Genomic DNA, 55,419 nt, shown 5'->3' on the forward strand with positions numbered 1-55,419 from the left:
TGACCAAGCGGCCGGGGCCGAAGGGGCGCGACTACGCCAGCATCTGGAACAACGAGCGCGACGAGGGTCCGCTCAAGACGATCACCCGCGGCCAGTGCGAGAAGCTCCAGGCGGCGATGGGCGATTCCGTCGTGGTCGATTGGGCGATGCGCTACGGCAAGCCGGAGGTGTCCCTGCGCATCCAGGCGCTGCTCGACCAGGGCTGCGACCGCATCCTGCTGGTGCCGCTCTATCCGCAATACGCGGCGGCGACCTCGGCGACCGCCTGCGATCAGGCCTTCAAGGCGCTGATGCAAATGCGCTGGCAGCCGACCGTGCGGGTCTCCCCGCCCTACCACGACGATCCGGTCTACATCGAAGCCATGGCCCAATCGATCCGCGAGGGGCTGGCCAAGCTCGATTTCGAGCCGGAGGTGATCCTCACCTCGTTCCACGGCGTGCCCAAGAGCTACCTGCTCAAGGGCGACCCCTACCATTGCCAGTGCCTCAAGACCGGCCGGCTGATCCGCGAGGCGATGGGTTACTCGCCCGAGCGGATGCGGGTGACCTTCCAGTCGCGCTTCGGCAACGAGGAATGGCTCAAGCCCTATACCGACGAGACCGTGCAGGCGCTGGCCAAGTCCGGCGTGAAGCGCATGGCGATCGTGGCGCCGGGCTTCACCGCCGACTGCCTGGAGACGCTGGAGGAACTCGACGGCGAGAACCGCCACTATTTCGAGGAGAACGGCGGCGAGAAATACGCCTTCATTCCCTGCCTCAACGACTCCGACCTCGGCATGCGGGTGATCGAGAACGTGGTGCGCCGGGAATTGCAGGGCTGGATCTGACCGGGCGCGACGAACGCCGCGCAGGGTCCGTCGTGATCCGGCGCGGCGGTTCGCCATGCTGCGGACGCGCTCAACCATGGCCCTAACGTTGCCTTGCGCCCCCTCGGAACGCATGCTAGGCGACAGCCGCGCCGCGGGGAGACCGATCAAGGCCTTCCGAGCCCGGTGCAATTCCAATCCCCACGGGTCTCACGCTCTCGCCGTCAAGGCGAGTTCGAGCATGAGGGGCCGGCGGGCAAGGACAAGAGAGAGCGACGGGTGGCGCAGAACGGTTCCGAGGGTCCCCTGTTGGCCGGTGTGGCGGGCCGCTACGCGTTGGCCCTGTACGAACTGGCTCACGATCAGGGTCAGGTCGATGACGTCGCGAAGAACCTCGATGCGTTCGACGCGCTCTATCGTGAGAGCGACGACCTGCGCCGCCTCGTGCGGAGCCCGGCCTACTCGGCCGCGGAGCAGACGGCTGCCATGGGCGCCCTGCTCGATCGGGCGGGGATCTCGGGTCTGGCCGCCAACTTCATCAAGCTTGCGGCCGCCAACCGCCGCCTCTTCGCCCTGCCGGGCATGATCCGCGCCTATCGCGAGAAGGTGCGTGAATCCAAGGGCATCATCCGCGCCGAGGTCCGCGTCGCCGAGAAACCCTCCGACGCCGTGATCGAGGACATCAAGGCCTCGCTGCGCGACGTCGCCAAGAGCGAGATCGATCTCGATCTCCACATCGACCCGAGCCTGATCGGCGGCATCGTCGTCAAGATGGGCTCGCGCATGGTCGACGCCTCGCTCCGGACCAAGCTCAACAGCATCCGCCTCGCCATGCGGGAAGCCCGCTGAGCGGTCTGACAAGACCCTCGCGAACCTCCCGACAGCCGAACAGACAGCCCCAGACCTTTAAAGAGGCCCGACGATGGACATCCGCGCCGCCGAGATCTCCGCGATCCTGAAAGAGCAGATCAAGAATTTCGGCCAGGAGGCCGAGGTCACGGAAGTCGGGCAGGTGCTCGCGGTCGGCGACGGCATCGCCCGCGTCTACGGCCTCGACAACGTCCAGGCCGGTGAGATGGTCGAGTTCGAGTCGGGCGTGCGCGGCATGGCCCTCAACCTCGAGCAGGACAATGTCGGCGTCGTGATCTTCGGCTCCGACCGTGAGATCAAGGAAGGCCAGACCGTCAAGCGCACCGGCTCCATCGTGGACGTGCCGGTCGGCAAGGGTCTGCTCGGCCGCGTGGTCGACGGCCTCGGCAACCCGATCGACGGCAAGGGCCCGATCCAGTCGACCGAGCGCCGCCGCGTCGACGTGAAGGCGCCGGGCATCATCCCGCGCAAGTCGGTGCACGAGCCGATGTCCACCGGCCTCAAGGCGATCGACGCCCTGATCCCGGTCGGCCGCGGCCAGCGCGAGCTGATCATCGGCGACCGTCAGACCGGCAAGACCGCCATCGCGCTCGACACCATTCTCAACCAGAAGTCGGCTCATGCCGGCGCGGACGAGAACGCCAAGCTCTACTGCGTCTACGTCGCCATCGGCCAGAAGCGCTCGACGGTGGCTCAGTTCGTGAAGGTGCTGGAGGACCAGGGCGCCCTGGAATACTCCATCGTCATCGCCGCCACCGCCTCCGACGCCGCGCCGATGCAGTTCATCGCGCCGTTCGCCGGCTGCGCCATGGGCGAGTATTTCCGCGACAACGGCATGCACGCCGTGATCGTCTATGACGACCTGTCCAAGCAGGCCGTGGCCTACCGCCAGATGTCGCTTCTGCTGCGCCGCCCGCCGGGCCGCGAGGCTTACCCGGGCGACGTGTTCTACCTCCACTCGCGCCTGCTCGAGCGCGCCGCCAAGATGGGCGACGCCGCCGGCAACGGCTCGCTCACCGCGCTCCCGGTGATCGAGACCCAGGCCAACGACGTCTCGGCCTACATCCCGACCAACGTGATCTCGATCACCGACGGCCAGATCTTCCTCGAGACCGACCTGTTCTACCAGGGCGTCCGCCCGGCGGTGAACGTCGGCCTCTCGGTCTCGCGCGTGGGCTCCTCGGCCCAGACCAAGGCGATGAAAAAGGTCGCCGGCAAGATCAAGGGCGAGCTGGCGCAGTACCGCGAGATGGCGGCTTTCGCGCAGTTCGGTTCGGATCTCGACGTCTCGACCCAGCGTCTGCTCAACCGCGGCGCGCGCCTCACCGAGCTCCTGAAGCAGCCGCAATTCTCGCCGCTGAAGATGGAAGAGCAGGTCGCGGTGATCTACGCCGGCGTCAACGGCTACCTCGACAAGCTGCCGGTGGGTAAGGTCCGCGCCTTCGAGGAGCAGCTCCTCGGTACTCTGCGCTCGAAGCACCAGGATTGGCTGAACGCGGTGCGCGACTCCAAGGATCTGTCGGACGCCAACGCCAACACGCTCAAGGGCGTGGTCGAGGCCACCGCTAAGTCCTTCGCCTGATAAGCGCCGTTCGCCCGACGAACGCACACCCCCTCCCGCATGCGGGAGGGGACAGGGGTCGGGCGGTACCGGGCGAAGCGCCTGGCGCCGCTTGAACCACCCCACCTCCGGCTCCTCCCCGCAGGGTGAGGAGAGGCCCTTCCGAACGGACCCGGACGCCCACCGATGGCTAGCTTGAAGGATCTGCGGAACCGCATCACCTCGGTGAAGGCGACGCAGAAGATCACCAAGGCGATGCAGATGGTCGCCGCCGCAAAGCTGCGGCGCGCCCAGAATGCTGCCGAGAACGGGCGTCCCTACGCCGAGAAGATGGCCCAGGTGCTCGGCAACCTCGCTGGCAACCTGATCGGCGGCGTCGGCGCCCCGCGCCTGCTCTCCGGCACGGGCCAGGACCGGGTGCACCTGCTCGTCGTCTGCACCGGCGACCGCGGCTTGGCCGGCGCCTTCAACTCCTCGATCGCCCGTCTGGCCCGCGACCACGCCAACCGGCTGATGGCCGAGGGCAAGACCGTCAAGATCATGACGATCGGCAAGAAGGGCCTCGACGTCCTGCGCCGGCAGTTCCGCGACCAGATCGTCGCCTCGCGCGACATCCGCGGCAACAAGCCGGTCGATTACCCCTTCGCCGCCGAGATCGCCGATGACATCCTCGCCCGCTTCGAGGCCGGCGAGTTCGACGTCGCGACGCTGTTCTACTCGGAGTTCCGTTCGGTGATCTCGCAGATCCCGACGGCGCAGAAGCTCATCCCGGCCGAGTTGCCGCAGACCGACGCGGCGGCCAAGGGCCCCGGCTCCGACGCCGCAATGGAGTTCGAGCCGAACGAGGAGACGATCCTCGAGACGCTGCTCCCGAAGAACCTCACCGTCCAGATCTTCCGGGCGCTGCTCGAGAACGCCGCCTCCGAGCAGGGCGCACGCATGAGCGCCATGGATTCGGCGACCCGCAACGCGGGCGAGATGATCAAGAAGCAGACGCTGATCTACAACCGGACGCGTCAGGCCATGATCACCAAGGAACTCATCGAGATCATTTCGGGCGCGGAAGCGCTCTGACCGCCGCATAAAGGAATCATCGCAATGGCGAACACCGCTTCCCCCCTGCAGACGACCGGCGCCAAGGGCAAGATCACCCAGGTCATCGGCCCCGTCGTGGACGTGCAGTTCGAAGACCACCTGCCGGAAATCCTGAACGCGCTCGAGACCCGGAACCAGGGCAGCCGCCTCGTTCTCGAAGTCGCTCAGCAGCTCGGTGAGAACACCGTCCGCTGCATCGCGATGGACACCTCCGAGGGTCTCGTCCGCGGCCAGGAAGTCCGCGACACCGGCGCGCCGATCAAGGTGCCGGTCGGCCACAACACCCTCGGCCGCATCATGAACGTCATCGGCGAGCCGATCGACGAGGCCGGCCCGATCCAGTCGGACACCCTGCGCGCCATCCACCAGTCCGCCCCGCCCTACACCGATCAGTCGACCGAGTCGCAGATCCTGGTGACCGGCATCAAGGTCGTTGACCTGCTCGCCCCCTACGCCAAGGGCGGCAAGATCGGCCTGTTCGGCGGCGCCGGCGTCGGCAAGACCGTGCTGATCATGGAGCTGATCAACAACATCGCCAAGGTGCACTCGGGCTACTCGGTCTTCGCCGGCGTCGGCGAGCGCACCCGTGAGGGCAACGATCTCTACCACGAGATGATCGAGTCCAACGTCAACAAGAACCCCAAGGAGAACGGCGGCTCGGCCGAGGGCTCCAAGTGCGCGCTGGTCTACGGCCAGATGAACGAGTCCCCCGGCGCCCGCTCGCGCGTCGCGCTGACCGGCCTCACCATCGCCGAGGACTTCCGCGACCAGGGCCAGGACGTGCTGTTCTTCGTGGACAACATCTTCCGCTTCACCCAGGCCGGTTCCGAGGTTTCGGCGCTGCTCGGCCGCATCCCCTCGGCGGTGGGCTATCAGCCGACGCTCTCCACCGACATGGGCGCGCTGCAGGAGCGCATCACCACCACGACCAAGGGCTCGATCACCTCGGTGCAGGCGATCTACGTGCCGGCCGACGACCTGACCGACCCGGCGCCTGCCGCCTCCTTCGCCCACTTGGACGCGACCACGACGCTGTCGCGTTCGATCGCCGAGAAGGGCATCTACCCCGCCGTCGATCCGCTCGACTCGACCTCGCGCATGCTGTCGCCCGCCATCCTCGGCGAAGAGCACTACGAAGTCGCCCGTAAGGTCCAGCAGACTCTGCAGCGCTACAAGTCGCTTCAGGACATCATCGCCATCCTCGGGATGGACGAGCTGTCGGAAGAGGACAAGCTGACGGTGGCCCGCGCCCGCAAGATCGAGCGCTTCTTCTCGCAGCCCTTCTCGGTGGCCGAGATCTTCACCGGCTCGCCGGGCATCCAGGTGCCGCTGGAAGACACCATCAAGGGCTTCAAGGGCCTCGTCGAAGGCAAGTACGACGACCTGCCCGAGGCGGCGTTCTACATGGTCGGCACGATCGAGGACGCCCAGGAAAAGGCCAAGAAGCTCGCGGCCGCCTAAGGCCCGAGCAAGGGAACGGTCATGAACGCCAAGGTCGTTCTCCTTCTCGTCGGCATCGTGGTCGGGGGCCTCGTCGGCTACCTGACCCGGCCGCAGGCCGCCGAGCTCAAGCTCGGCCCGCTCAGCGTCGAGATCCAGGACAAGGACTCGGCGGTGGGCGCCCGCGGCGGGGAGCTGACCACCGGCCAGCTCCAGCATGTCGGGCTGTTCGCCCTGATCGGCGCCGTCGTCGGCTTCGGAGCAGGCTTCGTCGCCGACCGCAGCCGGCGCTGACATCAAACCTCGGGACCTGATTGACGATGGCCACCTTCCACTTCGATTTCGTCGGCCCCGAGCGGACGCTGTATTCCGGCGAAGTCGAGGCCGTGCAGCTTCCCGGCGCCGAGGGCGAGATGACCGTGCTGCCGGGCCACGCCCCGGTGCTGACCACCCTCAAGGTCGGCGTCATCACCGTCACGGAGACGACCGGCAGCGGCAAGCGCATCTACGTGCAGGGCGGCTTCGCCGATATCGGCCCGAAGAGCGTGACGGTGCTCGCCGAGCGCGCCGCGCCGATCGAGGAGGTCACCCCCGCCATGATCGACAAAGAGATCGAGGCGGCGGAACTGGCCCGCGACGCGACCCAGGATTACGACAAGCGCGAGGCGCTGAACGCCCAGATCGTTCAGATGCAGGAAGCCAAGAACACGCTGAACCGCTGATTTTCGTCAGAGCTTCGGCTTTCGGAAGGCGCTGGGAAACCGGCGCCTTTTTTGTTGTTTGCGCGGGTTTGTGTGCGCGGACGCTGCCGAGGTAGCGGTCTACGGAGCGGCCGCCGCCTCCAGAGCCCGAGCGATCAATCGCTCGCGTGCCTCGGCATCGTCCAGGCAGCCGCTGGCGAGCCAGAGGTCCCGGGCAGCCCGCAACCCCGCGCCGACCGCCCGGCCCGGTGCTACGCCGCGTGCCACGAGGTCGGCGCCCGTCACCGGGAGGACGGGGCGCGTGCCGGCGGCGTCCATCCGGTCGAGCACGGCGCGGGCCTCCTGCGTCACGCGCGGGCGCGGCTCGCCGTCGAGGGCGATCAGCAGCTCACGTAAGGGCCCGGCGCCGTGGGTGGCGACGAGAGCCGGCACCGCATCGGCCTCGATTCCCGGCCGGTCGTGCAGGGCCGCGAGGACCGCGGCGTAGCCGGTGAGGCGCGCATGCTCGGCCCGCGACAGGCGAAGGCTTGCCTGGAGCCGGTCCGCGTCCTCGCTCGTGCGCACGGCGAGCGCGGCGAAGCGGGCCGTGGCGTCGAGGCGCGGCTCGGCCGCCACGCTGCGGGTGAGGCGGCCGAGTTCGCCGACGCCGCCGAGGATACGGGGGAGCAGGCCGGTCTCGCTCAAGATCGACACGGCCGCGACGGCGCGGGGCGCCAGCAGCAGCTTCAGGAATTCGGCGCGCACCCGCTCCCGCGAGAGCCGGTCGAGACTGTCACGCGCGGCGATGGCGGCGGCGAGCCCTTCCGCATCCGGCGCACCGCTGCCGTAGCGGGCGTGAAAGCGGAAGAAGCGCAGGAGCCGCAAGGCGTCCTCGCGCAGGCGGGTCGCGGCGTCGCCAATGAAGCGCACCCGTCCGGCGGCGAGGTCGGCGATCCCCCCGGTCGTGTCGTGCAGGCGTCCCGCTGCATCGAGCGAGAGCGCGTTGATGGTGAAGTCGCGCCGCTCGGCATCGCGAACGAAGTCGCGGCCGAAGCGCACCACCGCGTGGCGCCCGTCGGTCTCCACGTCCTCGCGCAGGGTCGTCACCTCGTGCGGCTCGCCGCCGACGACGAGGGTGACCGTACCGTGCTCGATCCCCGTCGGCACCGCCTTGATCCCGGCGGCGCGGGCGCAGGCCATCACGGCCTCGGGCCGCAGCGTGGTGGCAAGGTCGATGTCGGCGACGTTCGCGCCCAGCAGCGCGTCGCGCACGCAGCCGCCGACGAGGCGCGTTTCCTCGTCCGGTGCATCGAGGGCCGCGAGGCAGGCTTGCACGCCCGGCCGCGCCAGGAGGCGGGCGGGGCCGTCGGCGACGAGCGGCGGAGGCAGCGTGCCGGCAATCACCGGAAATGGCCCGGCACCAAACGGCCGTTCTCGAGGCGCGGCAGCTCGTAGCCGTCCTTCATGTCCTGTCCGGTCAGTCCGACCGTGACGAGGGAGGCGATGACGATGAACAGCCCAGCCAGGATCAGCCGAGTCCAGTGCGGCTTCCACTCGGCATGGTCGAGCGGCGAGCGCCGGGCGAACAGCAGCCAGCCCGCGAAGGCCAGGAAGGGCAGGGAGAACAGGAGGATTTCCTGAAGGACGAGGCGGAGCATGGAGGGCGCAATCTGCGAGGGGCCGTGGGGCACCCGTCAAGCGTCGAGGCGATCAGGGATCAAGACGGTCAGGGATAGAGATGTTCTTGGAGGTTGTGCACGATCCCCGCCGTGACGCCCCAGATCAGGTGCTCGGCGAAGGGGATGGCGTAGAAGTAGCGCGTCCGGCCCTTCCATTCCGCCGAACGGACGAGATGCCGCGCCGGGTCCATGAGGAAGGCGAGCGGCGCTTCGAATACGGCCGCCACCTCTGCCGGGTTCGGCCGCAGCACGGCCTCGCGCGCCACGAGGCCGACCACGGGCACCACGAGGAAGCCGGTGCCGGAGAGATAGGGATCGAGATAGCCGAGCGGGCGCACGGCGTCGCTCTCCAGGCCGATCTCCTCCCAGGCCTCGCGCAAAGCCGTGTCGACCGGGGAGGTGTCCTCCGGATCGACCTTGCCGCCGGGGAAGGCGACCTGCCCCGAATGGTCGCGCAGATGTGCCGCCCGCTGCGTGAACAGCAGCGTCACGCCGTCCGGCCGGTCGATCACCGGCACCAGCACGGCGGCGGGCCGGTGCGGCGTGGCCGGTGCGAGGGCGAAGCCCTCCGGCTGGAGGTCGTGGTCGCCGCGCGGGTTCGACAACGGCACGCCCGGCCCCGGCGGCATGGGGCTCAGGCGGGTTTCCGCCCGAGCGAGGAAAGCGTCGAGACTGAAATCCTCCGCAGGCGCGGAGCCGGCCGCCGCATCGGCCAGCCTCACGCCGCCGCTGCCGGGGCGATGCGGTGGAAATGGCCGCCGGCCCAGAGCCCGAACCACCGCTGCCCGTCGATCTCGCGCTCCTCGCCCATCGCGACGAGATCGTAGGTGAGGGGGCGGCTCACCCGAGCCCAGAGATCGCGGCGCACATGGAGATAGGGCTTGAGGCCCTCCGCTCCGTCCTCGAAGCGCAAGCGATGCTCGGCATTGGCCGGTACGAGGTCGTCCACGTTGGTGCGGAAGGCGATGCGGCGGCCTTCGCCCTCGCCCTCCACCGCCATCTCCACGGCCGCGAATGCCGCGTCCTCGACGGTGATGCGGACCCGCTCGGCCGGTGTGACGAGCACGGTCGAGCCGTCGGGCTCCTTGCGCAGGATCGAGGCGAAGAGCTTGACCAGCTTCGTGCGCCGGATCGCCGAGCCGTCGTGGAACCACGTGCCGTCGGCGGCGATGCGGATGTCGATCGTGCCGCAATGCTCCGGATTCCAGCGCTCCACCGGCGGCAGGCCACGTTGGCCGATTTCGCCGAGGGCGGCGCCGAGGCGGGCGAGAGCCGGATCGTCGGGTGTGCTCTGGGTCATGACTTGTCGCCGGGCTTGTCCCGCAGAACCTTCCAGATTCCCGTCACCGCCGCCAGCGGGCGACCGCCGCTGGTGAGGGTACCGCGCACGAAGACCAGGGACGAGGTCTTGCGCACGATCTCCGGCACCGTCTCGATCAGGTCGCCGATCTGCGCCGCGCCGACGAACTGGCTCTGCATCTCGATGGTCACGGCGCGCGCGCCGTCGCAGGCGTCACGCACCGCGATGCTGAGGGCCCGGTCGGCGAAGGTGAGCAGCATGCCGCCATGGACGATGCCGACGAGGTTGCCGTGCCGCTCGTCGGTTTGAAAGGCGAACGCCTTCGTGCCCTCGGCCGTCCGGTGATAGACCGGCCCGACATGGGCGATGAAGCCCGGATCGGTGAAAGCCTCCCACCCCTCGGGAAAGGCCGCGCGCTCCTCGTCCGTCATCCGGTCTCGCCTTCCTCGGGGCGGGCGCTGTCCGCCCGCGATGCACGATGTCGCGGGCGTCCTGCCCGCCGGTTCTGGAGCGCCCATATAGTGCCGATCTGCCGCGCGGCAGCGCCGCGCTTGCGTTCGGCCCGCGTTCGGCGCCAGACTCCGCACTTTCCGGGCCTCCGCGCCCGGCCATCGCAAGGTTCACTTCATGGCACAGGGCGCCGGATCGGCCAGCACGACGAGCCTCGACGACGGGATCGTCGCCACCGCCGAGACCTGCCTCGCGGCGATCGAGCAGGCGCGGGAGGCGATCCACGGGGTCATCTTCGGGCAGGAGAAGATCGTCGATCTGGCGCTGGTCACGATCCTGGCCGGCGGCCACGGCCTCCTCGTCGGCCTGCCGGGTCTGGCCAAGACCAAGCTGGTCGAGACGTTGGGCACCGTGCTCGGGTTGGATGCCCGTCGCGTCCAGTTCACGCCGGACCTGATGCCCTCCGACATCCTCGGCACCGAGATCCTCGACGAGGATGCCGAGCGCCGCCGCTCCTTCCGCTTCGTGAAGGGGCCGGTCTTCACCCAGCTCCTGATGGCCGACGAGATCAACCGCGCCAGCCCGCGCACGCAATCGGCCTTGCTCCAGGCGATGCAGGAGCATTTCGTCTCGGTGGCGGGCGAGCGCCACGACCTGCCGCGCCCCTTCCACGTTCTGGCGACGCAGAACCCGATCGAGCAGGAGGGCACCTACCCGCTGCCCGAGGCGCAGCTCGACCGATTCCTGCTGGAGATCGATGTCGGCTACCCCGACCGTGCCGCCGAGCGCCGCATCCTGATCGAGACCACCGGCGTCGAGGATGCGCGGGCCAAGACCGTGATGACCACCGAGCAGTTGCTTACGGCGCAACGCCTCGTGCGGCGCCTGCCGGTGGGGGACGCCGTGGTCGATGCCATTCTCGACCTTGTGCGCTCGGCCCGTCCCGAGGGCGGCGATCCGGCGGTTGGCAAGAAGCTGCTGTGGGGGCCGGGCCCGCGTGCGAGCCAGGCGCTGACGCTGGCCGTGCGCGCCCGCGCGCTGATCGAGGGCCGGGTCGCCCCCTCCGTCGCCGACGTGAAGGCTTTGGCCGAGCCGGTGCTCAAGCACCGCATGGCGGTGACCTTCGCGGCACGCGCCGACGGCGAGACGGTGACCGGCCTGATCGGCCAGCTCGCCGCGAAGCTCTGAGCCCGCCGCGGATGACCTCCACCCGGCTCGTCGAGGCCGAGAGCCGCCGCCCCGGCGGCCCCGAGACCGGCAGCGCCCTGGCGCTCGCCGAGGTGATGCCGCGTCTCGTGCTCGAATCGCGGCGCGTCTCCGGCACCCTGGCGCACGGCCTGCACGGGCGCCGCCGCGCCGGGCCGGGCGAGAGCTTCTGGCAGTTCCGCCCCTTCGTGCCCGGCGAGGCAGCGGCGCGCGTCGACTGGCGCCGCTCCGCCCGCGATGACCGGCTCTACGTGCGCGAGCGCGAGTGGGAGGCCGCCCACAACATCTGGATCTGGATCGACCGCTCCGCCTCCATGGGCTTCGCCTCGGATCTCGCCCAGACATCGAAGATCGAGCGGGCGCTGGTGCTGGGGTTGGCGCTGGCCGACACCTTCGTCGAGGGCGGCGAGCGCGTCGGCCTGCTCGGGCTCACTCGTTCCAGCGCTGCGCGCGGCATCGTCGAGCGCCTCGCCCAGGCGCTCGTCAACGACCGCTCCGGCCTGACCCAGGATCTGCCGCCGGCCGCGACGCCCGGCCGGTTCGACGAAGTTGTGCTGGTCAGCGATTTCCTCACGCCGCTGGATCGGGTGCGCGGCGCCGTGCAGACGATTTCGGCGCGCGGCACCCACGGCCATCTCGTGCTGGTGGCCGATCCGGTGGAGGAAACCTTCCCCTTCACGGGGCAAGCGGTGCTGCACGATCCCGAGGGTGGTCTCAGCCTCGATATCGGCGAGGCGAGCGCCTGGGGCGAGGCCTATCGCACCCGCATCGCGGCGCATCGCGACGGCCTGTCCGAGATCGCCCGGCAGCGGGGCTGGACGCTGACGATCCACCGGACCGACCGGCCCGCGAGCGAGGCGGCCCTGCGGCTGCTGACCCTCGTCGCCGCCGCGCGCGGCCTCGGCTGAAAGGCGAAGCGCATTGTTCGGAGTTCCGCTCACCTTCGCCGCCCCCCTCGCGCTGGCCGCCCTCGTTGCGCTGCCGGCCCTGTGGATCCTGCTGCGGGTCACGCCGCCGCGCCCCCAGCGCATCCACTTCCCGCCGCTGGCGCTGATGGCGGACCTGCTGCCCAAGCGCGAGACGCCGGCCCGCACACCGCCCTGGCTCCTGATGCTGCGGATTCTGGCCGCCGCCTGCCTCATCCTCGCGGTGGCCGGGCCGGTGTGGAATCCCGGCGGTATCGGCGCCGCTGCGGGGCGAGAACCCCTGCTCCTCATCCTCGACAACGGGGTCGTCGCCGCCCACGATTGGCGCGACCGCCTGCGCGCGGCGACCGACGAGATCGAGGCCGCCGCCCGTGACGGCCGCCCGGTGGCGCTGGTCGCCAGCGCCGAGCCCCCCGCGCCGTTCGAGGCGAAGGTCCCGGCCGCTGCCTTGGAGCGTTTGCGCGCGATCCAGCCGCGCCCGCATCTCGGTGACCGCGGGGCGCATCTGGCCTCGATCGGCACCTTCCTGGAACGGGTGCCCCGCGCCTCGATCGTCTGGATCAGCGACGGGGTGCGCGGCGTCGGCGAGGCCGATTTCGCGGCATCCCTCGGCGAGATGGCGGGCCGCCACGGCAGCGCCGTGACCGTGCTGAAGGCTGAGCGATCCCCGGCGCTGGCGCTCGAAGGCTCCCCCGTGCAGCCCGGCGAAAAGCTCTCGGCCCAGGTCCTGCGTGCGGAAGGCAACGGCCGCGATGCCGGGCTGGTGCGGGCACTCGACCAGAAGGGCCTGCCGCTCGCCGAGAGCCGCTTCACCCTGGAGCCGGAGGCGCGCGAAACCCGCGTCAGCTTCGACCTGCCGGTCGAGCTGCGCAACGCCATCGCCCGCCTCGAGATCGAGGGCGAGCGCTCGGCCGGCGCCGTGGTGCTGATGGACGAGCGCGGCAAGCGCCGCCGGGTCGGCCTCGTCTTCGGCGGCACGCTCGATCAGGCCCAGCCGCTGCTCGCGCCGACCTACTACCTCGCCAAGGCGTTGAACCCCTTTGCCGATGTGCAGCAGCCCCGCGGCGGCCAGGGCACGGCGGAATCCATCGGCCAGATGCTCGACAATCAGGTCTCGGTGCTGGCGCTCGCCGATGTCGGCGCGCTGGACGAGCGCACGCTCGCGCGGGTCGAGCAGTTCGTGGACGAGGGCGGGCTGTTGCTGCGCTTTGCCGGCCCCCGGCTCGCGGCCGGCAACGACCCGCTCGTGCCGGTGCGTCTGCGCCGAGGCGGGCGATCCCTCGGCGGCACCCTCTCCTGGGACCGGCCGCGCACGCTCGCGGCGTTCGCCTCCGAGAGCCCCTTTGCCGGGCTGAACCCGCCCGCCGATATCGGCGTGCGCCGCCAGATCCTCGCCGAGCCCGACGGCGACCTGCCGGGCAAGACCTGGGCGGCGCTTCAGGACGGCACGCCGATCGTCACGGCGAGCAAGCGGGGGCAGGGGCTCGTGGTACTGTTTCACGTGACCGCCGACACGACGTGGTCGAACCTGCCGCTATCGGGCCTGTTCGTGGACATGCTGCGCCGGGTCGTCGGGCTCGCCGGCCCGTCCACCAAGCTCGGCGAGGGCGACGGGCGGGGGGCGAAGGCCGCGCTGCTGGCGCCGCGCCTGACCCTCGACGGTTTCGGTGCGCTGGGCTCGCCGCCGGCCGGCGCCACCGCGGTGCCGGCCGACTTCGCCGACCGCGCCGGCCCCGAACACCCGCCCGGCTTCTACGGCACGGCGGAGGGCGGCATCGCCGTCAACGCGCTGGCCCCCGGCGACCGGCTCCAACCCCTCGACCTCGCCGGCCTTAAGGGCGCCCGCACGGGGTCGCTCGCGGGCGCCGAGACGCTGGATCTGCGCGCGCTTCTGTTCACCCTCGCGTTGGCCCTGCTGGCCCTCGACACCCTGGCGGGCCTCTGGCTCGGCGGATTTCTTCGCGGTTTCGGTCGCGGTTCACACGGGAAGGCGGCGCCGGCCGCCTTGCTTCTGCCGGCGCTGGTCGGCCTTGCGCTGGCCTGCACCCCGCTCCCGGCACGGGCGCAGGAACCACCCGCCAACCGGCCGTCCGGCATCGAGTCGGCGCTGGCCACCCGCCTCGCCTTCGTCATCACGGGCGACGCCGCGACCGATACCGCGAGCCGGGCGGGCCTGTCGGGCCTGAGCCAGATGCTCGCTGCCCGCACCGCCCTGGAGCCCGACGAGCCCGCGGGCCTGAATCCGGAAAAGGACGAACTCGCCTTCTACCCGCTGATCTACTGGCCCATCGTCGCCGGCCGTCCGCAGCCGAGCGAAGCGGCGATCCGCAAGATCGACGCCTTCATGCGCAACGGCGGCACGGTGATCTTCGACACCCGCGATGCCCAGACCGCCCGCCCCGGCGGCCCGCCGAGCCCTGAGGCGGCGTATCTTCGGAAGATGCTCGCCACCCTCGAAGTGCCGGAGCTGGAGCCGGTGCCGGCCGATCACGTGCTCACCAAGGCGTTCTACCTCGTGGATTCCTTCCCCGGCCGGCTCAGTACCGGACAGACCTGGGTCGAGACGATTCCGCCGGCGGGCGAGGGCGGCGAGCGCCGTCCGGCCCGTGCCGGTGACGGCGTCACCCCGCTCATCATCACCGGCAACGACCTCGCCGCCGCCTGGGCGGTCGGCCGCAACGGCGAGCCGCTCTACCCCGTCACCGGCGGCGACCAGCGCCAGCGCGAGATGGCGTTCCGCGGCGGCATCAACATCGTGATCTACACCCTGACCGGGAACTACAAGGCCGATCAGGTCCACGTGCCGGCGTTGCTGGAGCGGTTGGGACAGTGATGGCCGCTCATTCTGCTTCGGCGACATATCAAACCAACCAGCCGATCCGCCCGTGCATCCCCTCTCCCCGCACGCGGGGAGAGGAGTTTTCCGCGATTGCTACAGGAGGCCCTAGCCCATGCTGAGCCTCAGCTTCACCCCCCTCGTCCCCTGGCCGGTGCTCGCGGCCTTCGGCGTCTTCGCCGTGATCCTCGCCGTTGTCGCCATCCTCGCCCGCGGGCGCACGGCGCTGTTGCGGGCGGTGGCGCTCGGCCTCGTCATCGCCGCGCTCGCCAACCCCTCGCTCGTGCGCGAGGACCGCGACCCGGTGAAGGACGTGGCGGCCATCGTCGTCGATCGTTCCGGCTCGCAAAGCTTGGGCGACCGCCCGGCCATGACCGACGCGGTCAAGGCTGAGCTGGAACGCCGCTTCGGCGCGCTGGCCAACATCGAGCCCCGCTTCATCGAGGTCGGCGACGCGCAGGGCGGGGAGGGCGATGACGGCACCAAGCTGTTCACGGCGCTGACCCAGGCGCTCGCCGACGTGCCGCCGGAGCGGATCGCCGGCGTGGTGATGCTCACCGACGGCGTGGTGCACGACATCCCCGCCTCGCTCGAAGCGCTCGGGCTGAAGGCGCCGCTGCACGTTCTCGTCACCGGCCGCCCGGACGAGCGCGACCGTCAGATCAAGATGCTGGAAGCGCCCCGCTTCGGCATCGTCGGCCGGGACGTGACCCTGCGCGGCGAGGTGATGGAGCGCGGCGGCACCGGCACGGCCATCGTCACCGTGCGCCGCGACGGCGAGGAGATCGACCGGCAGAGCATCGCGACCGGCGTACCGTTCTCGCTCACCACGCATATCGAGCATGGCGGCCCCAACGTGGTCGAGATCGAGGTCGAGCCGCTGCCCGGCGAGCTGACCACGGTCAACAACCGCGCCGTGCTCCCGATCGAAGGCATTCGCGAAAAACTGCGGGTGCTACTCGTCTCCGGCGAGCCGCACCAGGGCGAGCGCACTTGGCGCAACCTCCTGAAGTCGGACGCCTCCGTCGATCTCGTCCACTTCACGATTCTCCGGCCGCCGGAGAAGCAGGACGGCACCCCGATCTCCGAACTCTCGCTGATCGCCTTCCCGACCCGCGAGCTGTTCGTCCAGAAGATCAAGGATTTCGACCTCATCATCTTCGACCGCTACGCCAACCAGAGCGTGCTGCCGTCCGCCTATTTCGACAACATCGCCCGCTACGTCCGCGAGGGCGGGGCGCTGCTCATCGCCGCCGGGCCGGAATTCGCCGGTCCTGCGAGCCTTGCCCGCACGCGGCTCGCCTCGATCCTGCCGGGCGATCCCTCGATGAAGGTGGTCGAGCAGCCGTTCAAGGCGACGCTCACCGAGACCGGCCACCGCCACCCCGTCACCCGGGCGCTGCCGGGCTCGGAGGCGAACCCGCCGGCCTGGGGCGACTGGCTGCGCATCGTCTCGGCGCAGACCCGTCCGGGCGTGCAGCCGATCCTGTCGGGCGCCAACGGCCTGCCGCTCCTGGCCCTTTCCCGCGAAGACAAGGGCCGCGTCGCCCTGATGCTGTCCGATCAGGCCTGGCTCTGGGCCCGCGGTTACCAGCAGGGCGGCCCCTATCTCGATCTGCTGCGGCGCCTCGCCCACTGGCTGATGAAGGAGCCCGCCCTCGAAGAGGAGGCCCTGCGCGCCCAGACCACGGGCCGGGGCCGCGAGGTCCGCGTCGAGCGCCAGACCATGGCCGAGGAGGCGGGCCCCGTCACGATCACCGGGCCGACCGGCAAGGAGCGCGAGTTGGGCCTGTCGAAGGCCGAGACCGGCCTGTTCACCGCGACCTTCGAGGCGGAGAGCCTCGGCCTCCACACCATCCGCTCGGGCAACCTCGTTGCCTTCGTCAGCGTCGGCCCGGCCAACCCGCGCGAACTCGCCGACGTGTTCAGCGACACCGAGCGTCTGAAGGGCGTCACGGACGGGTCCGGCGGCACGGTGCGCCGGGTAGCGGCGGCCGGCGGCGGTATCGAGGTGCCCCGCCTCCAGATCACCCGCGGCGGCCGGCTCGGCGGCGCCGACTGGATCGGCTTCCGCCCGAGCGACAGCGCCACGGTGCGCGGCGTCGAGGTCTATCCCCTCGGCATCGGCCTCTGGGCCTTGGTGGCGCTCGCCGCCGCCGTGCTGGCGATGTGGCTGGTCGAGGGACGGCGCGGACGCGCGGCGTAGAGCATCATCCCGAAAGGTGGCCTCCGGCTTTCGGAAAAAGATGATGCAGAGACAATGGGCGAGAGCCTCGGTTCGCGAGTGGGCGCAGCGCTTCGGTGACGGTGATCGGGGAACGATCGCGGCGCGTGAAACGGCCCTGTCCGAACGAGCTTGACCTGTGTAAGTCGGTTCGGACATGACCGACTTACCTCCGTTCCTGGCCGGCGGCGGCGAGGCCGCCCGCATGATCGCCGAGCGCGACTGGTCGGATCATCCCCTCGGCCCCCCGCAGACCTGGCCGGAATCGCTGCGCACGGCGCTCAGCCTCGTCGTGAATTCGCCCGAAAGCATGATCCTGGCCTGGGGGCCGGACCTGCATTTCTTTTTCAACGACACCTACTTCCCGCTGCTGGGACCTCGTCTGTCCTGGGCCATGGGCGAGCGCTTCGACCGGGTCTGGGCCGACGGCTGGGATCAGGCCAAGCCGATCATCGACGACGCCTTCGCGGGGAAAAGCCGCCGCTTCGAGGATCTGCCCTGGACGCTGGCCACCGACCGGGGCGACGCGCAGACGTGGTGGAGCTTCTCCTACTCGCGGGTGCTCGACGGGGAGGGCCGCATCGCCGGCCTGTTCATCTTCACCAACGAGACGACGAAGCGCATCCGCACGGAGACGCTCCAGCGGGAGAGCGAGGCGGCCCTGCGCCGCAGCGAGGCCTTCCTGACGGCGATCCTGGAGGGGCTGCCGGTCGGCGTCATCATCGCCGACGCGGAGGGGCGGATCGTGCGCGACAACGCCGCCAACCGCGATATCTGGGGCATCCCGCCGGAAACCACGAGTTGGGAGGGCTACGGCGATTGGGTCGGCTTCTGGCCCGAGACGGGCGAACGCCTGCGCGCCGAGGAATGGGGCATGGCCCGCGCCCTGCTGAACGGCGAGACCGTGCGCGGCGAACTCGTGGAGATCGAGCGTTTCGACGGCGGCGGGCGGCGGCTGTTCCTCAACAACGCCGCGCCGATCCGTGACGGGGCGGGCACCATCGTCGGCGGCGTGGTGGCCGAACTCGACGTGACCGAGCGGATCGAGGTCGAGCGGCGGCTGCGGGAGAGCGAGGTGCTCGCCCGCATCAACGCCGAGCGGGTCCAGCTCGCGCTCTCGGCCGGCGCGATCGTCGGCACGTGGTTCTGGGATCTGCCCACGGACCGCTTCACCGTGGACGAGGCCTTCGCCCGCGCCTTCGGCCTCGATCCGGCGCTCGGCCGCGAGGGCTTGAGCCTCGCCCAGGTGGTCGAGACGGTGCATCCCGACGACAAGGCCGATCTGGCGCAGGCGATCAGCGAAGCCGTCGCCCGCGGCGGCGCCTACGCCCACCAATACCGGGTGCGGCGGGCGGACGGGTGCTATTACTGGATCGAGGCCAACGGCCGGGTCGATCACGCGCCCGACGGCACGCCGCTCAGCTTCCCCGGCGTGCTCATCGACGTGGAGGAACGCCGCGCCGTCGCCGCCGAGCGCGACCGGGCCATCGTGCTTCTGCGCCGGCTCAACGAGACGCTGGAGGAGCAGGTCGCCGCGCGCACCGCCGAGCGCGACCAGATCTGGCAGGCCTCCAGCGACCTTCTGGCCGTGGCCGATTTCGAGGGCCGCTTCGTCAGCCTCAACCCGGCCTGGAGCGCCACGCTGGGCTGGAGCGAGGCCGAGATGAAGGCCGTTCCCTTCCTCGATTTCATCCACCCCGACGACCGGGAGCGGACGCGTGAGGCCGCCGCCGCCCTCGCCCGCGGCGAGATGCAGCTCGGCTTCGAGAATCGCTACCGCGCCCGCGACGGCGGCTACCGCTGGTTCTCCTGGAACACCGTGCCGCGCCAGGGCCTCATCTACGCCTCGGTGCGCGACGTCACCGCGATCAAGGCGCAGGCCCGCGCGCTCACCGAGGCCGAGGAGGCTCTGCGCCAGGCGCAGAAGATGGAGGCGGTGGGCCAGCTCACCGGCGGCCTCGCCCACGACTTCAACAATCTGCTCGCCGGCATCTCCGGCAGCCTGGAGCTGATGCAGACTCGCATAGCCCAAGGCCGGCTCAAGGATGTCGACCGCTACATGGGCGCCGCCCAAGGCGCGGCCAAGCGCGCCGCCGCGCTGACGCACCGCCTGCTCGCCTTCTCCCGCCGCCAGACTCTCGACCCGCGGCCCACCGACGTGAACCGGTTGGTGATGGGGATGGAGGATCTGATCCGGCGCACGGTCGGTCCCACCATCACCATCGAGGTGGTGGGGGCGGCCGGGCTCTGGCCCTCCCTCGTCGATCCGCCGCAGCTCGAGAACGCGCTGCTCAACCTCTGCATCAACGCCCGCGACGCGATGCCCGAGGGCGGGCGCATCACCATCGAGACCGCCAACAAGTGGCTCGATGCCCACGCCGCGCACCAGCACGACGTTCCGCCCGGCCAGTACCTTTCGCTCTGTGTGACCGATACCGGCACCGGCATGACGCCGGACGTGCGGGCCAAGGCGTTCGACCCGTTCTTCACGACCAAGCCCACCGGACAGGGTACCGGTCTCGGACTGTCGATGATCTACGGCTTCGCCAAGCAGACGGGCGGGCAGGTGCGGATCTATTCGGAGGTCGGCGAGGGCACGACGGTCTGCATCTACCTGCCGCGCTTCCACGGCGACGCGGAGGAGCCCGATTCGCTCGGTCCCCTGGTCGATGCGCCCCGGGCTCGGCGGGGCGAGACGGTGCTCGTGGTCGATGACGAGCCGACGGTGCGGATGCTGGTGACGGAGGTGCTGGAGGATCTCGGCTACACCGCGATCGAGGCCGCCGACAGCGCCAGCGGCCTCAAGGTGCTGCAATCGGACGTGCGCATCGACCTGCTGATCTCGGATGTCGGGCTGCCGGGCGGCATGAACGGCCGCCAGATGGCCGATGCGGGCCGCATCTCGCGCCCCGGCCTCAAGGTGCTGTTCATCACCGGCTACGCGGAGAACGCGGCGGTGGGCAACGGCCATCTGGAGCCCGGCATGGCGGTGCTGACCAAGCCGTTCGTGGTCGAGACCCTGGGCCTGCGCATCCGCGAGATCATCGCGCGGGGATAAGGCCGGGGTCGGACCCGGCCGCCGCGTCAGTCCCGCCCCGTCAGGCCCGGATCGAGCCGACGAAGTGCTGGACGGAGTTCTGGAGCTGGGCGGACTGCCCGTTCAGCGCGATGGCGTCCTGCAGCACCATGTCCGCTGCCCGCCCCGTGGCGCTGGAGGCGCCGATGACGGATTCGATCTCGCCGGTGGCCAGGCGCATGCCGTGCGAGGCGGCCGAGATGTTGTGGGCGATCTCCTGGGTCGCCGTCGATTGCTCGTCGATGGCGTGGGCGATCGCGTCCGCCATGCCGTTGGCGCGCCGGATCGCCTGCGTGATGTTGCCCATGGCCTGCACCGTCTGCTCCGTGGCCACGCGGACCGAGCCGATATGCGCCGCGATCTCGTCGGTCGCCCGGGCCGACTGACCGGCCAGCGCCTTCACCTCGGCGGCGACGACGGCGAAGCCCTTGCCGGCCGCGCCGGCGCGTGCCGCCTCGATCGTGGCGTTGAGCGCCAGCAGGTTCGTCTGCTCCGCCACGCCGCGGATGAGGCCGAGCACCTCGCTGATCCGCGCGGCGGCGCCGCCGAGGTCGGCGACCTTGGCTTCCGTCTCGGAGGCTTGCTGAGCCGCTTCCGATGCGGCCGCGGACGACCCCCGCGCCTGCCCGCGGATCTGATCGATCGAAGCGGACAGCTCCTCCGCGGCCGCGGCCACGGCCTCGATGTTCTGCGAGGCCGAGCGGGAGAGCCGGGCGGCCTCCGCCGAACGCAGGTCGGCCTCCCGGGCCGTGCCGGCCAGGGTCGTGGCTTGGGCCTCGAACGAACCCGCCGCCGTCGCGACCTGGCCGACGATGCCGCCGACCGAGTTCCCGAACTGGTCCGCCGTCCGCTCCAGGCTCTGGCGCCGCTCCACCTCGGCGGAGTGCCGCAGGCCCTCGCGCTCGCCCCGCAGCCGCTCCGCCTCGGCGCCGTGCGCCTTCAGGACGTCCACCGCGCGGGCGATCTCGCCGATCTCGTCGCGGCGCTCCGTGCCGGGCACCGCGACGTCGCGCGCGCCTTCCACGAGCTGCGTGATGGTCCGCGCCAGCGAGGCCAGCGGCTGCACGACGCGGCGCGTGAAGAAGACCACGATGCCGAAGGTGCAGAGGATGACGAAGAGCAGGGTCGCACCCGCTACGGCAAGGCGCGGCAGCGCCGAGGCGATCGTCTCGTCGGCCGTGGCGAGGGCCGATGTCAGGGCGGCATCCCTGATGGTCAGGATCGACTGGAGTGCATTGACGGTGTAGGGGCGCCACTCCGGGAGGCCCATCGGCGGCTCGGTCCCATCCCGGGCGGCCGCGAACATCGCGGCCATCACCTTACCCGGGTCGGCGATGAAGCTGCGCTCTGCCAGCCTGAGCGCCTCGACGATCGGGCCTTCCGTTTCGACCTGAAGCACGCTGCGCTGCAGCCGCTGCCAAGCCTGATCGATCCGGCCGTCCATCTCGTGAACCTGGACGACCAGGGCCGGCGGGAAGCGCTGCTTGCTCCCCGCGTACTGACTGAACCAGGCGGAGCGGCTGCCGCCGACGTCGCGCAACTCCATCGCGAGGCTGATCACCGGCACCGCGCGGGCGATGTCCGGGTTCTTGCGCATCACATCGATCTCGACCGTCCCGAGCGTCTTCGCATTCTGCGTGACGACTGCGATGATCGCTTTTTGGAAGCTCTTCGCCGCCTGCTCGTCGCGCTGCTTGAGCGGTTTGGCGATCTCACTGTCGGCCGCCGCGCGCGCGTCCTCGAGCTGGCGGATCGCCGGCTGCAGGGCGCGTTCGATCACGGTCCGCTTGTCGGACGGCATGGTCGCGACGGCACCCATGACCCGCCCGATGACGACCTCGGTCGCCTTGCGGTTCGCTTCGGCCGAGGGCCGGATCGGCGTCTGGTCGGCGGTATCGAGGAGCAGGAGCTGGTTGTAGGAGCCGCGCTCGAGCGCGAGGCGCTCGTTGAAGCGGGCCATCTCGCCCAGAACCCCGACGAGATGACGTGCCTCGTCCGCCTGCGACCAGCGCTGCCATTCCTGCCAGGCGATGAAGGAACTCGAACCCGCCGTCACGAGGCTGAGCGTGGCGATGCAAGAGACGAAGAGACTCCGGACGCGCATCGGCCCCCCAGCTTTTTTTGGAATTGTCGCCACGTGGCGTTGGAACAACTAAGCAATGACATTTGTGAATGATCGGTTGACCGGGGACCTCTCCCGGTTTCGATCATTGTTGTCCTTCTCGCGGCAATCTTTGGAATACACCGCGCGTTTTGCTCGTGCAGCGGCGGCCCCGGAATTCCCGGCTCTGCTCGCGCCCGGTAGGCCGAGAACGCGGCGACGGGCATCGCTGACGGGCATCGCTTCTTCGAAACCTGGGCGCGTTGCGCTCAAGCCTCCAGCCGCGTGAAGAATCCCGCGATCGCTTCCGCGGCTGCCTCGGGCCGTTCCCGGTGCGGGAAATGTCCTGCGCCCTCGAACGGGGCGAGGTCGAGATCGGAGAAGGTCTCGCCGAGCCGGTCGGTCCAGGCGTAGGGGAAGAGCGGGTCCTGCGTGCCCCAGCGGATACAGGTCGGCACATCGATCGGCGGCAGGGCCGGGGTCTCGCCCCGCAGCATGGCGAGCCGGCCCGCCTGCTGGCTCAGATACCAGTTGAAACCACCCTGAAGGTTGCCGGGCGCCAGGAAGTTGTCGGTGAAGGCGTCGAGCACCGCGTCGAAGGCAACCGGATTCCCGCCGGCCCAGTGGCGCAGGAAATGGCCGATATAGGCGCGGCAGCTCTCGCGGCTGGCGCCGACCACATCCGCCGCGAACGGCTTGAGATGGAAGGATTGGTACCAGATCTCGGCCAGCATCTCCGGTCGGGCCAGCCGCGGGCCGATGCCGGGATAGGGGCAATCGAAGAAGAACAGCCCGGTAAGCCGGTCCGGATGCGACCGCCCGAGGGCCTGCCCGACATAGGCGCCGACATCGTGCCCGACGACTCCCGCACGTGCGAGCCCCAGAGCATCGAGAAGGCCGACGATGTCGGCGGCGTGGACCTCCGGTCCGGCCTTGTCCGAGGGGCCAGGATCGGGCTTCTCGCTGGCACCGAAGCCGCGCAGGTCCGGTGCGATCAGGCTGAAGCGGTCGGCGAGCCGGGCCATCACCGGCTCCCAGGTCAGCCAGAATTCCGGCCAGCCGTGCAGCAGCAGCAGGGGGCTGCCGGTTCCCGCCCGGGCGATGTGCAACTGCACGCCGTTCGCCGTCACCGTGTCGTGCCGGATCTCCACCATGCCCTGCCGTCCCTCTTCCTGTCCCGCCGCCCGCTGTCGGCGGGCAACGCGGCGGCCCCGCCGGTCCGTTCCGCAGCAAGCCGTCACGAACCCGTACCGAGAGGCCTCGTCGGAGCGATCCGGAACGCGGCCGGCTTGACCGGGCAAGCTGGACCGTTTCAATGCGTCCATTCCTGCCGGTCGCGGGAGAGATGGCACCGTATGAGGCGGCAGATGGCGACGACGGTTCGGTGGCTTGCGCTTCCGCTCGTGCTGGGCGGCAGCCTCGCCGTCTCGGGCTGCACCGGCTTCGGCTACATCTCGCAGACCTACGTCACCCAGGTGCCGCAGGTCGTCACGATCGGCTGCAACGAGCCCTACGAGGTCTACGACAACCGCCAGCGCCGCCGGGTTCTGGTGGTCTCGAACGCCCTGCGCGAGGTGACCGGCTGCGATGTGGGCCGGATCGGCGACGGGCGTCCCCCCGCCGAGACACGGGCCGCACGCTTCCGCACGGCGGCGCGCACCTATCTCGACGAGACCGTGCGCGAGGATTGCAAGATCACCGGCGAGACCGTGTTCAGCGATCTGCAAACCGAGTTCGCCTATGCCTGCGACGCCCCGGTGGAGCCGCGCGGCACGGCGGTTCCGCGGCTGCCCGGACGGCGCAACCAGCGCTGAACGGGCGCTCGGTCAGGGTTCCTGAGGGCCGACGAAGGTCCGCTCGGTCGCGTCGCCCGCCGCGGCGAGCAGCGCCCGGGCGAAGGCCCGCGCCTCCGTCCGGTCGAGGCTGAGGATCGCGGTGACGGGGCGTCCGCCGAGATCGGGCAGGCCCAGTTCCAGGCGCACGATCTCGCCCTCCGCCCTGGCGGACAGGCTCCAGCCACGCTCGCTGCCTGACCCACTGCCCTTCCCGGGCTCGCTCATCGAATCGATCCTTCCGATCCTTGCCGAACCCCACATGGAGGCTTTCTCCGGCCCAGACCAGGGGCGCGGCTCGGACAGGCCCCGGCGAAGACGATTGACGCGGCGGGCCGGGGATGATGTCTGCGCGCCGAACGCCCGCCGGGCGCGACGCCGTACGACAACCCAAGGGATGACCGACATGTCCGAGATCTGGTTCCGCACCGGCGAGGCGACCGTGCTCGCGGCCGAAGGGCAGTTCACCGACGCGATGCCGGAGGTGCTGATCGGCTCCACCCGCGGCCCCGTGGGCCACGGCTTCGCGAGCATGCTGGGGCAGGTGCAGGGCCATACCCGCATGTTCGTGGTGCGCGACCTCAACCAGCTCGTGCGCCCCTCCACGATCATGACCACCAAGGTCACGATCCACACCGCCGAGTATGCCGAGCTTCTCGGCGGCGTGGTTCAGGCGGCCACGGGTGACGCGATCGTCGATTGCGTAATTGAGGGCATCCTGCCGAAGGACGGCCTCGACGAATTGTGCATGATCATCACGATCTGGCTCGACGAGCGCTGCGGCAAGGACGAGAACCTCGATCGCAAGGATCTCTACCGCACCAACTACGAGGCGACGAAGCTCGCCATCGCCCGCGCCATGAAGGGCGAGCCGACGATCGATGAGCTGATCGCCAACCGCAAGACGGTCAAGCACTACGCGCTGGAAGACATCGTCGAGTACTGAGTTTTTGCGGATGAGGGGCGCGGCTCGGGCCGCGTCCCGCTCGAAGCGATACGGTCTCGCCAGGGCGTCGATCGGCAGTTTCCACCGAGTGCCCCATCTCGCCGATGGCGAAGTGGAGGGTTTCCACGGGATCGCTCTCCGGCGTTGCCAAAGGGGCGCCCCAGAGCCGGTCGATTTCCTGCAAGGCCTCGGTCAGGTCGGCGTCCGTGCGGATCGGGCGGACGTCCATGGCAAGTTCCCGAGTTCGAACTCAATTCGCTTGGCCATGAGAGGTCGCCGCTTTCGACCCACAGCAGTCCATCAAGACCTCATCCGATCATGGACCACATCCCCCCGGGCACACGACGCAGAGCGCCTCAGGAGGATTGTCGTGGGGATGTCATCAGCCCGGTCAGTGTGCGCAGTAACTCGTCCTTCGAGAAGGGCTTCGCCAGAGATGGCTGCTCCCAACGGTTGTTCGCATGAGACCGCTCCGTTTGCCCCGTGGCGAATAGGTACGGCACAGCGATGCCCGTCAGCGTCTCGGCCACCGGGTACACCGTATCCCCGTCGCCGAGATTCACGTCCAGCACCGCCGCATCGAGGGTGACATCCTCGATCAGGTCCAGCGCCCGATCCACGCTCGGCACAGGTCCGATCACGGTCGCACCGGCTTCCTCAAGCCAGCGCTTCAGGTGCATGGCGATCAGATACTCGTCCTCGACCACCAGAATGAAGCGGCCGGCAAGGGGCTGGGCAAGGTCGGGCATTGCAGGCTCTGGAAGCGCTCGAGCCGCGATCCTCCATCCTCGTAAGGGTGTTGTCGCTTACACAGGGCAAGTGATCGGCATGTCGATCTGGCAGCGTACGCCATTCTCGCCCAGCGTATAACCGACGCTCGCCTGGAGCGCGTAGGGCAGGGCCTGCTGGATCAACTCGGTGCCATAGCCGCGACGCGTGGTCTGCCCCGGATCGACGCGGATACCGGTCTCGATCCAGCTTAAAACCAACCGAGGCCGTCCGCGCTGATCCCGCGTGACATCCCAAGTGACGGCGAGACGGCCGGTATCGTTTCTCAGTGCGCCGTATTTGACGGCGTTGGTGGCCATCTCGTGTAGGGCCAGCGCGAAGTTCTGCACCTGCCGCGCGGTCAGGAGCACCGGCGGCCCGCCGACCTCAATCCGGTCCGATGACTCGTCCACGTGTGCAGCGAGTTCCGCCCGCACCAGCGCACCGACCTCGACGGTATCGCTGCCGCTTCGACTGAGCAGGCCCTGTGCCCGGCTGAGCGCCTGGAGCCGTTCCTCGAACGCTTCGACCGACCCGCCGCGCTTGACCGTCCTGTCGGCGATAGCGGCGACGACACCCAGCAGGTTGCGCGCCCTGTGCTGCAACTCGTTGACCAGGACCTCCAGGCGTGCCTGCAGCATGCACCGATCGTTGACGTCGATGTTGACTCCCGCCCATTTACGGATTGTGCCGTCGGGGCGCGTGATCGGCACGACGCGAACGTTCGACCACCGCCACGACGCGCTGGACGCGTGCCACAAGCGATACTCGGCATCGACCGCGCTCCCCGCGGCGACCGCCGCGCGCCACTTCTGTTCGGTCGCCGCCCGGTCATCGACATGGATCGCATCCAGCCAGCCGGAGCCTTGCCACTTGTCCAGCCGCTGGCCGGTGAAGGCGCGCCAGCCTGGGCTGTCGGCGACGATGGACCCGTCTGGGTGCGCCTCCCAGCTGAACTGGCCGAAGCCCTCGACGAGCCCGCGGAACCGTTCCTCGCTTTCGCGCAGAGCCGCCTCGGAACTCTTGCGCTCCGTGATGTCGCGCACCGTCCCCTTCATGCGCCGGAGGTGTCGTCCCGCGCCGGCATCGATCCGACCCTGCGCCCCAATCCACCGGAGTTTGCCGTCCGCGCGCCGGATCCGACACTCGAAGTTCCACTGCCCGCCCGCGGCGATGGCGTCTCGGAAGCAGGCGTCGACTGAGTCCCGATCCTCCGGCGTAATATGATTGAGGAACGTGTCGTAGGTCCATGTGGGCAGGAGTGCTTCGTACCCGAAGATGCGGTCGTGCTGCGGTGAGCGCCAAGCGTCCAGCGTGGCGAGGTCGATCTCCCACACGCCGACATCGCCCGCCTCCAATGCGCGCGCGAGCCGCTCCTCGCTCACCCGCAACGCCGCCTCGGTGCGCAACCGGCCGCCGATCTCGAAGCCGACCATGTGTGCCGCAATCACCGCGCCGGCTTCGTCCCGCATGGGCGTCAGGTAGGTGTCGAACACCTCGCTCCCGCCCAGGTCGAACGGTTGAGCCGGCACATGCACGCTCTCCCCCAGGAACACACGCTCGTAGAGGGGAGCGACGACCGGCCACGTGTCGGGGAACGCTTCGGACATGGGGCGGCCGAGTGCGCCGGGGTGTCGGTCACCGAACAGCCGCGCGGCCGCCTCGTTATAGACGAGGATGCGCTCGGGTCCGCAGGTGAGGCCCGATATGAGCGGGCTGGCAAGCACTTGCTCGACCATGAGCTTGAAACGCTCCGTCCACCGCCCGACCGGGCCGAGCGGCGTCGCGCTCCAGTCATGGTCACGGATGTAGGCGGACATCCCACATTCGCGGCCGATCCACGGCTTAGAAACTTGCGTCATGGATCCATGAGGCGGACGCCGTCGGCCGGGTCAATTGACCGATGTTGGTTTCGTGCGCTTCCGATGCAATGAATGCGACGTGTCCGCTCGCAGTCATGGCATCAACATCTGCTTTCCGCCCTGAGCAGCCCTTTGCCGCGTCAATCAGATTGGGTTTGGAATCCAGAATCGCGCGACGACGCGCGAACTCAAAACTCGATCCCCTCCTGCGCCTTCACGCCTGCGGAAAAATGGTGCTTCACGCTGCCCATCTCGGTGACGAGGTCGGCGGCCTCGATGAGCGCCGGCTTGGCGTTGCGGCCGGTGACCACGACGTGGAGGTCGGGGCGCCGGGCGGCCAGATCCGCGAGCACCGCCTCGAGGTCGAGGTAGTCGTAGCGCAGGGCGATGTTCAGTTCGTCGAGGACGAGCAGGCGGATGCTGGAATCCGCCATCAGCGTCTTGGCCGTGTCCCAGGCGTTGGCGCAGGCGGCGATGTCGCGGGCCTTGTCCTGCGTCTCCCAGGTGAAGCCCTCGCCCAGCGCGTGCCACGCGATTTGATCGCCGAAGTTTTTCAGCGCGCGGGCCTCGCCCGTGTCCCAGGCGCCCTTGATGAACTGCACCACGCCGACCCGGTGTCCGCGCCCGAGCATGCGCAGCACGAGGCCGAGCGCGGCGGTCGTCTTGCCCTTGCCGGGGCCGGTATGGACGATGAGCAGGCCCTTCTCGATCTTCTTCGAGGCGACCTCGGCGTCCTGCACCGCCTTGCGCTTGGCCATCTTTTCGCGGTGGCGGGTATCGTCTTCGGTCATCAAGGATTCTCGCGTGAGGGTTTGACCGTCAGCGGCAGGCCGGCGACGGTGAGCACGACCCGGTCGGCGTCGCGCGCCAACCGCTGGTGCAGCCGCCCGGCCGCATCGCGGAAGCGGCGGGCGAGCGCGTTGTCCGGCACGATGCCGAGGCCGACTTCGTTGGCTACGAGCACCAGCGGGCCCGCCGCCGCCGCGCAGGCCCGTGCCAGGGCGTCGGTGGCCGCTTCGAGATCGGCCTCGGCCAGCAGCAGGTTGGTGAGCCAGAGCGTCAGGCAATCGACCAGTACCGGCCCGGTCGCGGCGGCCATCGCCTCCGGCAGGGCCGTCGGCACGTCGAGGGTCTGCCAGGAGCCCGAGCGCCGCGCCCGGTGCTCATGGATGCGGACGCGCATCTCCTCGTCCCAGGCCTGCGCCGTGGCGATGTAGAGCCAGGGAGCCGGACAGGCCTCGATCAGCCGCTCGGCATAGGCGCTCTTGCCCGAGCGCGCGCCGCCGAGCACCAGGGTCATCCGGTCGGGTGCAGCCTCCGTCATGACCGCCGGTTTGCACCGGGGGCGTCCGTTCACGCAATGGCGCTTTGCAAGGCTGGCCGCTCCGCGTTACAAGCGGCCCGTGACGGTGCCCCGGCAACGGGGTGAAAAGGGAATGCGGTGAGAGGTTTCTCCAAGAGCCTCGATTCCGCGGCTGCCCCCGCAACTGTAAGCGGCGAGTTCCTGCCACGAGCCACCGGGTGATCCGGGAAGGCGGCAGGCACGACACCAGCCGCGAGCCAGGAGACCTGCCGTCCCGCGAAGTTTTGTTCTCGAACGCCGCCGGTGGGGCGGCCGGAGCCCGTGACCCGATGACGACTGCGACCCTTCAGACCCAGGCCACCACCCGCTCCGCCGAGGGCGCCCGCGCGCTTCTCGTCGCCGCCTTCCTCGGCCTCGGTCTCGTCTTCGTGGCAGGCTTCGCTCCGGCGACCGTGCTGCACAACGCGGCGCACGATTTCCGCCACGCGCAGAACTTCCCCTGCCACTGATCCGCGCTCCAGCGGCTTCAAGCCCTTCCATGATCACTCGATTGCTGTCGGCGGCGCTCGTCGCCGGCTTCCTCGCGTCCGTCGTCGCGACGGGCCTTCAGCTCGCGCTGACCTCCCCGCTGATCCTTCAGGCGGAGACTTATGAGGGCGAGGGGGCGCATGCCGCCCTCACACCGACAACCGACGCCCCCTTCGCGGCCTTGATCATACCGGCCCACGCGCCGTCCCAGCACAGTCATGGCGAAGGCGGGCACGACCACGGCAAGGCCGACGAGTGGCAGCCCGCACCGGGCCTTCAGCGCATGGCCTTCACCGGTCTCGCGACGCTGGTCGGCGGCGTCGGCTACGCGCTGCTGCTCGCGGCGGTGATGCTAGCGCTTCGCCGCGAGCCGACCCCGCAGGGCGGCCTCGTCGTCGGCATCGCCGGCTTCCTCGCGGTGGCGCTGGCCCCCGCCATCGGCCTGCCGCCGGAACTGCCGGGCATGGGCGCCGCACCGCTCGTGCTGCGCCAGGCGTGGTGGCTGATGACGGTGGTGGCGACCGGGCTCGGCCTCTACCTGATCGCCGTGCGGCGGGTGCCGCTGACGATCCTGGGCGGCCTCGTCCTCATCGTCGCCCCGCATCTCGCGGGCGCGCCGCAATCGATCGACACGGTCTCCTCGCAGGTGCCGCCGGCCACGGCCGCGCAGTTCGCCGCGCGCTCGCTCGCCATCGGCTTCGTGTTCTGGGCGGTGATCGGGCTGGCCTATGGCTGGGCCTGGGGCCTGTTCGGCCGCGAGGCGGGTGCCCGCGCGAATGCCTGATTCGGACACCGCCATCCTGTCGGTCTGCACCACCTGCCGCGCGGCGGGCGATGCCTCCGAGCCGCGCGCCGGGGCCAGGCTGCTGGCCGCCTTGCATGCGGAGGCCGGGCGCGCGCCCGTGCCGGGCCTGACGATCGAGGGGGCCGAGTGCCTCTCGGTCTGTAAGCGGCCCTGCACCGTGGCGGTCGCCTCACCGAACCGCTGGACCTACGTCTACGGCGACTTCGACGCGCTCGAAGACCCCGATACCGCCGCCCACACCATCCTGGCGGGTCTGCGCCGCTACCTCGAAACCCCCGACGGCGTCGTGCCCTGGCGCGAGCGGCCGGAGGCGTTTCGCAAGGGCGTCGTGGCCCGCATCCCGCCGCTCAAGGCGGCCCGAGGGGAGACCCCATCATGAGCCTCGTCGAAAAGATTCCCTGCACCATCGTCACCGGCTTCCTCGGGGCCGGCAAGACGACGCTCGTGCGCCACACCGTCGAGAACGCCCGCGGGCGCCGGCTCGCGATCATCGTCAACGAGTTCGGCGATCTCGGCTTCGACGGCTCGTTCCTCGCCGCCTGCGGCATCGAGGGCTGCAACGAGGATTCGGTGGTGGAGCTGCCCAACGGCTGCATCTGCTGCACGGTCGCCGACGACTTCGTGCCGGCGCTGACCAAGCTTCTCGACCGGCCCGAGCCGCCGGAGCATATCCTGATCGAGACCTCCGGCCTCGCCCTGCCCAAGCCCCTGGTTCAGGCGTTCCAGTGGCCGGCGATCCGCTCGCGGGTCACCGTGGACGGCGTGGTCGCGGTGGTGGACGGCCCGGCGGTCGCCGCGGGGATGTTCGCCGAGGACCCCGAGGCGCTCGCCAACCAGCGCGCGGCCGACCAATCGGTCGATCACGACAACCCGCTGGAGGAGGTGTTCGAGGACCAGATCCTCTGCGCCGACCTCGTGGTGCTCAACAAGGCCGACCTGCTCGACGAGGCCGGACGCCAGAAGGTCCGAGCCGAGATCGAGGCGCATCTGCCGCGCGCCGTCGAGATCGTCGCGACCGAGCACGGCCGGCTCGACCCGCGGGTCCTGCTCGGCATCGGTGCGGGGGCGGAAGACGACCTCGACGCCCGCCCCTCGCATCACGGCGAGGGCGAGGATCACGACCACGACGATTTCGAATCGGTCGCGATCCCGGTCGGCATCGCCGGCAGCCCGGAAGATCTCTCCGCCCGCGTGGAGAAGGCCGCCGAGACCGAGGGCGTGTTGCGGATCAAGGGCTTTGCCGAGGTGAAGGGCAAGCCGATGCGCCTCGTGGTGCAGGGCGTCGGCCGGCGCGTCGCCTCTCATTACGACCGCCCGTGGAAGGGTTCGGAGCCGCGCGACGGACGCCTCGTCGTCATCGGCCTCAAAGGCTTCGATCAGGCTGCGGTCGCCGCCGCCCTGCGCGGATGAGCCGGGGCGCGGCCGCAGGCCGGCTGCCGCGCGGGCTTTGGCTCGCGGTCCCCGTCCTCGCCCTTCTCGCCGGCTGCTCCGACAGCCGGCGCGAGGCAGACGCGGAGATGCGGATGGCCCAGGCCCCTGCGCCCGCGCCCTTCGTCTCCGCCGCGCGTGAGGGAAGCGCGGCCAAGCTCGCCTATCGCCACGACCTCACCGTCGGCCTCGGGCCGGACCGGGTGGCCCCGCACTTCGCCGCCGCCCGCGACCGCTGCCTCGGCGAGACCGCGACCTGCACGCTGCTGAATTCCTCGATCCGGGACGGCAACGGCGCGAGCCCGCCGCAGGCGCAGATCGAGGTGCGGCTGCCGCACGCCGCGGTCGCCGCCTACGTCGCCTTCGTCACCGGTCCGCTGCCGGGCGAGGCGGCGGGCGACGTCGTGCTGATCGAGCAGGCGACCCGCGCCGAGGATCTGACGGCCTCGATTGCCGATACCGGCCGGCGGCTGACCCAGCTCAACGACTACCGCACCCGCCTGACCGCGCTCGCCGAGAAGCCGGACAACCGGGCCGAGGATCTGATCAAGATCGCGGGCGAGCTGGCGCAGGTCCAGAGCCAGATCGAGGAGTCGGAAGGGACGCGCCGCGGGCTCGACGAGCGCGTGGACACCGAGATCGTCACGGTGGACTTCCGCACCAGCCGGGCGCGGGCCGGCGCCTTCGCTCCGGTGCAGGAGGTCTGGGCCCGCAGCGGCCCGATCCTCGGCGAGAGCGCGGCCTCTGCCCTCCGCTTCACCGTCGCCAGCCTGCCCTGGCTGCCGGTTGTCCTTTTTGCCGCCTTGCTCCTCCGGCTGGTCTGGCGCATCCGGCGCAAGCGGGCCCATCCGGCTCGCGTCCCGTTGGAGCCGTGAGGGCGCCCGCGCCATGCACCTGATCCGCCTCGATACGGTCTCCCTCGACGAGGGCGAGGCGGCGGTCGATCTCGGCCAGAGCCCCGGCGAGATCGTCTTTTTGTCATTTACCGATACGGACCTCGCGGCCGTCGCCCGTGCACACGCAGCCGAGCCCGGCCTGCCGTCGCTGCGGCTCGCCAAGATGGCGCAACTGCGCCACCCGATGTCGGTCGATCTCTACGTCGATGCGGTGATCGCCCGCGCGACGGTCTGCGTCATCCGCTGCCTCGGCGGGCTCGACTATTGGCGCTACGGCATTGAGCGCGTTGCGGCGGCGGCACGGGCGCAGGGTGTCAAACTCGCCGTTTTGCCCGGCGACGACCGGCCGGACCCGCGCCTCGACGCCTTCTCGACGCTGCCGCCGGAGACCTGCATCCGCCTCGACGCCTATTTTCGTGCGGGCGGCCCGGAGAACCTGAAGAACCTGCTGCGCACCCTCGCGGCGGAGGCTGGCGCCGCCTTCGAGGCCGCACCGCCGCAGGCGCTGCCGCGCGGCTTCGCGTGGTGCCCCGGCTGCGGGCCGCTCTCCCTCGAGACGGCGATGCAAGCCGCCGGGCCGGGGCCCCTGGCGCTGCTGCTGGTCTATCGCTCGGCGATCCTCTCCGGCGAGACGGCGCCGGCCGTGGGGCTCGCCGCCGCGCTGACCGAGCGCGGCATCGGCAGCGTCACGCTCGCCGTGTCGAGCCTGAAGGACCCGGAGGCCGTCGCCGTCCTTCGCGCGGCCCTGGCCCTGCGCCGGCCCGACATCGTGCTCGCGGCCACCGCCTTCTCGGCCCGCGACGATGCCGGCTTCGTGCTCGACGCTGCCGATTGCCCCGTGCTCCAGGCCTACACGATCGGCGCCCCGCGCTCGGCCTGGGCGGCCTCGGGCCGCGGCATGAACGCCTCCGACCTCGCCATGCAGGTGGCGTTGCCGGAATTCGACGGACGGCTCTCGGGCTTCCCGATCTCGTTCAAGGAGGAAGCGGAGGCGGTCGAGGGCTTTTCGGAGCGCCGTGCGGTGCCCGATCCCGCCGGCATCGCCGCGCTTGCCGAGCGCGCCGCTGCCTGGATCCGCCTGCGTCGCACGCCGCGCGACCAGCGCCGGCTGGCGATGGTGCTGTCCGATTACCCCGCCCGCGGGGGTCGCGCCGGCTACGCGGTCGGCCTCGACACGCCGGACAGCGCCCGCGCCATCGCCGCCGACCTCGCCGCAGCGGGCTTTGCCGCGGGCGAATTGCCGGGGGCGGGCGCGCTGATGGACGCGCTCACCGCCGATGAGCCGGGTTTCGCCGTACCGCTCGCCGATTACGCAGCGTGGTTCGAAGGCTTGCCGAATGAGCGCCGGGCGGAACTCACCGAGCGCTGGGGCGCGCCGGAGGACGATCCGGTCTGCCGCGACGGGGCCTTCCGGTTCCGGATGGTGCGTGCTGCCGCAACCGGCACCCCCTCTTCCCGCACGCGGGGAGAGGGTCGCGACGACCTCGTCGTCGGCGCGACGAGCGGTAGCGGGGGTGAGGGGGCGATTACAGGAGAGCCTCCTTCTGAGCCGCCCCCTCATCCTCGGCTGCCGCCTCGCTTCGGCGACGACGGGGTCGCCGAAGCCCTCTCCCCGCGTGCGGGGAGAGGGGATGCGCGTGAAGCCGAGCGCGGAGAACTGACTCTCTTCCTCCAACCCAACCGCGGCCGGAGCACCGACCGCAAGGCCGGCTACCACGACCCCGACGAACCGCCGACCCACGCCTACCTCGCGTTCTACCTGGGCCTGCGCAAAAACTTCGACGCGCTGATCCATCTCGGCACCCACGGCACCACCGAGTGGCTGCCCGGCAAGGCGGTGGCGCTCTCAGGCACATGCTGGCCGGCGCTCGCCGTCGGGGCGCTGCCGGTGGTCTATCCCTTCATCGTCGACGATCCCGGCGAGGCCGCGCCGCTGAAGCGCCGGCTCGGCGGCATCGCCCTCGGGCACCTCACCCCCACGATCGACGCCGCCGGCCTGACGCCCGAGGCCGCGGCGCTGCGCGAACTCGTCGAAGAGTATTCCGCCGCGAGCGTGCTCGATCCGCGCCGGGCCGGGCTGATCGCCACGGCGATCCTCGACGAGGCGGCCTCCGCGGGCCTGCTCGAAGGCGCGGGCGTTGATGGCGACACGCCGATGGCGGACGCCCTCACCGCGCTCGATGCGCATCTGTGCGACCTCGGCGAGACCCCGTTCCGCGATGGCCTGCACGTGTTCGGCCGCGCCCCCGCCGACGCCTCCGAGCCGGTTCGCGCCAGTGCCGAGGCGGAGCGCGCCGCGCTGGTCACGGCGCTGGACGGCCGCTTCGTCGCGCCAGGCCCCGCCGGCTCGCCCTCGCGCGGGCGCCTCGACGTGATGCCGACCGGCCGCAACCTGACGACCCTCGACCCGCGCGCCCTGCCGACCCGCGCCGCGACGATGCTCGGCGCCAAGGCGGCCGACGCCGTGGTGCGGCGCTACCTTCAGGACGAGGGCGAGTACCCGGCCCGCATCGTCATGGATCTCTGGGCCTCGCCGACGCTCCGCACCGGCGGCGAGGATGTGGCGCATGCCCTCGCCCTGATGGGCGTGCGCCCGGTCTGGGACCACGCCTCGACCCGCGTCACCGGCTTCGAGGTGCTGCCGCTGGCCCTTCTCGACCGGCCGCGCATCGACGTGACCTGCCGCGTCTCCGGCGCGTTCCGCGATACCTTTCCCGAGACCCTGGCGCTGCTCGACCGCGCCGCCCGCGCCGTCGCCGCCCGCGAGGAGGAGGATGAGGAGAACCCACTCGCCGCCGCCCACCGCCGGGGTGAGTCCGCCGCCCGCATCTACGGCGCGGCCCCCGGCCGCTACGGGGCGGGCACGGCCGAGACCGCCCTCGACGGTGCCTGGGAGGGGCGGACCGACCTCGGCGCCGCCTATCTTGCCGCCACCACCCACGCCTACGGTGATGCGGAGGCGCCGGACTCGGATTTCGCCGCCCGCGTCGCGGCGGCGGACGCGTATGTCCACGCCTTCGATGTCGCCGAGCGCGACCTGCTCGATGGCGACGCGGCGGCGGACGCCATGGGCGGGTTCTTTGCCGCCGCGTCCGGGGAGGGGCGGGCGCCCGCGCTCTACAGCCTCGATGTCTCGAATCCGGAGGCGCCGCACACCCGCACCGCCCGCGAGGACATCGCCCGGCTGATCCGCGGCCGGCTCGGCCACCCGCGCTGGATCGCGGCGCAGCTCCGCCACGGCTACCGCGGCGCGCAGGAGTTCGCGCAAGGGATCGACGCGGTGTTCGTGCTCGCCGCCGCGACCGATGCGGTGTCGAGCGCCGACCTCGACCGGCTCTACGGCGCCTGGATCGCCGATCCGGAGACGTTCGACGCCCTGAAGGCGGCCAACGCGGAGGCGACCCGCGCCATCCTCGAGCGCTTCGACGACTTGCGCGCCCGCGGCCTGTGGCAGAGCCGGCGCAACGCGGCGCCTGCCGACGAAATGATGGCCGCCGAATGAGCGCGCGCCGCATGCTGCCGGAGGGCGCCCGCCGCGGCTGGTGCCCCTCGCTCGCCCGGCCGATGCCGACCGGCGACGGATTGCTCGCCCGCATCCACCCGCCGCTCGGGCGCCTGACGCCGACGCAGTTGCGCGCGGTGGCGGAGGGCGCGCGTGCTCACGGCAACGGCCATATCGACGTGACGGCCCGCGGCAACCTCCAGATCCGCGGCGTCAGCGAGGCGAGCGCGCCAGGGCTCGCCTGCGCCCTGGCGCAAGCCGGCCTCGGCGATACCCGTGACGATGGCGGCCCGCAGCGTCTGACGCTGACGGCGCCGCTCGCCGGCCTCGATCCCACGGAACGGATCGACGTGCCAGCGCTCGCCCGCGCGGTGGAGGCGGCGGGGCTCGGGGCGCCGGGTCTGCCTCCTAAGACGCTGGTGGCGATCGACGGCGGCGGCGCCCACGGCCTCGGTACGGTCGAGGCGGACTTCTTTCTGTTTGCCGAAGGGCCGGGGCAAGTGGCCTTCGGCCTCGCGACCGAAGACGGTCCCCTGCGCTGCGGCGTGCTGCCCGAGCGCCGGGCGGCGGGCGCCATCGGCCTTGCGCTCGCCGCCTTTGCCGAGATCGGTGGACGCCGGATACGCGACCTCGACGCCCACGAGCGGGCCGTGATCGCCGCGGCAGCCGGCTTCTTCCCGTTCGAACTGACGCCGCTCGCACCGGCTCCTGCGCCTGCCGCGCCGGGGCTCGCCGCCTTGAGCGCGGACAGAGCAGCACTTCTCGTCCAGGCGCCGTTCGGCCGCTGCACCGCCGACCGGCTGGAGCGGGTCGCCGCGCTTGCGGGAGCGGAGGACGTGCGACTGAGCGCCGAGCGCGGCCTCGCCCTCGTCACGCCCCGCCCCGCCGCCCTCCAGGCCGAATTGGCGCGGGCCGGCTTCATCGTGACGCCGGACGATCCGCGCCGCAGGGTCGCCGCCTGCCCCGGCGCTCCGGCCTGTCGCTCCGGCACGACGCCGGTGCCCGACCACGCCGCCCGGCTGGCGCAGGCGCTGGCACCGCTGGCCGGGCTCACCGCTCATGTCTCGGGCTGCGCCAAGGGCTGCGCCCATCCCGGCCCCGCCGACCTCACCCTGGTGGGCCGCGACGGCGCCTACGACGTGGTGCTCGCCGGGCCCCCCTCTGCCGAGCCGGCAACGCGTCTCGCTTTCGAGGCGGCGCTGGACCGGATAAGGAAGGCCGCAGACGCCGGGCTTCCGGCGCTGGACCCCGTGTTTCAGGACGACGTGAGATGAGTGCCCGCCACGACTACATCCGCGACGGCGGCGCGATCTACGCGCGCTCCTTCGCGATGATCCGCGCCGAATCCGACCTCGTCCGCTGGTCCGGCGCGGCCGAGCGCGTGGTGGTGCGGATGATCCATGCCTGCGGCATGACCGACCTGCCGCGCGACGTGGAGATGTCGGACGATTTCGCCGCGGCCGGCGAGGCGGCTTTGAAGGCCGGCGCGCCGATCCTGTGCGACGTGCGCATGGTCGCCGACGGCGTGACCCGCACCCGGCTGCCGGCGAAGAACGAGGTGGTCTGCACGCTCGGCGATCCGCGCGTGCCGGGGCTGGCGGCGGAGATGGCCACCACCCGCTCGGCCGCGGCGATGGAGCTGTGGCGGGAAAAGCTGCCCGGTAGCATCGTTGCCGTCGGCAACGCGCCAACCGCCCTGTTCCGCCTGCTCGAACTGTTGGACGAGGGTGTCGCACCCCCGGCGGCGGTGATCGGCATCCCCGTCGGCTTCGTCGGCGCGGCGGAATCCAAGGATGCGCTGGCGCGGGACGGGCGCGTGCCCTTCGTCGTGGTCCACGGCCGCCGCGGCGGCAGCGCAATGACGGCGGCCGCCGTCAACGCCCTCGCGAACGAGATCGAGTGATGGAGGGGAGCGTGCGCATCGACGCGCCGGGCGAGACCACGGAGGGCGCGGGCGAGACCCCCGCCGCGGCCAGAACCGGTACGCTCTACGGCGTCGGCATGGGGCCGGGCGATCCCGATTTCCTCACCGTGAAGGCGATGCGGGTGCTCGAGCACGCCCCCGTGCTCGTCCACTTCTGCAAGCGGGGCAAGCGCGGCAACGCCCGCACCATCGCCGACGCGGTGATGCGTGATCCGACCCGCGAATTTCCGCTGGCCTATCCCTACACGACCGAGCTTCACCCCGATCACCCGGAATACGTCTCGGCCCTGGCCGGCTTCTACGACGAAGCGGCGGGACGGCTCGCCGACCATCTCGGCGCGGGCCGCGACGTGGCGATCCTGTCGGAGGGTGATCCCTTCTTCTACGGCTCGTTCATGCATCTGTGGCGCCGGCTGAAGGACCGCTTCCCCGTCGAGGTGATCCCCGGCGTCACCGGCATGTCCGGCTGCTGGACGCGGGCCGGCACCCCGATCACCTGGGGCGACGACGTGCTCACCATCCTGCCGGCGACGCTGCCGCGCGAGGCCCTGGTGGAGCGGCTGAAGGGCACGGATGCCGCCGTCATCATGAAGCTCGGCCGCCACCTGCCGAAGGTGCGCGGCGTGCTGGCCGAGACCGGCTTTCTCGCCCGCGCGGTCTATGTCGAGCGCGGCACCATGGCCGGCGAGCGGGTGGTGCCGCTGGCCGAGAAGGCGGACGACGTCGCGCCCTACTTCTCGATGGTGCTGGTGCCCGGCGAGGGCCGCCGCCCGTGAGCGCGCCGGAAAAGGGTGAGGGGAGCGTCACGATCATCGGCCTCGGGCCGGGTGATCCGCGCCTGCTCACTGAATCGGCCCGCGACGCCCTCGACCGGGCGCAGGACCTGATCGGCTACATCCCCTACGTCGCCCGCGTGCCGGAGCGCGAGGGTCTGATCCGTCACGCCAGCGACAACCGGGTCGAGGTGGACCGCGCCCGGCATGCTCTTGAACTCGCCGTGGCCGGCCGGCATGTCGCCGTGGTCTCGGGCGGCGATCCCGGCGTGTTCGCCATGGCAGCCGCCGTGTTCGAGGCGGTCGAGCACGGACCGGCGCATTGGCGCGATCTCGATATTCAGGTTGAGCCCGGCATCACCGCGATGCTCGCCGCCGCCGCCCGCCTCGGCGCACCGCTCGGCGGCGATTTCTGCGCGATTTCGCTGTCGGACAACCTCAAGCCCTGGGAGGTCGTGACCGCCCGGCTGGAGGCGGTGTTGCGGGCAGGGCTCAGCGTCGCCCTCTACAATCCGATCTCGTCGGCGCGGCCATGGCAACTCGGCCGGGCGCTGGCGCTCGCCGCCGAAATCCTGCCTGCCACGACGCCGGTAATCTTCGCCCGCGCCGTGACCCGGCCCGACGAAGCGCTGCGGGTGCTGACGCTGGACGAGGCCTGCACCGCGCCGGCCGACATGGCGACCATGGTCATCATCGGCGCAGCCACGACGCGGTTGATCGAGCGGGAAGGGCGCCTGCCCTTCGTCTACACGCCGCGGAGCGTCACGCTCTGACGCGGACACCTCCGCAGCGTGTTCCTTCAATCGAGGGATGTGTGGTTCCGAAGATTCGAGCCTTCGATGCCAGCGCGGCCCGGCTTTAGAACACGTTGAAGAACCACAACAGAAGAATGATCGGCAGCGGGATGCCAATCAGCCAGAGAAGTCCACCTTTGAGCATGGTGCTGTCTCCCTTAGTATGGAGGCGGTGACGCGCACTCCTTCGCTTATCTACGGATGAGGCTCGGTTGGCGTTCCTGGTCTATGGAAAAATTCATATCGGACCCTGTCCGGAATGCTGGCAGTCGCACACCGTAGGGTCGTCCGTTTCGGACCAAATTCCTCTATTGCGTCAAAAATAGGAATTTATAGATTGACACCGCGACGCTCCTCGTGTAGGTAAAGGGCACGCTCGAGAAGTGTGGATGGAGACACCGCGATGCCGGAACCCTCCGAGCCACACGGTGAACCCACGCCGGGTGTCCCTTCGAAGCCAAGTCCCAAGACAGCCCGCAAGCGTGCGCCGAATGCCCGGCGGCTGCAGGCGCAGTTGCGCGCGCATATCGAGCGACAGATCGCACGCTTCGATGCTGCGCTCGATGCCGAAGTGTCGCCCGCCGGGTTCGATTCCGGGAAAGTGCTGCGCGATCTCGGCGGCCTGAAGAACATGCTCGACGACATGAAGGCGGCCGACCGGGCCGCGCGGCAGGGAGGGACGGATGGTGCGGCCGGCCGACCACCCCTGCACGCCTCCGACCTCGTGGCGATGCGCACGGATATCGCGCGCCGCTATGCTGCATTCGCGGCGATGGAGCCGGACGACGGCGTTCTTGACCCGTCTCTCACCGGACCATCTGCGCCTGCTTGAGGCCGATTGGCTTCACATTGCGCGGCACGACCAGCTTCCGCCGGCGGGAAGCTGGACAACCTGGGCGGTGATCGGCGGGCGCGGCTCCGGCAAGACCCGGACCGGCGCCGAATGGGTGCGCGGCCTTGCCCTCGGCGATCCGGTCTTCTCGCCGGAGCCGGTGGAGCGGATCGCGCTTGTTGGCGAGACCTTCGCCGATGTGCGCGACGTGATGATCGAAGGCCCGTCTGGGCTTCTCGCCCTGCCGCGTCTCGGCGGCGCGCCGCCGGTCTGGCAGCCATCGCGGCGGCGGGTGGTGTTCGAAAACGGCGCGGTGGCGCTGGCCTTCTCGGCCGAGGAGCCAGATTCCCTGCGCGGCCCGCAATTCGGCGCCGTGTGGTCCGACGAGGTGGCCAAGTGGCGTGACGCCGAGGCCACCTACGACATGATTCAGTTCGGCCTGCGGCTCGGAACGCATCCGCGCGGTCTCGTCACCACGACACCGCGTCCGATGCCGTTGATCCGACGGCTGCTCACGGACCCGCGCACGGTGGTGACGCGCTCGCGCACCGCCGACAACGCACAGAACCTTGCGCCGAGTTTTTTGGAGGAGGTGGTCGGCCGCTATGCCGGCACCCGGCTTGGGCGGCAGGAACTCGACGGAGAACTGATCGAGGACCGGCCGGACGCCCTCTGGACCCGTGATTCCATCGAGCGGGGGCGCGTCTCCGAGGCGCCGCCGCTGCTGCGCATCGCCGTCGCCGTCGATCCGCCGGCCTCCTCCCGTGTTGGCGCCGATGCCTGCGGCATCGTCGCGGCCGGGTTTGCTGCCGATGGAACCGCCTATGTGCTGGCCGATGCGACCCTGGAACAGGCTGCACCTGCGGTGTGGGCGCGGGCTGCGCTGGCCCTGTACCACCGCTTGGCAGCCGACGTGCTGGTGGCCGAGGTCAACCAGGGCGGCGAGATGGTCGTCGCGGTGTTGGCGGAAGCCGACCCGAGCGTGCCCGTGGCGACGGTGCGGGCGACGCGGGGCAAGCTGCTGCGGGCCGAGCCGGTCTCGTTACTCTACGCCCAGGGGCGCGTCCGCCATGTCGGCCCGCTTCCGGCACTGGAGGACGAGATGTGTGCCTTCGGTCCCGGCGGTCTGCCCGGCGGCGGCTCGCCGGATCGGCTCGATGCGCTGGTTTGGGCGCTCACCCACCTGATGCTCGTGCCGTCGGTCGAGCCGCGCATCCGCCGGCTCTGAAGGTCCCGGTTAATTTCACGTGAAACATCGCAAGCGGGAGGCGTGCCATGCCTGGATTCATCGCGCGGCTCGCCAAGGCGGCCGGATTCGTCCCCAGCACGAAGGCGAGCGCGGCATTTGCCCTCTACGGCGAAGGCCGAGCGGTCTGGACGGCGCGAGATTACGCGGCTTTGGCTCGCGAGGGATTCCAGCGCAACGCCGTCGTCCACCGCTCGGTCCGGCTCGTCGCCGAGGCCGCGGCCTCACTGCCGCTGACGCTGGCCGGCGCCGAGGACGCGCATCCGTTGCTCGATTTGCTCGCCCGGCCCAACCCCCGCGAAGGCGGGATGCGCTTTCTCGACGGGATCTACGGACATCTCTTGGTATCCGGGAATGCGTATATCGAGGCGGTCGAGATCGATGGCCGGCCCCGAGAACTGTTCTCCCTGCGCCCGGACAGGATGCAGGTCGTAGCCGGCGCCGACGGCTGGCCCGCGGCTTACGAGTACGCCGTCGGCGGCCGGCGCATCCGTTACGAGCAGGCCGGCGCCGTGCCGCCGATCCTGCACCTGACGTTGTTCAATCCGCTCGACGACCATTACGGCCTCTCGCCGATGGAGGCGGCGGCGGTGCCGCTCGACATCCACAACGCGGCCGGCGCCTGGAACAAGGCGCTGCTCGACAACGCGGCGCGCCCCTCCGGCGCCTTGGTCTTCGCACCCTCGACCGGTGCGGCGTTGAGCGACACCCAGTTCACCCGGCTCAAGGCCGAGCTGGAGACGAGCTATCAGGGCAGCGCCAATGCCGGCCGTCCGCTCCTTCTCGACGGTGGGCTCGATTGGCGTCCGCTCTCGCTCTCACCGAAGGAGATGGACTTCGTCGAGGCGAAGGCGGCGGCTGCCCGCGAGATCGCGCTCGCCTTCGGCGTCCCGCCGCTGCTGCTCGGTCTTCCCGGAGACAACACCCACGCGAACTACGCCGAGGCCAACCGCGCCTTCTACCGCCAGACGGTGATCCCGCTGGTGCGCCGCACCGCCGATTCGCTCGCCCGCTGGTTGGAACCGGCCTTCGGCCCGGCGCGGTTGGAGCCGGATCTCGACGCGGTCGAGGCTCTCGCGACCGAGCGCGAGTCGCTCTGGCGCCGCGTGCAGGGCGCAGACTTCCTGTCGGTGGACGAGAAGCGTGAGGCCGTCGGTTACCCCGCGCAGGACGCGGGGCAAGGCACCGGCTCTTCGGTCTAAGGCCCCGGCGGGATTCGGGGCAAGCCCGTTCTTCACCTCTCTTTTCGAGGTCTTTCGATGGATGGCCATTTCACCGGCTACGCCAGCCTGTTCGGCGTGCCCGATCTCGGCCGCGACACCGTCGCGCCGGGGGCGTTTGCCACGAGCCTCGCCCGGCGGGGCGCGCGCGGGGTGCGGATGCTGTGGCAGCACGATCCGGCCGAGCCAATCGGCTCCTGGCTCTCCCTCAAGGAGGATGGACGGGGCCTGCACGTCGCCGGTCGGCTCAACCTCGCAGTTCAGCGCGCCCGCGAGATCGACGCGCTGATGCGCGAGGGCGCCCTCGATGGCCTCTCCATCGGCTTTCGCGTCGTGCGAGCGTCCCCTGAGCGCGGCGGACGTCGGTTGCTCGCCGTCGATCTCTGGGAGGTGTCGCTGGTGACCTTCCCGCTTCAGCCCGACGCGCGGGTGATCCGTGCCGCAGCACCCCGCCCCTTCGTCCCGCCACGCCTGCGCCTTGCGGCCCCGCCGCTCGCGGCGCGCGCCTGAGCCCTCCGTCTTCCTTCACCAACGAGGATGCCATGACCGAGATGCGTTTCGAGACCAAGGCCCCCACCGGCCTGCCCGAGAACAAGGCGGCGACCTTCGGCGCGGAAGCGGTGCTCGATGAGTTCGCCCGCGCCTTCGAGGCGTTCAAGGAGGCCAACGACGTCCGCCTCTCCGAGATCGAGACGCGGCTCACTGCGGATGTGGTGACGGAGGAGAAGCTCATCCGCATCGACGCCGCTCTCGATCAGGCGAAGAACCGCCTCGACCGGATCAGCCTCGACCGTGCCCGGCCGCCGCTCGGCGGGGCGGAGCCGGCGCGCGACGCCTCCACCACCGAGCACAAGGCGGCCTTCGACCTCTATGTCCGGGCCGGCGAGAGCGCCGGCCTCAAGCGGCTGGAGGAGAAGGCACTCTCCGCCGGGTCCGGGCCCGACGGCGGCTATCTCGTGCCGCCGACGATCGAGCGCGAGGTGCTGCGTCGGCTCGCTGAGATCTCGCCGATCCGCGCGATCGCCACGGTACGGGCTGTCTCCGGGGGGCAATACAAGCGCGCCGTCTCGGTCAACGGTCCCGCCGCGGGCTGGGTCGCCGAGACCGCGCCTCGGCCGCAGACCGACGCGCCGAGCCTGTCCGAGCTGAGTTTCCCGGCAATGGAACTCTACGCCATGCCGGCGGCGACCCAGACGCTGCTCGACGACGCGGTACTCGATATCGATGCGTGGCTCGCGGAGGAGGTCGAGACGGCGTTCGCCGAACAGGAGAGCGTCGCCTTCGTCACCGGCAACGGCGTCGGCCGGCCGAAGGGCTTTCTCAGCTACGACACCGTGGCCAATGCCAACTGGGCTTCGGGCAAGCTCGGCTTCGTCGCGACCGGTGCGGCCGGCGCTTTCCCCGCGAGCAACCCGAGCGACGTGCTGTTCGATCTGATCTACGCGCTCCGCGCCGGCTATCGCCAGGGCGCCAGCTTCGTGATGAACCGGCGGGTGCAGAGCGCGATCCGCAAGTTCAAGGACGCGGACGGCAACTACCTCTGGCAACCGCCGCTCGCCGCCGACCGGGCCGCGACGCTGATGGGCTTTCCGCTGGTCGAAGCCGAGGCGATGCCCGACATCGCCGCCGGCAACCATTCGATCGCCTTCGGCGACTTCAAGCGCGGCTACCTCGTCGTGGACCGCGTTGGGCTAAGAACCCTGCGCGATCCCTACTCCGCCAAGCCTTACGTGCTGTTCTACACCACCAAGCGTGTCGGCGGCGGCGTACAGGATTTCGCCGCGATCAAGCTGCTGCGGTTCGCCGCCTGATCGTTCTCAGTACATCCGCCGCCGGGCGGGCCGGGCCATCCATTCGGTGCGCCCGGCCTGCGCCGCGGCCATGTCGGCGGTCATCGCTTCCATCTCGGCGGTGCGCGAGGAGATCCAGCTCGCGTGCTCGCCGGTCGGGGTGACGGCGGTGAAGCCGCCGCAGGCGGTGCGGGCACGCCGGTCCTGGCGCATAGCGCCGCTCGACCAGCTCACCACGCCGACCATCTGGCCGCCGCGCAGGATCGGGCCGCCGGAATCGCCCAGGCATGCACCGGCGCCGGCGGTTTCGGCCATGCGCCGCGAGTCCGTCACGACCGTGACTCGGTTGGCGACTTGCAATGAGCCGATCGAGACGAGATGCGCCGTGCGCAGCGTCCGCGCGGTGTTGCGGCGGTTCTCGGCGAGCACGCCGAAGCCGGCGATGTCCACGTTGTCGCCCGTGGTGATCGAACCGCCGCGGGGATCGAGCGGGCGGAAGCCGGCGCCGACCGGTTGCTCCAGCTTGATCAGGGCGAGGTCGATGCCGGGCTGTTCCTCCGGCGTCGTGCCGGGGACGAATTCGGGATGCATCGAGACGGCGACCGCCCGCAGGCGGCGCTGGCGGAAGTTCGGATCGACCACGACCACGTTGTAGCCGGCCTTGTGCATCACGCAGTGAGCCGCCGTCAGCACTATGTCCTGCGCGATCAGGGTGCCCGAGCAGATCTCGCCCTGCGTGCTTTCGATGCGCACCACCGAGGCGCGAAGCCCGCCGGGATCGCGAGAGGTGCGACCCTCGACCACGGCGTGCGCCGAGAGGGGGACAAGACCCAGCAAGGCACCGAGCAGGCACGCGCGAAGGGGGCTCGCGACCATCTTTTCTGTTCTCCCAGGGCCCGGGCGCGGTGCGCCGGATTCCATGAACGAATCCCGAGCCGGTTGAAGCGTATCTGAAGGCAATTCGGCGGCCAAGGTCCGGTTCCTGATCGGCTGCGGCGCGCGGATCACGATCGGTTAAGGACGTTACCAGCGGGCGAAGGCACCCCAGCCGGACAGCGTCCGGTCGATCCAGTCGCGTTGCGGCCCGAGCAGGATGCCTTGGGTCAGGCCGCCGCAGACGTCCTTCACCCATGCGGCGACCGCGACCACTGCCGCGCCCTCAAGGATCGGCCCGCCGGAATCGCCCTGGCAGCCGCCCGCCTCCGGCGCCTTCAGCCAAACCAAGATGCGACTTGGGCCGTAGGGCTCGACCACGGCCAGCGTTGCGCCGCGATAACGGCCGATCGAGCGTCGGTCGCCGCCCCGCGTGGCGCCGTAGCCGGCGAGCGTCAGGTTCTGGCCCGCCCGCGGCATCGCGGTGCTCAACGTGGCCGGCATGAACCGCGCCGGCAGGGGCTCGCGGGTGCGCAGCAGCGCGAGGTCGATGGAGCGGGTGCGCCCGCGGATGGCATCGCCGTCATAGGCCGGATGCAGGCTACGGGCGGCCGTCTCGGCCAGCACCGGGCGGCCTGTTTCGTCACGGTAATGGATGCGGTTCTCGCCCACGCCCGCCACGCAATGGCCGGCGGTGAGCACCGCATCCGGCGCGACGACGATCCCTGAACAGACCCCACCGCCGGAGGTCAGCACCATCACCGCCGAGGCCGCGCCCGGCACCGCCGCGCCCTCCCGGCCGCCGACGATGGCCAGGGCCGGGGATGCGGCAAGCAAGACCGCGAGTGCTGAGGCCCGGAGAGCATGGCGCGCCGCACGGGCGGCGGATGGGTTCGGCGCGCGCATCGGTGACGAAAAATGCTTTCAGGAGAGGCTGGTATGACCCCGATACGCGTCGAGGAGACCGGCGTCGAGCCGGTGAGCGTGGCCGAGATGCGAGGCTATCTCCGGCTGTCCTCCGATGAGACTGCCGACGACGCCTTGATCGGTCGCCTGATCCCGGCGGCGCGGGCGGCGGTCGAGGCGACTGCGCGCCGGCTGCTGCGGCCCGCCCGCTTCCGGTTTGTGCTGGCGGCTTGGCCCCGGCTGGGGCTGATGCCGCTGCCGTTGAGCCCGCTCGTCACCGTGCTCCGCGCCGGGCTCGTCGATGGGTGCGGCACCCTCACCGAGATCGAGCCGGGCCCGATCCGCGTCGGTCCCGATCCCTGGGAGGCGCCCTGCCTCCTGTTCGGGCCGGACCTGCCGCGGCTCGGCACGGCCTCGGCTCTGGTCGAGGTCGCTACCGGCTGCGGCGGCGAGGGGCCGCCTGTCCCCGAGCCGCTGGTTCAGGCGCTGCGCCTGACGATCGCCGACTGGTTCGAGAACCGCGGTGATGCGGGCCGCGAGGGTGCGCCCCGGCCGCTGCCGCCCGAGGCGGCGGGGCTCGCCGCCGCCTGCCGCCGGATGCGGCTCTGACCTCACTCACGGAGATCGACCATGACACACAGGCCTCTCGGCGCGCGGCGGCGGCGCCTCGTGCTCGAACTGCCGGTTGACGAGCCCGACGGGTTCGGAGGCCGGCTTCGCCGCTACGTCGCCGGACCCGTGCTGTGGGGCTCGCTGGAATCGCTCGGCAGCGCCGCGCCACGTGGCGGGCGCACCGACCGGCCCGGCCTCTACCGCGTCGGCCTGCGCTACCGCTCCGGCGTCACCCCGGCGATGCGCCTCGCCGACGGACCCCGCCGCTTCGCGATCCGCGCCGCCGACGACCCGGACGGGCGCCGCCGCGATCTCGTCTGCGAGGTGGAAGAGGTGATCGAGGAGGCTTCCCCGTGACGCGATCGAGCCCCCTGCTGGCCCTGCGCGCCGGCCTTCTCGCTCACCTTGCCGGGGACGCTCCGCTCGCCGCGCTGATGGGCGGCCGCCTGCGGCTCTACGACGAGCCGCCGCAGGGCGCCGCCCCGGTCTACGCGCTGTTCGGATCAAGCGAAGTGAGCGACGATTCCGTCGATGGTGCGCAGCGCCACCGCCACGCCTTCGCGCTGACGGTCTTCGCCAAGCCGGGCTCGGCCCGCTCGGCCCTGGACGTGGCCGAGCGTATCGCCGCCCGCCTCGACGAGGCCGACCTCGCTGTTAGCGGCCACACCGTCGTCCTCCTGCGCCTCAAGAGCCTTGCCGGCCTGCGCGACGAGCGCACAGGCGAGGCGCGCGCGACCCTTTCCTTCGAGGCGGTGACCGAAGTCACCGCCTGATCATTCCTCGAGAACGCCGGAGCCGCGAGCATGAGCGCACAGAGGGGCAGGGACCTCTTGGTCCGAGTCAGCAACGGGTCCGGCGGCTTCGTCGCGGTGGCGGGCCTGCGTGCCCGTCAACTCGCCTTCAACGCCGAGACAGTGGACGTCACCAACGCCGATTCGGCCGGGCGTTGGCGCGAGTTGCTGGCGGGGGCGGGCGTGCGCCGCGCCGCGGTCGCGGGCTCGGGCGTGTTCCGCGACGAGGCCTCCGACGCACGCCTGCGCCAGATGTTCTTCGATGGCGTGATTGGCCTGTTCCAGATCGTGGTGCCGGATTTCGGCACGATCGAGGGTCTGTTCCAGATCACGAGCCTCGAATATCGCGGCGAGCATGCGGGCGAAGTGACTTTCGACATGGCCCTCGATTCCGCCGGCCCCTTGAGCTTCGCGGGGGCATGACGATGGTTAATCGCCGACGCGGCGAGGTGCCGCTGACCTTGGGATCCGAGCGCTACACGCTCTGCCTTACCCTCGGCGCGCTCGCCGAACTCGAAGACGCGCTCGGTGCGGGCGACCTCGCCGGCCTTGCCGAGCGCTTTGCCGGCGGGCGACTCGCCGCGCGGGACGTGATCGCGCTGCTCGGTGCGGCTTTGCGCGGCGGCGGCCACGCCCTCGACGACGAGGCGGTCGCCCGCCTTCCACTCTCCGGGGGGCTGGCGGCCGTGACCGCGGCGCTCGGCGAGGCGCTGGTCGCGGCCTTCGGCGAGGCCCCGCCCGCGGACCCTTGAGCCCTGCGGGAAGACACGCGCCGGAGACGCCCGTCTCCGCCTTCCCGTGGGATGCGGTGCTGGCGCTCGGTCTGGCGACCCTGCGCTGGCGCCCGCGCGACCTCTGGGCCGCCACGCCCCGCGAACTCGCCGCAGCAGCCGGCTTGATCCGCCCGGCGCCCGATGCGCCGAGCCGGGCCGACCTCGACCGGCTGCTCGCCGCCCATCCCGATCCGGGAGCCCTGTGATGACCGACAGCGACCGCAGCAATGCCGAGCGCGCCAGGCAGCTCGAAACCCTCGACCGATTGGCCCAGCGCTTCGGCAACAGCCTGTCCTCCGCCTTCGACCGCAATCTCAATGCCGGGCGCCAGCTGGACGGCGTGCTGGCCTCGCTGGCGAGCAAGCTCTCCAACGTCGCGGTCAAGGCAGCGTTGGCTCCGGTCAAAGCGGGCGTGACGAGTCTCGTCAACAGTCTGCTGAGCGCAGCGTCCGAGGGCAGCAGCACCACGGCGTTCGCCAAGGGGGCGTCGTCGCCGATGGGCGGATCGTGCCATTCCGCCTCGGCAGCGTTCTCGGCGGGGGACGGGTGCGCCCCTTCGCGGCCGGGGGCGTCGTGGCGGCGCCGACCTATTTTCCGCTCTCCGGACCTGAGGGCGGCACCGGCCTGATGGGCGAGGCCGGGCCGGAGGCGATCCTTCCGCTCAGGCGGGGCAGCGACGGCCGCCTCGGCGTCGCCGCGGGTGGAGCCGAGCGGCCGGTCGCGGTCACCATCAACATCGCCACACCTGACATCGAGGGCTTCCGCCGCTCCGAGGCCCAGGTCGCCGCCCGCCTCGCCCGCGCGGTCGCCCGTGGGCGCAGGGCGTTGTGAGGAGCACCGCGATGCCGTCAGACTTCCACGAGGTCCGCTTTCCCCTCGATGTCGCCTTGCGCGGGAGCGGCGGCCCGGTGCGGCGCACCGAGATCGTCACGCTGGCGTCGGGCCGCGAGCACCGCAACAGCCGCTGGGCGGATTCGCGCCGCCGCTACGATGCCGGGCTCGGCATCCGCACCCTCGATGCCCTGCACGCGGTGCTCGGCTTCTTCGAGGAGCGGCGCGGACGGCTCTACGGCTTCCGCTACCGGGACCGGGTCGATCACCGCTCCGGCCCGCCCTCGCGGGCGCCCGCGCCGACCGATCAGCGGATCGGCACCGGCGACGGCACGACCCGCGTCTTCAACCTCGCCAAAACCTACGGGAGCGGGCCGGAGGCCTACCGCCGCACCATCGCCAAGCCGGTGGCCGGCAGCGTGCGCGTGGCGGTGAACGGTGCTGAGGTGGCGGCCCCGAAGCTCTCCGTCGATCCGGTCACGGGCCAAGTCGTATTCGCCGCCGACGCGGTGCCGCCCGTGGGTGCCGCCGTCACCGCGGGCTTCGAGTTCGACGTGCCGGTCCGCTTTGATACCGACGAACTCACCGTCGATCTCGCCGCCTTCACCGCCGGCGAGGTGCCGCACATCCCGCTGATCGAGATCCTGCCCTGAGGGGAAGCCGATGCGCGCCGTTCCGCCCCGTCTCGCCGTCCGCTTGGAGGGTGGCGCGACCACGCTTTGCCGCTGCTGGTCCCTGCGCCGCCGCGACGGCCTCGTCCTCGGCTTCACCGACCACGACCGCGATCTCATCCTCAATGGCGTGACCTACGCCGCCCGCAGCGGGCTGGAGGCGGCCGAGGCCAGCGCGGAACTGGGCTTTGCCGTCGGCGGGGGCGAGGTGGCGGGCGCACTGACCTCCGCCGGGATCACGGACATCGACGTGGCAGCGGGGTTCTATGACGGGGCCGGGGTCGAGACCTGGTTGGTCGATTGGGCCGATCCCGAGGCGCGCCTGCTCCTCGATGTGGCGAACCTTGGCGAGATCCGCCGGGAGGGGGGCGCCTTCGTCGCCGAACTGCGCGGGCTGATGCATCGCCTCGACGTCACCGTCGGGCGCAGCTTCCGCGCTGCCTGCGACGCGGAACTCGGCGACGCCCGCTGCCGCGTCGATCTGAGCGATCCGCGCTTCCGCGCGACCGGCACCGTACGGGCCGCGCCCGAGCCCGGCCGGCTCAGCGTCGCGCTGGCGAGGAGCTTCGCCGCGGGATGGTTCTCCGGCGGGCACCTGACCTGGGATACGGGCGCCAATGCCGGACATGCCGCGGATCTGCGCGGCCATCGCCGTGACGGCGCGGCGACGGTCCTCGACCTGTGGGCTCCGCCGCCGCGTCCGGCCACGACCGGCGATGCCTTCACTCTCGTCGCCGGCTGCGACAAGAGCCTCGCCGCCTGCCGCGGAAAATTCGCCAACACCCTCAACTTCCAGGGTTTTCCCCATATGCCCGGCAACGACTTCGTGCTGCGCGCAGGGCCAGAGGCCGGGGCACGCCCCGACGGCTCCAGCCTGTTCCGATGAGGCCGTCATGGATGATGAAACGGTGCCGCTCACTCAGCGGATCTTGGCGGAGGCCCGCGCCTGGGCCGGAACGCCCTACCGGCATCAAGCCTCACTGAAGGGCGTCGGTTGCGACTGTCTCGGCCTGCTCCGCGGTGTTTGGCGGGCGGTGCTCGGACCCGAGCCGGAGGAGGCGCCGCCCTACGCTGCCACCTGGGCCGAATCGGCACCGGCCGGCAGCGACCCGCTGCTCGCCGCCGCGCGCCGGCATCTCGTGCCGATCGCTGGGCCGCTGAGCAGCTACCAGCCCCAGGCAGGCGACGTCCTGCTCTTCGCGTTTCGTGCCTATTTGCCGGCAAAACACTGCGCGATCGCGACCGGCCCGGCGGCGATGATCCACGCCCATGACGGCGCGGCGGTGACCGAGGTTGCCCTCACGCCGTGGTGGCGGCGCCACCTCGCCCACGCCTTCCGCTTTCCCGATCCGCTCTGAACCACCCGTCTGCCGGAGGCACCGCCATGACGACGCTCGTCCTGCAAACCGCCGGCGAGGCGGTCGGCAATGCGCTCGGCGGCCCCATCGGCGGGATGATCGGGCGCGTGGCCGGTGCGGCAGGGGGCGCGGCGCTCGACGACGCGCTGTTCGGCGCCGGCACGAGCCCGCGTTTCGTGGACGGGCCGCGGCTGACCGAACTCGGCGGCCTCGCTTCCACCGAGGGGGCGCCGGTGCCCCGCGTCTACGGCCGGGCGCGCGTCGGTGGCACTTTGATCTGGGCGACGCGCCCGCTCGAGATCGCCAACACCACGGTGGAGCGGTCCTCCTCCGGCTCGAAGGGCGGGGCGGGCGGCCAGAAAACCGTGCGCACCGCCTACAGCACTTTTATCGATCTCGCCGTCGGGCTCTGCGCGGGCGAGATCGCCCTCGTCCGCCGGATCTGGGCGGATGGCAGTGAACTCGACCTGACGACGCTCAACTGGCGCGTCCATCCGGGCTCGGCGACGCAGGCGCCCGACCCCCTCATCGTCGCCAAGGAAGGCGCGGACAATGCGCCGGCCTATCGCGGGCTCGGCTACGTCGTGTTCGAGCGTCTGCCGCTCTCCGCCTTCGGCAACCGCATCCCGCAATTCGCGTTCGAAGTGATCCGCCCCGTCGCCGGATTGGCGGGCAAGATCCGCGCAGTCTGCCTGATTCCCGGCTCCACCGAGTTCGGTCTCGATCCGCTCGCCGTCAGCGAGGATGCGGGATTCGGCGCTACGAAGCCGGCAAACCGTTTTCAGTTTCAGGGCGCGAGCGATGTCGTCGCGTCCCTCGACGCGCTTCAAGCTTTGTGTCCACGGCTCAAGCGGGTCTCGGTCGTAACGAGCTGGTTCGGCGACGATTTGCGCGCCGGGCACTGCACCGTGACGCCACGGGTCGATGCGACGGCGAAGGTGACGACGGGCGAGCCCTGGTCCGTCGCCGGGCTGAGCCGCGCCGGGGCGCGGGCCGTTTCCCGCTCCGGCGGCACCGCCGCCTATGGCGGTACGCCGTCCGATGCCGGGCTCGGGCGGTTGGTGGCAGACCTCACCCGCCGCGGCCTTGCCGTGGTGCTCTATCCCTTCGTGATGATGGACGTGCCGGCAGGCAACGCCCTTCCAGACCCGTACCGGCCCGGTGAAACGCAGCCGGCTTACCCTTGGCGTGGGCGCATCACCTGCGATCCTGCTCCCGACCGGGCCGGAAGCCCGGACGGAACCGGCGGTGCGGCCGATCAGGTCGCGGCGTTCTTCGACGGGCCGCAGGGTTACCGGGCGATGATTCTGCACTATGCCGGCCTCGCCGCCGGTTGGGCGGCGGCCGGGTCGCCGCTTGCCGGTTTCATCCTCGGCAGCGAGTTCGTCGGCCTGACGCGGGTGCGCGGGCCGGCCGGCGCCTATCCGGCGGTCGAGGGGCTCCGGCGCCTCGCCGCGGAGGTCCGCGCCCGCCTCGGCCGCGATGTGAGCCTCGTCTACGCCGCCGACTGGACCGAGTACGGCGTCCATGTCCGCGAAGGCGGCGCCTCCGTGCGCTTCCCCCTCGATCCGCTCTTTGCCGATCCGTCCATCAATGCCGTCGGCATCGACTACTACCCGCCGATCTCGGATTGGCGCGACGGGCCCGATCATCGCGACGCGGCGGAGGCGGCGAGCCTCTACGACCGTACCTATCTCAAGAACCGCCTTGCCGCGGGCGAGGCGTTCGACTGGTACTATGCCAGCCCGGAGGATCGCGCCGCGCAACACCGCACGCCGATCACCGACGGCGCCTACAATAAGCCGTGGATCTACCGGGCCAAGGATCTCGTCGCGTGGTGGTCGAACCCGCATGTCGAGCGGAGCGGCGGCGTCGAGACCGGGCCGACGGCCTGGGTGCCGGGAGCCAAGCCGATCTGGCTCACGGAGATCGGCATCCCGGCGGTCGATCGCGGCACCAACGGACCCAACGTCTTCCCCGATCCGAAATCGTCCGAGAACGCGGTTCCGCCCTTCTCCCGCGGCACCCGCGACGACCTGACCCAGACCCGCGGCCTCGACGCGATCCTGGCGCGTTTCGATGCCGAGGCGGACGGTTTCGAGCCGGCTCACAATCCGGTCTCGCCGCTCTATGGCGGCCGGATGATCCCGGCCGAGGACATCTACGTCTGGGCCTGGGATGCCCGGCCGTTTCCAGCCTTCCCCGATTTCACCACCGTGTGGTCGGACGCCGCCAACTGGGCCCTCGGTCACTGGATCACCGGCCGGATCGAGGGGGTGGAACTCGACCGGCTGATCGCGGCGATCCTGGCCGATCTCGGCATCGATGCGCCCCTCGACATCCATGCCGCCGGCTTCCTCGACGGCGCCGTGCTCGACCGGCCCCTCTCCGCGCGCGAGGCGCTGGAACCGCTCACCCGGCTGTTTAACCTGGACGTCTCGGTCTCCGCAGGCACCCTGCGGGTTCGCGATGGGCGCACGAGCGCGCCCGCCATGCTCGACGCGGGCGACCTCGTTCTCGGCGAGGGCGAGGCGGCCCCCTTGCGCCGGGTGCGGGCGCAGGAGAGCGAGCTGCCGCGCTCCGTCGCGATCGGTTTTTCCGACGGCGAGAGCCCGGATTACCGCCGCGCCACCGTATCGGCCGCACGCCCGGCCGGAGCGCGGCGGCAGGAAGTACGCGTCGAGGCGGCGGTCGTCACACGGCGCGACGCCGTGCAGGCGCTGGCGGAGACCGTCCTCGATGCGGCGCTCGCGGGTCGGGACACGGCGGCCTTCGGGGTGAGCCCGCGCCGGATCGATCTGGAGCCGGGCGATGTGGTCGCGCTCCCGGACGAGAGGGGCGGGACGCTTCACCGGATCGTGCGGATCGACGACGCGCCGACGGGCCGCCGGATCGAGACCCGCGCGGTGCCGCTGCCCCGGCCCGATCCCGCGCCCACCGCGCCGGCCCCGAGAACAGGCCGGAGGCCGCCGGCCATGCCGGGGCCGGTCTTCGCCCTGGCGCTGGTCCTGCCGGTGGAACGCGGCGACCCGGTGCCGCTCGTCTATCTCGCGGTCTCGGCCGATCCCTGGCCCGGCGCCGTCGCGGTCTGGCGCTCGGCCGGGGAGGGGGCGCCATTCACGCTCCACCGCACCCTCGACCATCCGGCCTGCCTCGGTCGCACGCTGACCCCGCTGCCCCCGGGCCCGCTCTGGCGCTTCGACCGCAACGCCCGCCTCGACGTCACCCTACGCCACGCGGAGGGGTTGAGCGCCATCGGCGAGGCCGCCGCGCTGGCCGGCGGAAACCTGTTCGCGGTGATCGGCGCGGACGGGGCGGTCGAGATCCTGTCCGCGGCGAGAGCCGAACTGGTCGGGGCGGAGACGTGGCGGCTCTCGGGACTGCTGCGGGGGCTGGCCGGTAGCGAGGCCGCCGCCGGCCGTTCGGCGGGCGCAGGCAGCCCCATCGTGCGCCTCGATGACGGCGCCGTACAGCCCCTCGTGGATCGGCTCGACGAGGCCGGCCGCCGCTTCCTCTTCCGGATCGGCCCGGCGGAGCGCGATCCGGCCGACCCCGCCTTCGTCGGCTTCGCGGCCACAGCCGACCTGACCGCCTTCGTTCCCTTGAGCCCGGTTCACCTGCGCGCCCGGCGCGAGGCCGGCGGCATCTGCTTCCAGTGGATCCGGCGGGCGCGGCGCGATGCCGATGCCTGGGAGCCGGCCGACGTACCACCGGGCGCGGGGACCGAGGCCTACCGCCTCGACATCCTCGCAGAGGACGGGCGGATTCTGCGCAGCCTGAGCAGCGACACGACGAGCGCGCTCTACGCCACCGCCGACGAGATCGCCGATTTCGGCGTGCGCCGCACCGAGATCGACGCCGCATTGGTGCCGATCGGCTCCCTCGCCGGCTCCGGCCCCGCCCGC

The 55,419-nt window shown here is 70.9% G+C and carries 53 protein-coding genes, 1 pseudogene and 1 riboswitch (2 of these 55 running past the window's edge); of the genes and pseudogenes, 40 read left to right on the forward strand and 14 right to left on the reverse strand.

Features of this window, described 5'->3' with window-relative positions:
- From hemH to MKK50_RS20655, 7 genes are all read left to right on the forward strand, one after another.
- Nucleotides 1-827: the 3' portion of a ferrochelatase gene (gene hemH, locus MKK50_RS20625; protein ID WP_253373580.1), read on the forward strand. It extends 244 nt beyond the left edge of the window; 827 of the gene's 1,071 nt are visible here — the last part of the coding sequence; the start codon falls outside the window, past its left edge; the stop codon is at nt 825-827.
- Nucleotides 828-1,085: 258 nt separating this feature from the next.
- The gene (locus MKK50_RS20630) at nt 1,086-1,655 is read left to right on the forward strand and encodes a F0F1 ATP synthase subunit delta (protein ID WP_499024979.1); all 570 of its coding nucleotides are present in this window, start codon (nt 1,086-1,088) and stop codon (nt 1,653-1,655) included.
- 73 nt (nt 1,656-1,728) lie between these two features.
- Nucleotides 1,729-3,258 (forward strand): F0F1 ATP synthase subunit alpha, encoded by a 1,530-nt coding sequence (gene atpA / locus MKK50_RS20635; protein WP_003597667.1) that lies wholly within the window; start codon nt 1,729-1,731, stop codon nt 3,256-3,258.
- 165 nt (nt 3,259-3,423) lie between these two features.
- Entirely contained in the window at nt 3,424-4,311 is an 888-nt protein-coding gene (locus MKK50_RS20640; RefSeq protein ID WP_253373582.1) for a F0F1 ATP synthase subunit gamma, read from the forward strand.
- Nucleotides 4,312-4,335: 24 nt separating this feature from the next.
- A complete protein-coding gene (gene atpD, locus MKK50_RS20645) occupies nt 4,336-5,793 on the forward strand; it encodes a F0F1 ATP synthase subunit beta (RefSeq protein ID WP_499024981.1) in 1,458 nt (485 codons plus the stop codon).
- 21 nt (nt 5,794-5,814) lie between these two features.
- Complete coding sequence (locus MKK50_RS20650; protein WP_253373584.1) at nt 5,815-6,066, forward strand: hypothetical protein; 252 nt, start codon at nt 5,815-5,817, stop codon at nt 6,064-6,066.
- Between the two features lie 26 nt (nt 6,067-6,092).
- Nucleotides 6,093-6,494, forward strand: coding sequence for a F0F1 ATP synthase subunit epsilon (locus tag MKK50_RS20655; protein WP_499024984.1), 402 nt, complete (start codon nt 6,093-6,095; stop codon nt 6,492-6,494).
- Nucleotides 6,495-6,593: 99 nt separating this feature from the next.
- On the opposite strand, the gene MKK50_RS20660 is transcribed toward MKK50_RS20655, so the two are convergent.
- The 5 genes from MKK50_RS20660 to MKK50_RS20680 all read right to left on the reverse strand — a co-directional run bounded on the left by MKK50_RS20660 (nt 6,594) and on the right by MKK50_RS20680 (nt 9,862).
- Entirely contained in the window at nt 6,594-7,856 is a 1,263-nt protein-coding gene (locus tag MKK50_RS20660) for a CCA tRNA nucleotidyltransferase (protein WP_499024986.1), read from the reverse strand.
- Nucleotides 7,853-8,110 carry a DUF6111 family protein gene (locus MKK50_RS20665; RefSeq protein ID WP_253373587.1) on the reverse strand — a complete coding sequence of 86 codons (258 nt, stop codon included), beginning with the start codon at nt 8,108-8,110 and terminating at the stop codon, nt 7,853-7,855. The genes MKK50_RS20660 and MKK50_RS20665 overlap by 4 nt, the downstream gene beginning before the upstream one ends.
- Nucleotides 8,111-8,178: 68 nt before the next feature.
- A complete protein-coding gene (locus MKK50_RS20670) occupies nt 8,179-8,760 on the reverse strand; it encodes a CoA pyrophosphatase (RefSeq protein WP_253374110.1) in 582 nt (193 codons plus the stop codon).
- Nucleotides 8,761-8,849: 89 nt separating this feature from the next.
- Nucleotides 8,850-9,431: a DUF1285 domain-containing protein gene (locus MKK50_RS20675; RefSeq protein ID WP_499024988.1), complete on the reverse strand. Its 582-nt coding sequence runs from the start codon at nt 9,429-9,431 to the stop codon at nt 8,850-8,852.
- Nucleotides 9,428-9,862, reverse strand: coding sequence for a PaaI family thioesterase (locus MKK50_RS20680; protein ID WP_253373589.1), 435 nt, complete (start codon nt 9,860-9,862; stop codon nt 9,428-9,430). Before MKK50_RS20680 ends, MKK50_RS20675 begins: the two co-directional genes overlap by 4 nt.
- 196 nt (nt 9,863-10,058) lie before the next feature.
- Between MKK50_RS20680 and MKK50_RS20685 the strand changes: the two genes are divergently transcribed.
- From MKK50_RS20685 to MKK50_RS20705, 5 genes are all read left to right on the forward strand, one after another.
- Nucleotides 10,059-11,069, forward strand: coding sequence for an AAA family ATPase (locus MKK50_RS20685; RefSeq protein WP_253373590.1), 1,011 nt, complete (start codon nt 10,059-10,061; stop codon nt 11,067-11,069).
- 11 nt (nt 11,070-11,080) lie between these two features.
- Nucleotides 11,081-11,995 (forward strand): DUF58 domain-containing protein, encoded by a 915-nt coding sequence (locus MKK50_RS20690; protein ID WP_499024990.1) that lies wholly within the window; start codon nt 11,081-11,083, stop codon nt 11,993-11,995.
- Nucleotides 11,996-12,008: 13 nt separating this feature from the next.
- Nucleotides 12,009-14,846, forward strand: coding sequence for a DUF4159 domain-containing protein (locus tag MKK50_RS20695; RefSeq protein ID WP_499024992.1), 2,838 nt, complete (start codon nt 12,009-12,011; stop codon nt 14,844-14,846).
- 118 nt (nt 14,847-14,964) lie between these two features.
- Nucleotides 14,965-17,055 carry a hypothetical protein gene (locus MKK50_RS20700; RefSeq protein WP_499024995.1) on the forward strand — a complete coding sequence of 697 codons (2,091 nt, stop codon included), beginning with the start codon at nt 14,965-14,967 and terminating at the stop codon, nt 17,053-17,055.
- Nucleotides 17,056-17,230: 175 nt separating this feature from the next.
- Nucleotides 17,231-20,131: a PAS domain S-box protein gene (locus MKK50_RS20705; protein ID WP_253373595.1), complete on the forward strand. Its 2,901-nt coding sequence runs from the start codon at nt 17,231-17,233 to the stop codon at nt 20,129-20,131.
- A 40-nt stretch (nt 20,132-20,171) separates the two neighbouring features.
- On the opposite strand, the gene MKK50_RS20710 is transcribed toward MKK50_RS20705, so the two are convergent.
- Together MKK50_RS20710 and MKK50_RS20715 are read right to left on the reverse strand one after the other, a co-directional pair.
- Nucleotides 20,172-22,253 carry a methyl-accepting chemotaxis protein gene (locus MKK50_RS20710; RefSeq protein WP_499024996.1) on the reverse strand — a complete coding sequence of 694 codons (2,082 nt, stop codon included), beginning with the start codon at nt 22,251-22,253 and terminating at the stop codon, nt 20,172-20,174.
- 266 nt (nt 22,254-22,519) lie between these two features.
- Nucleotides 22,520-23,404 (reverse strand): alpha/beta fold hydrolase, encoded by an 885-nt coding sequence (locus MKK50_RS20715; protein ID WP_499024998.1) that lies wholly within the window; start codon nt 23,402-23,404, stop codon nt 22,520-22,522.
- Between the two features lie 213 nt (nt 23,405-23,617).
- Between MKK50_RS20715 and MKK50_RS20720 the strand changes: the two genes are divergently transcribed.
- A complete protein-coding gene (locus tag MKK50_RS20720) occupies nt 23,618-24,064 on the forward strand; it encodes a hypothetical protein (protein WP_499024999.1) in 447 nt (148 codons plus the stop codon).
- A 12-nt stretch (nt 24,065-24,076) separates the two neighbouring features.
- Here the strand turns inward: MKK50_RS20720 and MKK50_RS20725 are convergent, their stop codons facing one another.
- The gene (locus MKK50_RS20725) at nt 24,077-24,310 is read right to left on the reverse strand and encodes a hypothetical protein (RefSeq protein ID WP_499025000.1); all 234 of its coding nucleotides are present in this window, start codon (nt 24,308-24,310) and stop codon (nt 24,077-24,079) included.
- Between the two features lie 178 nt (nt 24,311-24,488).
- Here MKK50_RS20725 and fae point away from each other — a divergent pair, with 178 nt between their 5' ends.
- A complete protein-coding gene (gene fae, locus MKK50_RS20730; protein WP_253374111.1) occupies nt 24,489-25,028 on the forward strand; it encodes a formaldehyde-activating enzyme in 540 nt (179 codons plus the stop codon).
- Between the two features lie 356 nt (nt 25,029-25,384).
- On the opposite strand, the gene MKK50_RS20735 is transcribed toward fae, so the two are convergent.
- The 4 genes from MKK50_RS20735 to cobU form a co-directional block, all read right to left on the reverse strand.
- Nucleotides 25,385-25,777 (reverse strand): response regulator, encoded by a 393-nt coding sequence (locus tag MKK50_RS20735; RefSeq protein WP_253373600.1) that lies wholly within the window; start codon nt 25,775-25,777, stop codon nt 25,385-25,387.
- 57 nt (nt 25,778-25,834) lie between these two features.
- Nucleotides 25,835-27,616, reverse strand: coding sequence for a PAS domain-containing HWE histidine kinase family protein (locus MKK50_RS20740; RefSeq protein ID WP_499025002.1), 1,782 nt, complete (start codon nt 27,614-27,616; stop codon nt 25,835-25,837).
- Between the two features lie 230 nt (nt 27,617-27,846).
- Nucleotides 27,847-28,449 carry a cob(I)yrinic acid a,c-diamide adenosyltransferase gene (gene cobO / locus MKK50_RS20745; RefSeq protein WP_253373602.1) on the reverse strand — a complete coding sequence of 201 codons (603 nt, stop codon included), beginning with the start codon at nt 28,447-28,449 and terminating at the stop codon, nt 27,847-27,849.
- The gene (cobU, locus tag MKK50_RS20750) at nt 28,449-28,982 is read right to left on the reverse strand and encodes a bifunctional adenosylcobinamide kinase/adenosylcobinamide-phosphate guanylyltransferase (RefSeq protein ID WP_499025004.1); all 534 of its coding nucleotides are present in this window, start codon (nt 28,980-28,982) and stop codon (nt 28,449-28,451) included. The genes cobO and cobU overlap by 1 nt, the downstream gene beginning before the upstream one ends.
- Nucleotides 28,983-29,048: 66 nt before the next feature.
- A riboswitch (cobalamin riboswitch) is annotated at nt 29,049-29,249 on the forward strand.
- Between the two features lie 41 nt (nt 29,250-29,290).
- Between cobU and MKK50_RS20755 the strand changes: the two genes are divergently transcribed.
- The 15 genes from MKK50_RS20755 to MKK50_RS20825 all read left to right on the forward strand — a co-directional run bounded on the left by MKK50_RS20755 (nt 29,291) and on the right by MKK50_RS20825 (nt 44,720).
- Entirely contained in the window at nt 29,291-29,470 is a 180-nt protein-coding gene (locus MKK50_RS20755) for a CbtB domain-containing protein (RefSeq protein ID WP_253373604.1), read from the forward strand.
- A gap of 29 nt (nt 29,471-29,499) precedes the next feature.
- Nucleotides 29,500-30,273: a CbtA family protein gene (locus MKK50_RS20760; protein WP_499025006.1), complete on the forward strand. Its 774-nt coding sequence runs from the start codon at nt 29,500-29,502 to the stop codon at nt 30,271-30,273.
- On the forward strand, nt 30,266-30,673 hold the full coding sequence (locus tag MKK50_RS20765; RefSeq protein WP_499025007.1) for a DUF1636 family protein: 408 nt from the start codon (nt 30,266-30,268) through the stop codon (nt 30,671-30,673). The genes MKK50_RS20760 and MKK50_RS20765 overlap by 8 nt, the downstream gene beginning before the upstream one ends.
- Nucleotides 30,670-31,704, forward strand: coding sequence for a cobalamin biosynthesis protein CobW (gene cobW, locus MKK50_RS20770; protein ID WP_499025008.1), 1,035 nt, complete (start codon nt 30,670-30,672; stop codon nt 31,702-31,704). The genes MKK50_RS20765 and cobW overlap by 4 nt, the downstream gene beginning before the upstream one ends.
- Nucleotides 31,701-32,597, forward strand: a complete 897-nt coding sequence (locus MKK50_RS20775; RefSeq protein WP_499025009.1) for a DUF4349 domain-containing protein — start codon at nt 31,701-31,703, stop codon at nt 32,595-32,597. Before cobW ends, MKK50_RS20775 begins: the two co-directional genes overlap by 4 nt.
- Before the next feature lie 13 nt (nt 32,598-32,610).
- The gene (gene cobN, locus MKK50_RS20780) at nt 32,611-36,120 is read left to right on the forward strand and encodes a cobaltochelatase subunit CobN (RefSeq protein WP_499025010.1); all 3,510 of its coding nucleotides are present in this window, start codon (nt 32,611-32,613) and stop codon (nt 36,118-36,120) included.
- Entirely contained in the window at nt 36,117-37,394 is a 1,278-nt protein-coding gene (gene cobG / locus MKK50_RS20785) for a precorrin-3B synthase (RefSeq protein WP_499025012.1), read from the forward strand. The genes cobN and cobG overlap by 4 nt, the downstream gene beginning before the upstream one ends.
- A complete protein-coding gene (locus MKK50_RS20790; protein ID WP_499025014.1) occupies nt 37,391-38,023 on the forward strand; it encodes a precorrin-8X methylmutase in 633 nt (210 codons plus the stop codon). The genes cobG and MKK50_RS20790 overlap by 4 nt, the downstream gene beginning before the upstream one ends.
- Entirely contained in the window at nt 38,023-38,820 is a 798-nt protein-coding gene (locus MKK50_RS20795; RefSeq protein WP_499025017.1) for a precorrin-2 C(20)-methyltransferase, read from the forward strand. The genes MKK50_RS20790 and MKK50_RS20795 overlap by 1 nt, the downstream gene beginning before the upstream one ends.
- The gene (cobJ, locus tag MKK50_RS20800; protein ID WP_499025018.1) at nt 38,817-39,590 is read left to right on the forward strand and encodes a precorrin-3B C(17)-methyltransferase; all 774 of its coding nucleotides are present in this window, start codon (nt 38,817-38,819) and stop codon (nt 39,588-39,590) included. Before MKK50_RS20795 ends, cobJ begins: the two co-directional genes overlap by 4 nt.
- 424 nt (nt 39,591-40,014) lie before the next feature.
- The gene (locus MKK50_RS20805) at nt 40,015-40,443 is read left to right on the forward strand and encodes a hypothetical protein (RefSeq protein ID WP_499025019.1); all 429 of its coding nucleotides are present in this window, start codon (nt 40,015-40,017) and stop codon (nt 40,441-40,443) included.
- A complete protein-coding gene (locus MKK50_RS20810; protein ID WP_499025021.1) occupies nt 40,406-41,671 on the forward strand; it encodes a DNA-packaging protein in 1,266 nt (421 codons plus the stop codon). Before MKK50_RS20805 ends, MKK50_RS20810 begins: the two co-directional genes overlap by 38 nt.
- A gap of 47 nt (nt 41,672-41,718) precedes the next feature.
- A complete protein-coding gene (locus tag MKK50_RS20815) occupies nt 41,719-42,891 on the forward strand; it encodes a phage portal protein (RefSeq protein WP_499025022.1) in 1,173 nt (390 codons plus the stop codon).
- Between the two features lie 57 nt (nt 42,892-42,948).
- On the forward strand, nt 42,949-43,419 hold the full coding sequence (locus MKK50_RS20820) for an HK97 family phage prohead protease (RefSeq protein WP_253373617.1): 471 nt from the start codon (nt 42,949-42,951) through the stop codon (nt 43,417-43,419).
- Between the two features lie 32 nt (nt 43,420-43,451).
- Complete coding sequence (locus MKK50_RS20825) at nt 43,452-44,720, forward strand: phage major capsid protein (RefSeq protein WP_499025024.1); 1,269 nt, start codon at nt 43,452-43,454, stop codon at nt 44,718-44,720.
- Nucleotides 44,721-44,726: 6 nt separating this feature from the next.
- Here MKK50_RS20825 and MKK50_RS20830 read toward each other — a convergent pair whose 3' ends face one another.
- Nucleotides 44,727-45,575, reverse strand: coding sequence for a S1 family peptidase (locus tag MKK50_RS20830; protein ID WP_253373619.1), 849 nt, complete (start codon nt 45,573-45,575; stop codon nt 44,727-44,729).
- Between the two features lie 147 nt (nt 45,576-45,722).
- Nucleotides 45,723-46,478 (reverse strand): trypsin-like serine protease, encoded by a 756-nt coding sequence (locus MKK50_RS20835; protein WP_499025026.1) that lies wholly within the window; start codon nt 46,476-46,478, stop codon nt 45,723-45,725.
- Between the two features lie 33 nt (nt 46,479-46,511).
- Here MKK50_RS20835 and MKK50_RS20840 point away from each other — a divergent pair, with 33 nt between their 5' ends.
- From MKK50_RS20840 to MKK50_RS20890, 11 genes and pseudogenes are all read left to right on the forward strand, one after another.
- Entirely contained in the window at nt 46,512-47,087 is a 576-nt protein-coding gene (locus MKK50_RS20840; RefSeq protein ID WP_499025029.1) for a head-tail connector protein, read from the forward strand.
- Between the two features lie 21 nt (nt 47,088-47,108).
- Nucleotides 47,109-47,447 carry a head-tail adaptor protein gene (locus MKK50_RS20845; protein WP_499025031.1) on the forward strand — a complete coding sequence of 113 codons (339 nt, stop codon included), beginning with the start codon at nt 47,109-47,111 and terminating at the stop codon, nt 47,445-47,447.
- On the forward strand, nt 47,444-47,863 hold the full coding sequence (locus MKK50_RS20850) for a DUF3168 domain-containing protein (RefSeq protein ID WP_499025032.1): 420 nt from the start codon (nt 47,444-47,446) through the stop codon (nt 47,861-47,863). Before MKK50_RS20845 ends, MKK50_RS20850 begins: the two co-directional genes overlap by 4 nt.
- Before the next feature lie 30 nt (nt 47,864-47,893).
- Nucleotides 47,894-48,304, forward strand: coding sequence for a phage major tail protein, TP901-1 family (locus MKK50_RS20855; protein ID WP_041357588.1), 411 nt, complete (start codon nt 47,894-47,896; stop codon nt 48,302-48,304).
- A gap of 2 nt (nt 48,305-48,306) precedes the next feature.
- A complete protein-coding gene (locus MKK50_RS20860; RefSeq protein ID WP_499025139.1) occupies nt 48,307-48,633 on the forward strand; it encodes a gene transfer agent family protein in 327 nt (108 codons plus the stop codon).
- Nucleotides 48,630-48,860 carry a phage tail assembly chaperone gene (locus MKK50_RS20865; protein WP_499025033.1) on the forward strand — a complete coding sequence of 77 codons (231 nt, stop codon included), beginning with the start codon at nt 48,630-48,632 and terminating at the stop codon, nt 48,858-48,860. Before MKK50_RS20860 ends, MKK50_RS20865 begins: the two co-directional genes overlap by 4 nt.
- Nucleotides 48,860-49,485 (forward strand): annotated as a pseudogene (locus tag MKK50_RS20870) (phage tail tape measure protein). The gene MKK50_RS20865 and the pseudogene MKK50_RS20870 overlap by 1 nt, the downstream one beginning before the upstream one ends.
- A gap of 11 nt (nt 49,486-49,496) precedes the next feature.
- Nucleotides 49,497-50,138, forward strand: a complete 642-nt coding sequence (locus tag MKK50_RS20875) for a phage distal tail protein, Rcc01695 family (protein ID WP_499025035.1) — start codon at nt 49,497-49,499, stop codon at nt 50,136-50,138.
- Between the two features lie 10 nt (nt 50,139-50,148).
- Nucleotides 50,149-51,042 (forward strand): phage/gene transfer agent baseplate hub protein, encoded by an 894-nt coding sequence (locus MKK50_RS20880; protein ID WP_499025036.1) that lies wholly within the window; start codon nt 50,149-50,151, stop codon nt 51,040-51,042.
- A 7-nt stretch (nt 51,043-51,049) separates the two neighbouring features.
- Nucleotides 51,050-51,514 carry an NlpC/P60 family protein gene (locus tag MKK50_RS20885; protein WP_499025037.1) on the forward strand — a complete coding sequence of 155 codons (465 nt, stop codon included), beginning with the start codon at nt 51,050-51,052 and terminating at the stop codon, nt 51,512-51,514.
- A 26-nt stretch (nt 51,515-51,540) separates the two neighbouring features.
- On the forward strand, nt 51,541-55,419 hold the 5' portion of the coding sequence (locus MKK50_RS20890) for a baseplate multidomain protein megatron (protein ID WP_499025038.1). Its footprint extends 30 nt past the window's final position; 3,879 of the gene's 3,909 nt are visible here — the first part of the coding sequence; its start codon is at nt 51,541-51,543; its stop codon lies off the right edge, out of view.

The sequence above is a fragment of the Methylobacterium sp. J-043 genome (genome assembly GCF_022829505.1).
GTDB classification, from domain to species: Bacteria; Pseudomonadota; Alphaproteobacteria; order Rhizobiales; family Beijerinckiaceae; genus Methylobacterium; species Methylobacterium extorquens_A.

Excerpts from the sequence above, each read along its gene's own strand:
- atpA (WP_003597667.1), top strand. The coding sequence starts at position 1,729 with ATGGACATCCGCGCCGCCGAGATCTCCGCGATCCTGAAAGAGCAGATC.
- MKK50_RS20640 (WP_253373582.1), top strand. The coding sequence starts at position 3,424 with ATGGCTAGCTTGAAGGATCTGCGGAACCGCATCACCTCGGTGAAGGCG.
- atpD (WP_499024981.1), top strand. The coding sequence starts at position 4,336 with ATGGCGAACACCGCTTCCCCCCTGCAGACGACCGGCGCCAAGGGCAAG.
- MKK50_RS20650 (WP_253373584.1), top strand. The coding sequence starts at position 5,815 with ATGAACGCCAAGGTCGTTCTCCTTCTCGTCGGCATCGTGGTCGGGGGC.
- MKK50_RS20655 (WP_499024984.1), top strand. The coding sequence starts at position 6,093 with ATGGCCACCTTCCACTTCGATTTCGTCGGCCCCGAGCGGACGCTGTAT.
- MKK50_RS20665 (WP_253373587.1), bottom strand. The coding sequence starts at position 8,110 with ATGCTCCGCCTCGTCCTTCAGGAAATCCTCCTGTTCTCCCTGCCCTTC.
- MKK50_RS20670 (WP_253374110.1), bottom strand. The coding sequence starts at position 8,760 with ATGCCGCCGGGGCCGGGCGTGCCGTTGTCGAACCCGCGCGGCGACCAC.
- MKK50_RS20675 (WP_499024988.1), bottom strand. The coding sequence starts at position 9,431 with ATGACCCAGAGCACACCCGACGATCCGGCTCTCGCCCGCCTCGGCGCC.
- MKK50_RS20680 (WP_253373589.1), bottom strand. The coding sequence starts at position 9,862 with ATGACGGACGAGGAGCGCGCGGCCTTTCCCGAGGGGTGGGAGGCTTTC.
- MKK50_RS20685 (WP_253373590.1), top strand. The coding sequence starts at position 10,059 with ATGGCACAGGGCGCCGGATCGGCCAGCACGACGAGCCTCGACGACGGG.
- MKK50_RS20690 (WP_499024990.1), top strand. The coding sequence starts at position 11,081 with ATGACCTCCACCCGGCTCGTCGAGGCCGAGAGCCGCCGCCCCGGCGGC.
- MKK50_RS20700 (WP_499024995.1), top strand. The coding sequence starts at position 14,965 with ATGCTGAGCCTCAGCTTCACCCCCCTCGTCCCCTGGCCGGTGCTCGCG.
- MKK50_RS20705 (WP_253373595.1), top strand. The coding sequence starts at position 17,231 with ATGACCGACTTACCTCCGTTCCTGGCCGGCGGCGGCGAGGCCGCCCGC.
- MKK50_RS20710 (WP_499024996.1), bottom strand. The coding sequence starts at position 22,253 with ATGCGCGTCCGGAGTCTCTTCGTCTCTTGCATCGCCACGCTCAGCCTC.
- MKK50_RS20715 (WP_499024998.1), bottom strand. The coding sequence starts at position 23,404 with ATGGTGGAGATCCGGCACGACACGGTGACGGCGAACGGCGTGCAGTTG.
- MKK50_RS20720 (WP_499024999.1), top strand. The coding sequence starts at position 23,618 with ATGGCGACGACGGTTCGGTGGCTTGCGCTTCCGCTCGTGCTGGGCGGC.
- MKK50_RS20725 (WP_499025000.1), bottom strand. The coding sequence starts at position 24,310 with ATGAGCGAGCCCGGGAAGGGCAGTGGGTCAGGCAGCGAGCGTGGCTGG.
- fae (WP_253374111.1), top strand. The coding sequence starts at position 24,489 with ATGTCCGAGATCTGGTTCCGCACCGGCGAGGCGACCGTGCTCGCGGCC.
- MKK50_RS20735 (WP_253373600.1), bottom strand. The coding sequence starts at position 25,777 with ATGCCCGACCTTGCCCAGCCCCTTGCCGGCCGCTTCATTCTGGTGGTC.
- MKK50_RS20740 (WP_499025002.1), bottom strand. The coding sequence starts at position 27,616 with ATGTCCGCCTACATCCGTGACCATGACTGGAGCGCGACGCCGCTCGGC.
- cobO (WP_253373602.1), bottom strand. The coding sequence starts at position 28,449 with ATGACCGAAGACGATACCCGCCACCGCGAAAAGATGGCCAAGCGCAAG.
- cobU (WP_499025004.1), bottom strand. The coding sequence starts at position 28,982 with ATGACGGAGGCTGCACCCGACCGGATGACCCTGGTGCTCGGCGGCGCG.
- MKK50_RS20755 (WP_253373604.1), top strand. The coding sequence starts at position 29,291 with ATGACGACTGCGACCCTTCAGACCCAGGCCACCACCCGCTCCGCCGAG.
- MKK50_RS20760 (WP_499025006.1), top strand. The coding sequence starts at position 29,500 with ATGATCACTCGATTGCTGTCGGCGGCGCTCGTCGCCGGCTTCCTCGCG.
- MKK50_RS20765 (WP_499025007.1), top strand. The coding sequence starts at position 30,266 with ATGCCTGATTCGGACACCGCCATCCTGTCGGTCTGCACCACCTGCCGC.
- cobW (WP_499025008.1), top strand. The coding sequence starts at position 30,670 with ATGAGCCTCGTCGAAAAGATTCCCTGCACCATCGTCACCGGCTTCCTC.
- MKK50_RS20775 (WP_499025009.1), top strand. The coding sequence starts at position 31,701 with ATGAGCCGGGGCGCGGCCGCAGGCCGGCTGCCGCGCGGGCTTTGGCTC.
- cobN (WP_499025010.1), top strand. The coding sequence starts at position 32,611 with ATGCACCTGATCCGCCTCGATACGGTCTCCCTCGACGAGGGCGAGGCG.
- cobG (WP_499025012.1), top strand. The coding sequence starts at position 36,117 with ATGAGCGCGCGCCGCATGCTGCCGGAGGGCGCCCGCCGCGGCTGGTGC.
- MKK50_RS20790 (WP_499025014.1), top strand. The coding sequence starts at position 37,391 with ATGAGTGCCCGCCACGACTACATCCGCGACGGCGGCGCGATCTACGCG.
- MKK50_RS20795 (WP_499025017.1), top strand. The coding sequence starts at position 38,023 with ATGGAGGGGAGCGTGCGCATCGACGCGCCGGGCGAGACCACGGAGGGC.
- MKK50_RS20805 (WP_499025019.1), top strand. The coding sequence starts at position 40,015 with ATGCCGGAACCCTCCGAGCCACACGGTGAACCCACGCCGGGTGTCCCT.
- MKK50_RS20815 (WP_499025022.1), top strand. The coding sequence starts at position 41,719 with ATGCCTGGATTCATCGCGCGGCTCGCCAAGGCGGCCGGATTCGTCCCC.
- MKK50_RS20820 (WP_253373617.1), top strand. The coding sequence starts at position 42,949 with ATGGATGGCCATTTCACCGGCTACGCCAGCCTGTTCGGCGTGCCCGAT.
- MKK50_RS20825 (WP_499025024.1), top strand. The coding sequence starts at position 43,452 with ATGACCGAGATGCGTTTCGAGACCAAGGCCCCCACCGGCCTGCCCGAG.
- MKK50_RS20830 (WP_253373619.1), bottom strand. The coding sequence starts at position 45,575 with ATGGTCGCGAGCCCCCTTCGCGCGTGCCTGCTCGGTGCCTTGCTGGGT.
- MKK50_RS20835 (WP_499025026.1), bottom strand. The coding sequence starts at position 46,478 with ATGCGCGCGCCGAACCCATCCGCCGCCCGTGCGGCGCGCCATGCTCTC.
- MKK50_RS20840 (WP_499025029.1), top strand. The coding sequence starts at position 46,512 with ATGACCCCGATACGCGTCGAGGAGACCGGCGTCGAGCCGGTGAGCGTG.
- MKK50_RS20845 (WP_499025031.1), top strand. The coding sequence starts at position 47,109 with ATGACACACAGGCCTCTCGGCGCGCGGCGGCGGCGCCTCGTGCTCGAA.
- MKK50_RS20855 (WP_041357588.1), top strand. The coding sequence starts at position 47,894 with ATGAGCGCACAGAGGGGCAGGGACCTCTTGGTCCGAGTCAGCAACGGG.
- MKK50_RS20860 (WP_499025139.1), top strand. The coding sequence starts at position 48,307 with ATGGTTAATCGCCGACGCGGCGAGGTGCCGCTGACCTTGGGATCCGAG.
- MKK50_RS20875 (WP_499025035.1), top strand. The coding sequence starts at position 49,497 with ATGCCGTCAGACTTCCACGAGGTCCGCTTTCCCCTCGATGTCGCCTTG.
- MKK50_RS20880 (WP_499025036.1), top strand. The coding sequence starts at position 50,149 with ATGCGCGCCGTTCCGCCCCGTCTCGCCGTCCGCTTGGAGGGTGGCGCG.
- MKK50_RS20885 (WP_499025037.1), top strand. The coding sequence starts at position 51,050 with ATGGATGATGAAACGGTGCCGCTCACTCAGCGGATCTTGGCGGAGGCC.